Here is a 57,671-nt window from a genome sequence, read left to right as displayed (position 1 = left end):
TTAGGAAGTTCTACAACTTCGCCTACGCCTAAATCGCAATGTAATTCATTATCTATTATATAAACCCTACTCCAAACAATAAATCCAGGCTTGCTGATACCTTTTAACGAACCACCACCCAACCTAAAATACATTGGCGGTTGTCTGTCGCTGCTAGCACCCGCATAACCATCAATAAAATGAGCTGGTGGTGCTGCACCGGAAATTAAGAATAGCCAAACAAAATCGTCAATGGCTTCGCCTTTGTAATGTTCTCCCCACCGAATATCATGCAATGTATTTTCTCCGGTCATTCCAAGTTCTTTCCACAAACAATAGGTAAGCAAAGCATCTAAGCCAGCGCATTCATCAACTTCGTTAAAATGTGGTAATGCTTTTTTGGCATAAAGTTCTTTGCCTGCTTTTGAGAAAACCGGAGGTCGGTCTTCATTATTTAATAAGCCTTCAACCAAATCGCTGGCCACGGTTAAATCTTTTAAGCCTTGCTGATATTGAATTCCGATGGTATCGCAACTAAAATCATCAGCAATACGTAAAGCTGCGATGTACATTTTACATTGCTCCAAAGTTTGTTTTTTTGTTAGATGAACTTCTTCTTTGGTACCCCAGTTAAAGGTCATTCCTTTTTTCAATAACCAATCTAAAACATTTTCAGCTTCTGCATTTGTAACGTCTAGCATAGCTGCATAAAGTGCCGATTGACTCAATCGTTCTTTAAAGAAACCAGTTTTATGCAAAAGCTCATCAGGAATAATGGCATTGTACATGCCCATGCAACCTTCATCAAAAACGCCCATAATAACTTTGCGTTCTCTTAACCCACGAGCAAAAGCTCTGCCCTTTTTATCATCGGCAGCTGGTATTTTGCTTAAGTTAAAGCTTTGAACATGACTTTGGTCGTAACTGATTTTTCCTGTAGATAACCATTCCTGTAAGCCTTCACTAAAGAAATCATCATCAAAATTTTCGCTCCAGAGTGTACTGTAAGCAATGCCAGCTTTAGTTAAGCAACCATTTAAGTTCAACATGCCAACTAATCCAGGCCATTGTCCGCTCCAGTTTGCAACAGTTAAAATTGGCCCTTTATGAGTAGTTAATCCGGCCAGTACGTGATGCGAATATTGCCATACACTTTCGGCAACAATTAAGGGTTGTTTTGGGTCGATATTTCTAAAGATATCAATGCCCATTCTTTGCGAATCTATGAAGCCGTGTTTTTTTGTTGAATTGTACTCATGAGCACGCTTAACCGACCACCCAAATTTTTCGATTTCGGCCGTCAATTTTTGCTCCATTTCGAGTTGTGCCGGCCAGCAATTTTGGTTTGCCGAAAGCCGTAAATCACCACTGCAAACAAGTAAAATCTCGCTTAATTTTGCGTGCTTCATAATTCATTAATGAACAAAATATTTATATGAAAATAATTTGCCGGTTTATATTTTGGTTTATGCCTGAGTGGCTATATACAAAACTCAACAATCAAAATAGTTAATTTATGGTAGTTTTTATCAAATTTATATAGGATGTTATCCTAAAAGAGCCTATCTTTAGCCAAGATACGTTCATGTTTCGCAAAAACCGAAGCGTTATTTTAACCAAATATTTTTTATTAAAATCATGAAACCTCATTTCCACAAAGTTCCTGTAACGCTTCAAAGTTCATTCAGTATTCGGCATGATAATAAGCCAAATTTCGGCAACATTTGGCACTACCATCCGGAGCTGGAATTGCACTATGTAATCAAGGGTGAAGGGGTTCGTTTTGTTGGCGATAACATCAGTAATTTTGAGCCTGGAGAAATGGTTTTAATAGGTGAAAATTTGCCTCATACCTGGCGTTGTAAAGATGAATATTTCCAAAACAATTCAGACTTTAATACCGAAGCAATGGTTATACATTTTTTGCCAGATTGTTTGGGCAAATACTTGATTAATTTACCTGAGGCTTATTTAATTCCCAAGCTATTTGAAAAGGCTAAAAGTGGAATGGTTATCAACGGTGAAGCAAAGGAAAAACTGGTTGAACTTATGACGAAAGCCGTTAATGCGACCAATATCGACAGAATCATCATCTTACTATCGATTTTAAAGACTTTAGCCGAAACAGATGAGTTTGAAAGTATTGTGGCAAGTTCCAACACCTTTTATCAATCTAACGAATCGGAAACGCTCCGTATCAATAAAATTTGTAATTATACGCTTAGTAATTATAAAAAGGACATCACTTTAGAGGAAGTTGCATCGTTAAGTAACCTAAGCGTAACTTCATTCTGCCGCTATTTTAAACTCATGACTAAAAAAACCTATTATGATTTTCTGATTGAAATAAGAGTTAGCCATGCTTGCAGATTCCTGATTGAAAATAAGTTACCTACTGAAATGATTTGTTTCGACTGCGGTTTTAACAATGTATCGAACTTTTACAGGCACTTTAAAAAAGTTACCGGAATGACACCATTGGATTATAAACGGAAGTACTTGAATTAGTATTATTTTTCGCCACAGATTTACAGATTGGCATATTTACACGGCAAATCATTTTTAGCATTTCCGTCATTGCAAGGCACAGCTTGTCCCGATACTTCGGGGAAGCAATCTCACGAAATAGATTGCTTCGTACATCGCAATGACGAAGTTATTTAGCTTAAATATAAACCTGAATATTCAAATCGCTTCTTAAAGCTGTATAATCATCAAATAATTTCTCAACTTCTTTAACTATACTCGGTGTAAAAGCCCCCACATCTCTTCTTGTAAAAGTAGAAATATCTAATCCTCTTTTTTGCAGAAAATACTTAGAAACTATAGGATAAACATTGTGCATTACATCCATATTATCAATTAAAAATTGTTGAACTATAGCAACTTCTTCTTTAAGTGTCTCATCATTATAATGGTCGCAAAGCCAAACAATTAACTCTGGAAAATAATTCCCTTGAATACAAGATAAACCTGCTGAACCAGATTTTAATGATTCAACCGCATGAACGATATAGGCATCGTATAAGCCAAAGTTATAATCTTTAGTTAAATTGATTTTATCCTTTATTTGGGTCAAATCCAAGCTGGTATCTTTATGATAAATCACGCGTCCTGTCGAAACAAAATCGGCCAATTGTGTGGGCTTAATTACCCTTTTGTATGGAACCGGGCATTCGTAAAATCCGATAGGAATGTTATCTGTTTGCTTTAATAAATCGTATACATTATCACCAAAAACCTTATCCTCTTGATTTTCTTCTGCAAGCAAACTTGTAATGGCGATAACAGCTTCAACGCCAGTATCATTTACCCTTTTTACAAAATCTGCCTGTTTCGAAATTGCGCCACCAAATGTACCGGTTGCAACCACAGGTACTGCTCCGTTTACAACATCGATAACATGTTCAATTGCATCAATTCTTTCCTTATCTGATAATTCAAACATTTCGCTCGATAAACAATTGGCAAATAATCCCGAAGAACCAGCTTGTAAATAAATCTCAGTTAACTGTGTAAGAGCCGGATAATCTATATTTCCGTTGCTTAAAAATGGCGTGAGCATAACCGGGATGAACCCTTTTTGTGAGTTTTCCATTATATTGTGATATGGTAAATTTGTAATTAAATAATGCCGAGATAAGATTTTAAAAACCTCAATTAGCTTGTCTTCTATTTTTTAGTTTTGTTAATGCCACACCAACAAGAAATATTGTTAATGTACCTACAACAATAATCATATTTTGATGTAATGGATATCTGAAAGCTTCTAAATCTGTTGGCAGAAAAGAAGATAAAGTCATCCAAATGATAACCAGTATGCCAATAATTGTTGCAATTATGGCTTCGTGATTTTTGGTTTGTTTACTCACCATCCCGAGTAAAAATAAGCCCAACATACCTGCTGCAAAAATGCCCGATAGTTGCCACCAAACATCTAAAATACTTTTTACGCCAATCATGGCGATGCCAGCAATCATCCCTGCTAACCCAAAACCTACGGTTGCAATATGTAAAAGCGATAAATTTTGTTTCTCGGTGATGTCCGATTTTATGTAACGCTTGTAAATATCAACCGAAAATACCGTAGCAGAAGCATTCATACCTGAACTTATGGTGCTCATTGCCGCAGATAATATTGCCGAAACGATTAATCCAACCAAACCCACCGGAATCTTGGTGACCATAAAATGAGGCATAATCTTGTCACCATAATCAGCAGGTTTAAGCGTGTTTTCTAAAGCTAAAATTTGGGTAGCTGATGTACCAACCGGCAATCTTTCAATCGCTACTTGATGCTTGATAGATTGTACCAATTCAGGGTTAACTTCGTAGTAAGCATACAAGCAAGATCCTATAATAAAGAACAACAACGAAGCCGGGATGTATAACCACACACATAGCCAAATTGATTTGGAAGCTGCCTTACTTGATGATGCGGTATGGTAGCGTTGCACATAATTCTGATCCATTCCAAAATTATTCAGGTTTATAAAAAAACCGTAAAGCAAAACCACCCAGAAGGATGAACTTACAAAATCTGGAGAAAAGCTACCCAAACTGAATTTATCAGCACTTTTACCTATCTCAATTACCTTAGATACGCCTCCGGGCATATTCGTAACAATTAAATAAAGGATAAGCAAAGCACCAAAAGTTTTAACCACAGCTTGTACCACTTCAGTCCAGATAACAGCTTCAATTCCTCCTAAAACTGTGTAAATAATGATTGAAATCCCCATTACAATCATTATCATTTGCATTGAATAACCAGTTAAAGCTTGCAGGCTCAATGCTATTCCAAAAAATATCGAACCCATTCTTGCCAGCTGTGTTAAAAGAAAACAAACAACTGCATATACCCTTGCCCAAGCACCGAAACGATGTTCCAAATGGGTATAAGCTGATATTTCACCTGTACCACGGTAAAAAGGAACGAAATATTTTGAGGCAATCCACGCCGCCAAAGGCATAGAAATACTAAATACAAATGCATTCCAATTGCCACCGAATGCTTTTCCTGGCACACCTAAAAATGTGTTACTACTTAAAAATGTAGCATAAATTGATAAACCTATTGCCCATCCGGGAATGAGGCCCGAAGCTTTCGTAAATTGTTCGGAATTTTTGTTTTTTCTAGAGAAATAAACCCCAACTAATATCATTCCAACAAGATATATGAAGATGATTGCAAGATCGAATACAGGTAAACCCTTCATTATCTATTGGCTCGTTTATTAATTTGGTTAAAACAAATATGCACGACTAAGAATCAAGATTAATATAAGATTTTCGCCACATATTGTATCATATTATCTTCTTAAGGCTTGTGAAATTACTTACTGAACGTCCAGTGCATCAATGGCTAAATCTTTAGAATCTACAGCAACGATTCTCAATTTATAGTTACCGGCATTAATCATACTTCCGGTATTAGTATTAAGGTAATTCCATTTACCGGCTTTTGTGGGTGCAAACTCAGCCATTTCAGTTTTCATTATGGTGCCATCGGCAGATAAAAACTCCAGTTTTGCTTTCAGATTTTTATTTGATGGATTATGATATTTGATAGTTAGTGAATACGTATCGGCAACGCCAACCCAAATACTCCATTCTAAGGTATCCCCAGCCTGAGTTTTGAAAATCACCCTTTGTTTGTCCATTAAATCTTCTTTAACGATACCATCTCCAATTAATTTGGCATCGGTAGCTTTATAACTTGTTGTTGTTTTTAAATCATAAGCAGGCTCCAACTCAGTAGGTGGAATAACCACAACAGAATACATAAAAGCATCGCTTGGATTTAAACCTAACTTAACCCTACTGTCTTTTTTAAATCTTTTACGATAAACTTTAAAACTTGCACCAACACTATTTTCAGCAACAGTTTTGGTATCTTCAAAATCAGCCAGCCAGTCTAATTTATTTTTGATGGATGCATCAAGTATTACAAAAACATCAGAGGTTTCATTCAATGTGAAGCTTTGTTTTTGTTGGTTCTTATTGGACGTTTTAATCCATTCAGATCCATAAAAATTTGATGGCAATGATGTAAATTCCGTTGACTCATCAGCAAACTGTTTATCGCCAATATCCATCCAATCTAAAATTAAAACATCATCATTTTCTTTAATTATAGATTTAGTTTGCGGTGCAGGCTTTATATTTTTCTTCAAACTTGCTATCGCGATGGCAGAAATTAATGCTTGTCCTGATTTAATTTGCGGAAACGAAATATCCAATGCGCCACCTTTTACGTAAAATTTTATAGATTTTTTTAATGCTGCATCATGACCGACTTCTTTAAAAATATCCAAATCCATAATAACCTTTTGCTGATTAAAAGCCACATCAAATAAACGCATTCCTGAAGCATCCATTCCACCACCAGTATTTAACCAGGGCTCAATAAAATAAAGCTCTACTAAATATTCGCCATCCGGAAGTGGAAAATGATAATTGAGTTTATCTCTTCCATAACGGAACGTTTGAAATAGCGACCAGTCTTTGGTGCCTTTTATCGGGTCAAATGTTCTCCGCTGACTTGCAAAAAAAGAAGGGATACCTTTAAAATCCTTTGTCCACGATGTTGAACCGAAACTTTTTTTATCGCTTAAATTTCTATCTGCAAACCACTTAAAACCACTTGAATCGATAAAATCAGTTCCGCCACAATTTAAACGATACACGTAATTGTAATCAGCTTCAGCTAAATTAACCTCGGTTTTTATGTTGTAAAGGCTATCAAAATGCGGCGATTTCGGCAGGTTATTTAGAAGAATATAATCCTTTGCAACAGGTTTTCCGTTTACATAACCAACTGCATAAAGCACATTATATTTTACATTAGGCTTATTCCATTGAAAATGTGTTCCAATGCCACCTCGCTTTTGTTTACCTAAAGATTCTTGATTATAATCATTAAAAAGTTCCACCTCATCGCAGTTCGAATAAACTACTATGCTATCTTTTATACCAGGATTATTCCATCGGTTAGGCCAGGTGTGTGAAACAATATATACCATCGGTTCGCTTTCTTTTGGTGCATAATTCGCCCTGAACATGTAAAAAACATCAGTTGGTTCTTCCCATGGGGTAAACATGCCTTTATAATTTACCGGACCAATCCTATCAATATCTCTTAAACCTTCGCCGCCTTGTACCCTACCCGGGTTATCATGCGAGCTATAAAGCCAAAAGAAATGCCCTGCGGTTTTATCTTTTACAGATTCTGCAAGTCTAACTTTTGTTTCCATTAAATCGGTCATGGCATTTTCGGTATAACCTTTTTCGCCTGCGGCGAGTTTGTGTAAGTCTATTGTTCGCCAGGCACCATATTCTCCAACTAAAACTTGCTTCTGCAAGTCATCACCATAAGTTTGCGGATTGCCGCCGTAGGTTCCAGTCCAGTTTTGCGGTACATCCCAATCCGTACCTTTACCGCCATTGCAGGTTGTAACTTTTCTTTGCGATGATGCAGTCGGATCGAGTTTTATAATCAGTTCAGTGCATTCTCTGGCAAAATCTTCGGGCAAAGTGCTTTCATTTTCCAAACCCCAAAGCACTACCGACGGACTATTTCTGCGCTCCTTAACCCAATCAACCAGAAGCGTCTTGAAGTTCTTTCTAAATTCGGGCGTATCATACCAAATATGTGCTGCCATTTGCGTCCACGAAAGTATGCCCATCTTATCCCAATGGGTTTGATATTCTAAATTATGCGGTTGGTGGGCATCACGAAAGGCATTAAACCCCGCAGCTTTTATTTGCTTAACACGGGATTTTATCTGCTCGCTACTAAAAGCATGACTTTGCCCGATTAAGTGCTCATATTCTGCAATACCATTTATAAAAACTGGTTTTCCATTTAAGTAAAATTGCTTTTGATTTGCATTTTCGCCAATTGGCCAGCTAATCCAACGAATTCCATAAGGCGTATTTATCTCATCTATAATTTTTCCGTTAGATAAAACAGTTGTTTTTAAAGTGTAGAGATATGGATTTTCTAACGACCAAAGCTTGGGATTTATAAGCTCCTTTGTCTTTTGCTTTACATTGATTTCTTTACCAGCCGATGCCTTTATCACGCTTTTTTGTTCATCCACAACTTTCATATCCGCATCAAGAAGCTGATTTAAAACCGTAATCTCTTTTGCTGATGAAGCATAATTTTTAATAGTGCTTTTGATATTTAAAACAGCTGATTTTTCCGAAACTTTGTTATCATTCCAGATGTGAACGCCAAATGGTTCAATCCGTACCTCATTGGTAACAATTAAATGAACCGGACGGAAAATACCCATTGGCTGAGAACCTTCAGAAAAGCCGCGTTCGGTTGAGCAACCGCCATCAACCCAAGGCAAATCCTGAATATTTGCGGGATGATCTGCCCGAACAGCTAAAATATTTGATTGATTCTTTAATTTGATAGATGAAGTAACATCAAGCGTAAAAGTTGTTCTGCCGCCTGCATGATAGCCAACTTTTTTACCATTTAACCAAATTGTGGCATAAGAACCAACGCCCTCAAAATAAAGAAAAAATCGTTTACCAATAGGTTTTTCATTGGTTTTGAATGATTTTCGATACCAGGCATAACCATGTTTATTACCATGAAGTTTTCGCTGATAACCTTCGTACTGATCCCAATTATGCGGAACATTTACATTTTGCCATTTTGAGGTATTATATCCCGCAAGATGGAATCCATCAAATGCCTTTATATTTTTTGCATCGGCAATACTTTGCCAGTGATTATTTAGCGAAATATCTTTTCTGATGGCAGTTTGCCCAAAAGCATTTACCACAAAAAAAAGCGAAACAACAATAAATATTCTAATCAAAAACTTCATATAAAACAACACAAACATTCACAAATTCGTCATTGCGATTCAAAAATCATCTTCTTCCAGACAATCATTTTTAAGATTGCTTTTCCGAAACGTCGGGATAAACTATACCTCGCAATGACGAACTAGTTCAATTTTAAATCTCCGTCCATTTTGTAACTTTCTCCGGCTTTAGTTTTAAAACTAACCTCCTTATCCTTATATCTTATTTTGCAATCTTCTCCACTTTTTGAGGTAATGGTTAGGGAGGTCAGTGCGTTTTTATCCCAATTTAGATTTAGCTCAAATCCTCCTCTGGCTTTTAATCCACGTGCATCTCCCTGCGGTATGGTCGATGGCAGGGCGGGCAAGATATCAATATAACCTTGATGACTTTGCATAATCATTTCTGCAATACCAGCTGCGCCGCCAAAGTTTCCATCAATTTGAAATGGTGGATGTGCATCAAAAAGATTAACGTAAGAACCGGCGCCATTATTTGCAGGCTTTATTAGCATTTTTATCAGTTTCATTGCATGGTCGCCATCTTTAAACCTTGCCCAGAAGTTGATTTTCCAAGCCAAACTCCAGCCTGTTGCATCATCACCACGATATAAAAGCGATTGTTTAGCTGCATTCATCATTTTGGCATCTTTATCCCATGCAATATCATTTCCGGGATAAACACCCCACAAATGCGAAACATGGCGGTGTTTGTTTGTGGTATCATCTTTATCTTCCAACCATTCTTGCAACTGACCATACTTACCAATTTGATTTGGTGCAATTAGCTTAACTTTTTCCTCCAGTGATTTACGGAAGCTTTCATCAATTTTTAAAACCTTTGATGCTTCTATACAATCATTAAAAAGCGTTCGGATGATTTGATGATCCATCGTTGGTCCTGCAACTAAACCTCCGTTTTCAGGCGAATTTGAAGGCGTACTGATTAACCAACCAGTTTTAGCATCTTTAACCAAGAAGTCTTCAAAAAATTCGGCTGATTTTTTCATCAAAGGATAAGCCTGTATTTTTAGAAACTCAGTATCTTTTGTAAATTGATAATGTTCCCACAAATGCGTACTTAACCAAGCTGCCCCAGTTACCCAAATCCCATGATTGGAGGCATTAATTGGTGCAGTTCCATTCCAGATATCCGTATTGTGATGTAAAACCCAACCGTGGGCATTATAATATTCCTTCGCAGTTTCGGCACCGGTAATGGCTAAACCTTCCATTTTTTTAAAAAGTGGCTCGTTTAAAGCAGATAAATTTAACACTTCAGCAGGCCAATAATTCATCTCCATGTTAATGTTGGTGGTATATTTGCTTCCCCATGGTGGGCTTAATAAATCATTCCAAATTCCTTGCAAATTTGCAGGTTGCGTTCCCGGTCTGGAGCTAGAAATGAGTAAATAACGTCCATACTGCATATAAAGCCCTGCGAAAGCGGGGTCGTTTGATGTTGCAAATTTCTCCAGACGTTCATCAGTTGGCAAATTTTCACTCCCTGATTGCCCAAAATTTATACTGAATGTGTTATAATAGGATTGATATTCTTTAATATGAGATTGTTTAATGGAATTGTATGCCTTCCCCATTACGCCAAGCTGATAAACCGAATTTTTCAATGCCGGATTTCCGGAAACATTACTAGCACTAACAAAATTTGTTGCTGCAGTAAGGGTAAATGTTGCTTCATCGGCCTTATCTACAACAATTTGATTATTAACAATCTTTACAATTCCTTTCTTAACAGTTACACTTAACCTGCTTTCGCCTTTTAACGCACCATCTTTAACCTGAACTTTCATCGAAATGAAGTGTTTATCTACTTTTAAGATTTCAGTTTTTAAATGAGGACTGGAAAGCGCCGCCGTTAAATTTACAGACCCAAGTTTGCTAGCTTTTAAGTAAATAATTACGGCATTATCAGGTGCACTTGCAAAATACTCACGTTTAAAATCAACTCCATTTACAGTATAACTCGTGTTAACAATCGCTGTTTTTAAATCAAGTGAGCGTTTGTAGTTTGTGATTGCTGAATTTCCATGTTTGAAGTTCAATTTTAAATTGCCGAAAGGCTGATAACTGGCCTGATATTGGGCAACGGCAGGCGGCTCTTGATTTTGGATTTTGTATTTCCACTCCTTAACCAACGAAATCCCTTGCTCAACGGAACTTCCTTTCGGATAAATTCCAATCTTTTTGGTTGTGTCCTTATATCCGGCGATGCCGCCTTTATCGTAATAATTTAAAACCAAAATGGCAATTGTATTCTTACCAATTTTTATTGATGAGGCTGGAATCGTGTATTTCCGGGGTTCGAGGTTATCGGTATTACCAATTAATTTTCCATTTATGTAAGTGAAATCCTGGTCTCTGATTCTGTTTAAATCCAAAATCAAATCTTTTCCTTTCCAATCGGCTGGTACATCAAACGAAGTCCTGAACCAAACTGCTCCATCTAAATTGGTTAAACCAACAGCTTCCCAACCCTCATAAGATGGAACTTTAATACTTTTCCAAAGTTTATCATTGTAGGCTTCCAATGCTGGATTTCCTTCCATTCCTTTCCCAGATTTGATTTCTTTAACCCAAGCTTCTCGATTGCCAGGTTCGCTTTGCAAACCCATAAATTCTGCTTGCGCTAATTCTTCAGCTTCCTTTTGTTTACCTTCTGCCAGTAACTTTCTAATTTGCGGCAAATAAGCCGATGCGCCTTTTTTATTGTAACTGCGAGGTTTACCACTCCACAATGTTTCTTCGTTAAACTGAATCTGGTCGGAATTTACACCGCCGTAAATCATTGCACCGATTTTCCCATTGCCGATTGGTAGCGCATCCGTCCATTTTTCAGCAGGTTTGGTGTACCACAGTGTTTGATTTAAATCTTGGGCAGAAACAGAAAAAGCGCAAAGAAAGTAACTACAAATCAGCAGGCATTTTCTAAAATTCATCTTCAAGTTTACATCAATCATATTGGAATAATTTATTAGCGCCTATTGACCCTTATCACCAGAAATCACATTAACTTTTTCTGTTACATCATCAGCTTTGCTAACGCCCTTTACCGCATTTTTAAAGTTGTTGTTTCCTAAAGATATGTTTTTAGTATCAGCGCCACTAAGATTTAGGTATGTTGAAGTTCCAACTGACGGAAAGGCGTTATAAATGAAAGCATCGTTTGTATTTTTCAAATCGATAATGGCTGCATTTGCTTTTGGCGTGTAAGTTTTTACATTATCGATTGTTAACTGGCTCACATTTGAAGTAGAAATTACAGCGCCTAATTCTGTGTTAACCTGAACATTGTGAAACTCAATTTTATTAGCAAAACCAATTTTAAACCCGGTTTTCGCCTCCATATTTATATCACTAAAAGTGATGTTTTCAATTGGCATTTCTTCAATTCCGTTTAAGTATGCAGCTTCATTTGTTTGTCCGGTAATATTGCTAAAATGAATGTTTCTAAACCTTGGCGTACGTTCGGATACTGGTTCAACAGTTGTTTTAGCATACTGCATATCCAACACAATGGCCTGGTTGCGAATGTTCTTCATTATGATATTGCTCACGCGAATTTCTTCCACAATTCCGCCTCTGCCTCTTGCTGTCTTGATTCTGATGCCTCTGTCTGTACCATCAAAAACACAATTTGATATGGCGATTTTGCGTACATCTCCAGACATTTCGCTGCCAATTACCACACCACCATGACCAGATAACATTGTACAATTGGTGATAACATAATTTTCTGCCGGAACAGCCATTTTCCATCCCGGAGCATCTTTACCAGATTTTATCGTGATGCAATCATCACCAACACTAATGTGGCAATCTGAAATGTGAACGTTTTTGCAAGATTCCGGATTTATACCATCCGTATTTGGCGAGTGCGGATTATTGATGGTTACTGAATGGATTTTAACATTTTCACAAAATTCTGGATTAACCGTCCAGAAAGGGGAATTGCGAATAGAAATCCCATCAATTAATACGTTTTTGCAAAACATAGTTTGTATAAACGGCGGACGAAGAAATCCGCGTTTCATTTGTTTTGGGTCGTCCGGAAGTACAATATCCTTATTTAACCCATCAAACATGATTTGCCATTTAGAGCGAGCTTGTCCCTCTTTGTAACCCTCAACAAAATCCCACCATTTTTTTCCGTGACCATCAATTAATCCTCTACCGATTATCGAAATATTTTCAGCTTTATAAGCATAGAAAAGTGGCGAAAAACTCGTTACATCAACGCCTTCATAACGGCTTTTTACCATTGGTAAATAATCATCAAAATTATCACTGAAATGAAGTTCTGCACCTGCGTCAATTAATATCGTAATGTTACTTTTTAGATGAATAGCACCTGTTAAGTATTTCCCTGCCGGAAAATAAACCGTTCCGCCGCCTGCTGCCGAAGCTGCATCAATGGCTTTTTTAATCGCAACCGTTGCAAGTTTAGTGCTATCGTTTTTAGCGCCATACTTTAAAACATTATAATAAGATTGGGCTTTGCTCACTAAAACTGATGAGCAAAAAACTAATAATAGGGCTATAAATTTTATTGGTGATTTAAATATCATTATCGATTTGATTTACTAATTCAACTTTACAAGTACCTTTTTTAATTCAGCACCTTTATATTTTTCTACTCCGTTTACAGAAACAGAAAGTCCCTTTCCCTGATTATATTTCTTGCCGGTTTTATCCCATTTTATGGTGATGATTTTGCCGTGATAAGATAAATTATCAAGTTTAAACCAATCCCATTTACCTTTCGGGATGAGTGGATAAAGCTCAAAAATTTCATCAGCACGGGGTTTTACACCAATTAAATCGTTAATAATTAAATCGCAGAAAGTAGAGTGATTGTAAAAACTGCTTCTCGGATTATCACCTTTAAGCCATTCGCCATTTTTTTCATCCTGGTATTCGCCCAAATAAGGCTTGCCATTTTTTGTATGCGATTTAGCGTAAGTATGCAATTCATCGTAAAAAACATCGGCAGTCATTTTGCCATGGTTTTTATAATTGGTTAATAAATTTGAAAGTCCTTTTAAGGTTTGCGATGTAGCAAAAGGCCAAAGTGCTCCATCCCATTCGCAGCTGTGACCCGTTCCACGCGTTCTAAAAGTTGGGTTTCTACGTTCTGCAGTAGTCAAGCCCCAAGGGGCGTTAAAGCCGGCAGTATCTAAAACTTGATTCCAAGCCAAGGCGTATTCTGGCTTATCATCCGGCAGGTTAAAATCCCATGGGATAAAACCAATCGCTTCGCGAACATTTGCCAATCCACCTTTTGCCAGTTTGGTTTCAAAAAATGATGATGAGGTATTCCATAAACTATCCTGAACAAGTTTTTTCAAAGCAACGGCTTTTGCATCGTACTTTTTTTTGAGGTTTTTATCACCAAATAATGAAGCGATTTGAGCCATCGCTTTTGCATTTGCAAACATATAACTGCTGATAGTTGGTCTTCGATTTTCATCTCTTCTGGAGCCACTAACCGATTCTTCCATACCATCCTTAACATCGTGCTGCCAAAACAAACCACTTTTTAAACCACGTTCCTTTTCCCATTTCTCATAATCTGAATCCATTGCAGGAAAAATACTTTTAAGAAATGCTGCATCAGGCTTTACCAGCTGGTTTTGGTAAATGGCATCATCAATCCAACTGCTAAACTGGTGGAAACGAGGCTTGGTTTGACCAACATCGGCATTGTAAAACCAAAACTTAATATAATCCTTTAAATAGCTATTATCCTTTAACCAGCGGCCTTCGTAAATATGGTGCCCGGCAGCACAGCTGATGGAATTATATTTCCCGGCATGTTTTACCGGCTCAATAAATTCTGTAAAAATGAATCCCTCAGGTGTTTTAACTAAATGTTTACGAAACGACCACCAACGATAATAATAATTTTGCTCCAAAACTTTATCGGGGCATTCTAAAAGTGGAATATTTTCTGATAACCAATTATAAGCATTCGCGTTTGGCACAAAGTTTTTTACCGCTTCAGTATCAATCGAATTAAAATAGCTAACATATTCCTTAAGTTTAGCTTTTAAAGGCATTGCCTTTTGCTGTGCTAAAACTGTAAATGCGAACGATGTGGCGAATAATGCCGTTAAAAAAACCTTCTTCATTTTATTCGAATAACCAGTCAATATCTTTTCCACGACCATCAAGCCCTGCGTTGAAAATGCGCAATTCTTGTTTATCATCAATAAAGCCTAAAATTAAGCAAGCGCCTTTACCCAACGTTAAAGTATGCGTACCTGGCTGAAATGAATAGGCATGAACATTAAGTGGCAAATAACCGTTTAAAACCAGTGCATTTGAAATTTTAATCTCACTCTGACCATAATTATTGGCACTTGCATCTGTTTCCAATTGTGGCGGATGCAAGGTTGATGCATCTTTAACATTGAAATAACAAACCAAAATTTTAACCGCAGATTTTGTACTGAATTTTATTTCTGTTCCTGCTTTGACCTGATTTGCTTTTGAAAGTTTTATCCCTTTCAAGCCAATTAATTCAGGCGTTATTTCTTTTACCGTTACAGTTGTATCAGAAAATACATTTACGTTTTTGTTAAAAACAATTTCTTCAGCTTTAGGCGAAAGTATTTTAGCATCAGCATTTTTGTAGGCGATGATTTTAATTTCTGAGCCTGGCTTAACCGATTTTAAAGAATCGATACTATGTTTGAAATGATTTAACTCTTTGGTAAAAACCGGCAGCATTTCTTTCCAGGTAATAAAAGTTTTATCTACACCACGCATTGGTATTTTTCGCTGCTTGGTTTGCATGCTGTTGGCATACAAGTAATCATTTTCGGTAAGTTTTACCAACTCTGCATAGAAATCCAGGCTTTTTTGTAATGATGGCAAGGCTTTTTCAAGGTCGGTAACCTCATTAGAGTATTTGTAACGTAAAATCCACAATGCAGCTTTTACCTTTTCGGCATAAGAATTGGCCATTGCATTGTAGCAATAAATATCGTTTTTTAATCGGTTAAATTCAGCAGTATCTTTTGTTGGCTTCGCCTGATTAATGGCCGCAATCGCTTTCTTGCCATGCTCTACAACTTCCTTTGCAATCTGAACTGGCGTTTCGCCAATATGGCCTTGTTTTTTCCATTCCTTTTCAGCGTACTCAATAATCATTTCACCTTCGGGTGCTTCAGATTCGTACATCAAAGTAAATAAACCATACCTGAAAGGATTAATTAACTGGGTCATCAGCATACCTAATGTTAAGGTTTGTCTATTGCCATCTGTAATGCCATAACGACGTAAAAGCTTTGGCGAAATCTCTCCAGATTCTTCGTAAGCGTTCAAAATAAATTTTCCACCATTTGCATCTGTACCGTATTTTTTTGCTAATTCCGTACCCCAATATTCAATTTCTCCATTCCTATCTCGCTTACTATTCCAGGCATAACGGCCCCATTCTTTGTACCAAATCCAGTCTCTATCAGTTTGCAGCAAACGTCCTTTAACGTTATCGGCTGTGTAAGGCCAATCCCAGTAACTTGCTTGAGGATACAAATGCAAGCCTTTCGCACCGTAAATTTTATCCATTGCCTGCACCGATTTTTGGATAAAATCTGCAGAACCGTAGCGAAACGGCTCCAGGTTGGCTAAAATGTGTACATTAGAAATATTTATGGTACCAATTGAAGCAAGCTTTCTATTCAATTCTGCCCATGCACCCCGAGGCTCATAAGTTGTTAAAGCTTCACCATTAAATTTATTTTCGGTATAAAGGTTTTTGTAAAGCGGTAAGGCTGCTTTCATAACTGCAGGCGCATCAGTATCATGTGCACGCAAAACAATCGGTGGTTCATCGGTTCTGCCAGATGCTTTGAGTCCATCTTTTAAACCCGGAATAATGGTTTTGGTAAACCAATCAATATCATCCTGACCAACACCTTCCATTGCTTCCCCAAGCGCAACCATTAAGCCCACATTTGGATATTTTTCTACAAAAGCAGCGATAGATTTTCTGGTATAATCCGCAATCAAAGGGATTATTGGTCGGTTTCTATCCTGGGTTTTTAAGCCATGTTTTTCGGCGAATGGTTTAGGGATAATGATGTTATAAAACATTTGAATCACCCAAATTCCGCGTTTATCGGCCTCATGTGTTAAAAACTTAAAAATCTCTTCGTTCTTTTTAAAGGTTTCATCATCAACCTCAATCGCATAAGGGTAATCTTTTAATTTAATAAGTGAAGAAAAAGGGTGACCATTCCATAAATAAAGTGAGTTATAACGGTTTTCAACCATCATATCCAGATATTTTACCCAAAGTTCCTTGTCGTAAAACCAAGGAAAGGTTTCTGGTGTATAAGGATATTCATAAACATCACGTCCGGGCAAGTAATCTGGTTTTTGCAAGCCAATACAAGTGCCGCGTAAAACCATTTCAGGTTGCTCCGTAACTGAAATATTTGCAGGAATTTTGCCCTGATTTTTAATCTGTTCAGCTAATTCCATACAACCATATAGCGCACCAGAATCATCAGCCCCGATAATATATAATACACCTTTAGCATCATACATTAAAGTAAAACCCTCTTTACCAGATGCCGATACTTTGTTTTTTACAGTCTGCGGCAATATGGATTCTATTGATTTATCACCAAGCTTGCCAACAACAATTGCATTTTTTGAAAGTGTTAACTTTTGGTTTTGCTTAACGCTATTTACTATTAATTTGTAGTTGTTATTTTTTAGCGATGCTGATAATTTCTCTACTCCAAAACTGATACGAAGACTACTTTCAGCGGAAACGAAAATGGTTTTGCTTTCAGCCGCTTTTTCAATATTAGCACTAGAAAATATGGGTGATAAAAACAGACAGGTAATAAAAATCAGAAATTTTTTCATTCAGTTGGCTCTACAACTCTAAAGCCGTTTTGATACAAGCTTTTGAGGATATTTGGTTATAATATTATTTAAATATAAAAGTAATATTCAAATATAAGTAATATATTAGGTCTGGTTTGTAAAATTTCTGCAAGCTAAACCTGAAAAACGGCCTGAAAATGAACCAATGCGAAGATTAGATAATATTTAGGCAAGAAGATACAATTTTCAGTTTGCAAATTCTTTTTTATTTGCAATTGATTTTATCTCTAACCAGGTAACATTTATGAGTGTCGTAATTTAAAGGTATTAAATTCGCTATATTTCGGCGATGCTAATTCATACATAACATCAAAATAAAAGCATGTTTTCATTAAAAAATAAAAAAGCAATTGTAACCGGCGGCGGTAGCGGAATTGGTAAAGCAATAGCAACCGTTTTAGCGGCTCAAGGTGCAGAAGTACACATTATTGAACTTGGTTTAGAGCAGGCCAAAGCTGCAATTGAGGAAATAAAATCAGCAGGCAATAGTGCATTAAGCTACGCGTGTGATGTTTCTGATCATCAGGCCGTGATTAAAACTTTCGATAAGATCGGAAAGATTGACATTTTGGTTAATAATGCCGGCATTGCGCACATTGGAAAAGCTGATACCACAGAAGAAACAGATTTTGACCGCATCATGCGTGTAAATGTTAAAGGCGTTTACAATTGTTTATATGCAGCTATTCCTTTGTTAAAACTTTCGGGCGGGGGTGTTATCATAAATATGGCATCCATTGCCGCACTGATTGGTTTGCCAGATAGGTTTGCCTATAGCACTGCAAAAGGTGCGGTAAAAGCAATGACTATGAGCGTAGCTAAAGATTATATCGCTGAAAACATCCGTTGCAATTCCATATCTCCCGCCCGTGTTCATACACCTTTCGTTGATGGATTTTTGCAGAAAAACTATCCCGATAACATTGATGAAATGTTTGAAAAACTTTCGAAAACCCAACCAATTGGTCGAATGGCAAAACCTGAGGAAGTTGGCGCACTAGCTTTATATTTATGTAGCGATGAAGCTTCGTTTATTACAGGCTGCGATTACCCGATTGATGGTGGATTTACAACTTTAAATAATTAAAATTACAACGAGATAAAACTATAAAATGAAATTAATTCGATTTGGCGAGCCGGGTTCAGAAAAACCGGGATTAATTATAGAAGATAAATATTATGATGTTTCTTCGCTAGTTAGCGATTATAACGAAGATTTTTTTGGCGGCGATGGTTTAGAAAAACTTCGCGAAGCGATAAAAACTGCAAACTTACCAGAAATTGATGCTAAGGCTCGTTTGGGTGCAGCGCTTGCCCGTCCATCGAAAATTATTTGTGTGGGTTTAAATTACAAAGACCACGCTGCTGAAACCAATGCACCAATTCCGGCAGAGCCGATATTATTTTTTAAGGCAACTTCGGCAATTGTTGGCCCGAATGACGATTTAATCATCCCGAAAAACAGTAAAAAAACAGATTGGGAAGTAGAATTAGCGATTGTAATTGGCAAAAAGGCTAGTTATGTTTCAGAAGAAAATGCACTGGAACATATTGCAGGTTATGTTTTGCACAACGATTACAGTGAAAGAGAATTTCAGCTAGAACGAAACGGACAATGGGTTAAAGGCAAAAGCTGTGATACCTTCGCTCCTATCGGACCATTTATTGCGACGCGGGATGAAATTACTGATGTACATAATTTACGCCTTTGGTTAACGGTAAACGGAAAAACCTTGCAAGATGGAAATACATCGAACTTAATTTTCAACGTGCCGTTCATGGTTTCGTACATCAGTCAGTTTATGACGCTTTTACCAGGCGATGTAATTACAACCGGAACTCCTGCAGGTGTTGGTTTGGGGCAAAAACCTGAGCCTTGGTATTTAAAAGAAGGCGATGTTGTAGAACTTGGCATCGACGGACTTGGAAGCAGTAAACAACACGTTAAAGCTTACAAATAGTACATGAGAAGATATTGTCTGACACTTGATTTAATTGACGACGAACAACTAATTGCGGAGTATAAAACGCATCATAAAGCAGTTTGGCCTGAAATTGAATCGAGCATTAGGGATAGCGGCATCGAAAATCTGGAGATCTATTTATTGGGCAATCGCCTGTTTATGATTATGGATGTGAATGATGATTTTTCTTTCGAAGCAAAGCAAAAAGCAGATGAAGAAAACTCAAAAGTGCAAGATTGGGAAACCTTAATGTGGAAATATCAAAAAGCACTACCTGGTGCAAAACCAGGCGAAAAATGGATTTTAATGGAAAAAATTTTTAAACTCTAAATACAAATGATTGACGCTCACGTACATTTTTGGAATTTCGATGCTAATCGAGATAATTGGATAACTGAAGAAATGAGTGTAATCCGCAATGATTTCTCTCCAAAAAATTTAATCCGAACCTATAACGAACTAAAAATTACAGGTTGCATTGCCGTTCAGGCCAATCAATCAGAAGCAGAAAATAACTTTTTACTAACCCTTGCCGAGCAAAACGAAATTATTAAAGGCATTGTTGGCTGGGTAGATTTAAAAAACCCAAAGCTGGATGAGAGATTAAAACATTGGAATTCCTTCAAAAAAATTAAAGGTTTCAGGCATGTTTTACAAGCAGAAAACGCCGAATTTTTCCTGTCGGATGATTTTATCCATGGTGTAAAAAAATTAAACAACTATAACTTTACCTACGATTTACTTTGTTACCATAATCAGCTTGCGGATATAATTAAACTTATTGATAAATTGGATGATCAGCCTTTGGTTTTAGACCATTGCGGAAAACCTGATATAAAAAGTGGTAACGTTAAAAAATGGAAAGAAAATGTTAAGATTTTGGCTCAAAATCCAAATGTAAGCTGTAAAATTTCGGGATTATTAGTTGAAGCCGATTGGAAGAACTGGAAAGAAGCCGAACTTTTTGAATGCTTCGATACCATCATAGAAAGCTTTGGAACAGACCGCGTAATGTATGGCAGCGATTGGCCTGTTGTTTTGGTGAGCAAACCGTATGCTAATTGGTTTCAACTTGTAGAAGCCTATGCATCGAGGTTAACATTTCAGGAAAAGGAAAACCTTTTCCTGAAAAATGCTACCCGTTTTTATAAACTTTAATTTATTTTAAAAACTTGTAAGTTGTAGTGCTTTTATAAACCGAACCAGGTTTTAGCGTTGTAGATTCAAAGTTAGCATGGTTTGGTGCATCTGGAAAATGCTGTGTTTCTAAGCAAATTGCCGAACGATGTGGATATGATTTCCCTCCTTTACCATCTTTCGTTTCTCCGGTTAAAAAGTTTCCACTGTAAAATTGAAGACCAGGTTCTGTTGTGTAAACCTCTAAAATAATTCCAGTTGATGTACTTTTAACTTTCGCAATTGCTTTGTTACCATCATGCGGATTTAGTGCAAAATTATGGTCGTAACCTTTGCCAAATTTTAATTGCTCTTCTTTATCATCTATATTTTTTCCAATTGTTTTTGCGGTGGTAAAATCAAAGGCAGTTCCTTTTACGGGGGTTATTTTTCCTGTAGGGATTAAAGTTGAATCCACTGGTGTGTATCTGTTAGCATCAATAAATAATTCATGATCAAGAATTGAACTGTTGCCCTCACCATTCAAATTAAAATAAGCATGGTTGGTTAAATTAACAATGGTAGTTTTATCAGTTTTTGCTTCGTAATCAATCTTCAAAGCATTATCATCATTAAATGTATAAGTAACTTTAACATCCAACTTACCTGGATATCCGGCTTCTCCATCCGCAGAAACATATTTTAATTCGACTTTATCGTCACCAATTTTCTTTGCATCCCAAACTTTTCCAAAGAAACCATCAAAACCACCGTGGAGTGTATTCACGCCATCGTTTAATTGCAAACTATATTCTTTACCATCCAGTTTAAATTTCCCCTTACCAATTCTATTTCCATAGCGACCAATCAAAGCTCCAAAAAATGGCTCACCTTTTTTACGGTAAGATACAATACTATCATAGCCTAAAACTACATCGGTAAGTTTATCATTTTTATCTGGCACTAAAAGGGAAACAATTCGCCCGCCATAATTTGTAATGGTAACAGATGCACCCGATTTGTTCTTCAAAGTAAATAGTTCTACTTTTTTACCATCGATTTCAGTTGTATATGCATCATTTTTTGAAGTAGTTTCGGCTGTATCTACTGTATTTTTTTGAGGTTGGTTACAGGCTGTGAACGATAACGCAAACAACACTGCTAGCATAAATTGATAATTGTTTCTTTTCATAACAAATAATTTGGTTGCGACTAAAATATGAAAATAAAATAACGTTATTGTAACGATTATAATTTAATTGACTTATTATTGGTGCGATTTTAAAACATCAAAAAAAATAGCATATTGTACAACTTAATATGAGCGTTACAGATTTAAAGCCAAAGGCCTTTCTTTTCGATTTGAATGGAACCATAATTAACGATATGGAATACCACACGCTTGCATGGCATGCAATTATGAACGATGATTTAGGCAAGTCAATTTCTTATGCTGATGTAAAAAAAGAAATGTATGGCAAAAATGCTGAGGTTTTAGAAAGGGTTTTTGGCACAGAAAAATTCACTCAAGAACAGGTCGAGCAACTTTCTATTGATAAAGAAAAACGTTATCAAGCACTTTATATGCCGCATTTGGCATTAATAAATGGATTAGATACATTTTTTGAAAATGCACGTCAAAAGCAAATCAAAATGGCTATTGGCTCTGCAGCAATACCTTTTAATATCGATTTTGTTTTAGATGGATTAAACATCAGGCACTATTTTAAGGCTGTAGTTTCTGCGGATGATGTTAAAATTAGTAAGCCCAACGCCGAAACCTTTTTAAAAGCAGCAGAAGCTCTAGGTGCTGAACCCAAATATTGTATTGTTTTTGAAGATGCGCCAAAGGGCGTTGAATCGGCAGCTAATGCAGGCATGCAATGCATTGTGCTTACAACCACACATGAAATTCATGAGTTTTCAGAATATAATAATATTATTGCGTTTATTGATGATTTTAGTAACCCAATTTTAAATACACTTTTTTAGTATGGCAAAGTATATCAACCAAATACCAGTTTTAGTTGCTGTAGATTGTATTATTTTCGGTTACGACGGCAACGAACTTAAATTATTGGTAATTAAGAGAGCAATTGAACCCGTTAAAGATAAATGGAGTTTAATGGGTGGCTTTATTGGAAATAATGAAGATTTAGATGGCGCAGCTAAAAGAATTTTGTTGGAACTTACCGGTTTACATGATGTTTATTTGGAACAATTAAATGCTTATGGTAGTCCGGATCGAGATCCAATAGAGCGAACAATTTCAGTTGTTTATTTTGCTTTGATTGATATTAATAAATACAGCGCTCAGATTAATGAGAAATATCACGCAGAGTGGTTTAAAATTACTGATGTACCAGAATTAATATTCGACCACAATCAGATGGTTAAGGCTGCTATGGATAAAATAAGGTATCAGGCAGCATTACATCCCATTTTGTTCGAGCTTTTACCTAAAAAATTTACCATCCCCCAACTTCAAAATTTATACGAGCAGGTTTACGATTCGCCTATTGATAACAGAAACTTTATACGGAAAATTACAGCAAGCGGTTTATTGATAAAACAAACTGAAAAAGACAAATCAAGTTCGAGAAGAGGTGCGTTTTACTTTAAGTTAGACCGACAAAAACATAAAGCACAGTTTCAATCGTTTTTAAATTTTATTTCAAAGCCAAAGTAAATTGCTAATTCATTTTCCTAAATTCTAAAGCCGAAACACCCTTTGTCTTTTTGAAATTACTTCCAAATGAATTGGCTTGCTCGAAGCCTAATATCTCAGCAATCATAGAAACTGAGTAGTCGGTATGAATCAATAATTCTTCTGCTTCACGTATCAAACGCGAATAGAGTAATTCTGGTAGATTTTTAGAAAAAGCCTTATTCAGAAATGCATTTAATTTTCTGGACGACATGCCCATACCTGCAGCGTAAAATTCTGTGGCTCTTTCAACCTTAAAGTACTGTTCTAAAATCGCTCTAAATCTTAGCACTTGCTGCAATTCATCTACAGTTAAATCCATCAACTCTGCATTTAATACAGCAGAAAAACCTAATAAAAGCGATAAATATTGTGCTAAATATGATGTATCGCGTTTGGCAGCGATTTCTCTTTTTAATTGTTCTAATAATGTGAACGCCTTTTGTGCTTGTTGTGCAGTTAAATCTTTAAATGACAGCATCATAAAAAGATTTTTAGATTGAGAATCAGTATGTTGAAGCAAAAATTCTGAATAAAGCAAGCTGCTAAAACTTAACCAATAGGCAGAAATAATTTCACCTTCTAAACGAATAATACCTTCTTCAGGAATAAAGAACACTCGACCTGGCGATAATAGATAATCTCCAGAATTCATACAAAGCAAGCCTGTTGCTTCCTTAATAATAAGAACTCTGATTGGATATCCTGCGCTTAATGCCTTATCTCTTTTAAACCTCCCCTTGATATCTTCAAGTTGTATCATGCTCTCTCAAAGTGTTTTGTTCGTCGAATACAATTATAACCTTATACAACTAAAGTACAAAATAAAGTAGTGCATACATAGATTTGTTTTGATACAAATTCTGGATCAAGTTATAATAAAAATTATTAACACCAGTATCCATCATTTGTTTATCAAATATATATTTTTTCAGCGCATGTAAAACTTACATTCTAGAGATTGAAATGTATTATAAAAAATACAATAAATTAAATTTTTGCGCATTTATTAAAACATATAGAGCCCGAAGATTGTTATAAATTTGTGAAAAATATTATAAAATACTTCTTAATATTTATTTTATTCCAAGGATGTAAAAAAGACATCCCAGAAGCTGATGTCGTTAAAATTCAGGTTTACAATACCAAGATAAAACACGCCAATTATAATGAACCGAACATTCTTAATTGGTATGTAAGAAGTGCCAACAAGGGAGGTTATTTTTTTTGCTACAGTACAAGTAATGTGACAGATTTTACAGATTATAAATTTCAGTATTCTTTATCGCTCCCAACTGCCTTAAAAGATAAAAGTGTTATAACTGAAGTTATTGTTAAAATAAATCAGCTCAAGGGCGATATATATTTTGATATTATGAAAAGAAATAAACAGGGTAATTAAATATTCATCCTTACTAAGGAAATATTTAATGAAGTTAATATTTGATTAAAACTAACTTTTTCTACCCCCACCAAAAATAACGCAGAAAACGCTAAAACCGCCAATAATAAAAATTACTCCAAGTATAAAATTCAGTGTATCGCCCATATTTGAAAGGTATTAAGAATATATGACATTACGCAGACTTTCGAGTTATAAAGCACTCTGTTTGAGAATAAGTTATTTTATTGTTAATTTAAATGCTCAAAATCTATAATTACTTTTACGCCATGAAAAGGATAAATGGCGATACTTCAATTGATGAACTTCAAGAAATAAAAAGAGGCGATTTAGTAACTGATACATTCAGCAAAACAGGTTTAGTTGAGCGTATAGAGATTATTGATGATGCTTTATACCGAAACTATGAATTTCATTTGGTTACCGGAAGGATAATTAGCATTAGAAAATAAAAAGAGGGAAATTAATCCCTCTTTTCAATTTATCAGGTAATTACTTTATTAGTGGTAATAAAAAATTATCCGATAAATAAATAATGTAATTACATAGTTTAGCAATTGTCTGGTTTTTAGATTAATCTATAATTGCAGACAATACGTGATTACATTTAAGTTAAAATCAAAAACCATTCCATAGAGACGTAAGTTTTAGATTTAATGTCTAATAATTTTGTTTATTGCCGCAGCCATATTGCCAGTACCTGTTTTAGCAATTATGTGTTTTCTGTGGCTTTTTATCGTTTCTGTACATAAATAAAGCTTATCCGCAATTTGCTTGCTTGTGTAGCCTTGTCTGGCTAATTCTAATACTTCTTTTTCCCTTTTAGATAAATTATTATTCACTTCTGGAAATTCAGTTTCGTGGCAAAGTACAAATGTGCCCGAGCTAGAGAGCAAGTGAACGGTTAAGGTAATTATGTTATTAAAGCTAAATCCGGTAATATCTGTACAGTTAACATACTCGATTGTAGGCTTCCCATCTTCCGTAAAACTCATAAAATTACTCTGCCTTAAAATGTGGATGTAATTATGATCTTTAGCTTTAATCCTAAAATTATATCCGAAACGCAACTTTAAACGTTGGTTCTGAGGTGTATTGTAATAATAATCGAATATCGATTGATGCACCGCTCTGAGCCTTTCCAAATCGGACGGATGAATTATACTCAATCCAAAATTTAAGCCTTTTTTTATAAGAACTTCTGGTTCGTAGCCTAAAATTGTTTTAATAGAATTGCTAACACTTAAATACTGCATACAAGACCAGTTAAAAATTGCTTGATAACCGATGCTACTTTCTGATTTATGGTCGATTATTTCAGGAATAAATTCAACAGGCGCAGTAATTTTCTGGAGTTTATTTGAATAGCCGGCAATTTTATAAAGCTCCCCGACTGATATATTATTCAACACATTCATAATGAGAGAATTAATTAATTATAAAATTACAATCTTTTTCTGAGAAGTAATAGATTTAAAATCCCCCTTTTGAGGGATAATCTCATTAATTAATATTTGTGATATTGTATTAACTAAAGGATAAAAAACTCGTAACTTACTTAAAAAGAACATCCTTCTAAAAAACACGCAACTCAAAATCTAAAATTATGTCTTACAAAATTTTATCGCTAGATGGTGGCGGTTCGTGGGCTTTAATTCAGGCTCGGGTACTTCAAGATATTTATGGCGACTTGAATGGTCATGAATTACTTAAGAAATTTGATATGGTTATTGCCAATTCGGGAGGTAGTTTAGTGCTTGCAACACTTTGCAACGACATGAAATTAAGCGAGATTATTTCAGTTTTTGAGGATGAAGATAAGAGAAAGCAGGTATTTTCTAAATTATCCTTTTGGGAAAAACTTAAATGGCGCAACATTGCAAGTTTAACAAACGTTTTAGGTCCGAAATATAGCATGGAACGCAAGCTCTCGGGCTTACAAAATGTTCTACAAGCTTACAATAAGTTAATGCTCGAGGGAAAAACCACACAACCAACATTAAATATTAACCTGAATGAATTACCAAAAATTATTGGTAAGCCAGAATTGCAAATATTAATAATTGGATTTGATTATTTTAGACAAAGAGCAACATTTTTTCGTTCGAATGTTGCAAGCAAAACTGATGCATTTAGTGGTGGCAAATATTATCAGGTAAGTTTAGGGCATGCCATACATGCATCGAGCAATGCACCAGTAAATTATTTTGATGCACCAGCCGAGATTAGGATTAACCAATTAAATGGGCAGGATGTTCGTAATACAAAAATGTGGGATGGTGGAGTTTCGGGTTTTAACAATCCTGTGTTAGCCGGATTAGTAGAAGCTTTAACAAATAATAATATTCCTTTAAGTGATTATAAAATCTTGTCATTAGGTACTGCAACTGGTGGACAAGCAATGATTTCAGACTATCAGACTTCGAGCAACCCGGAAATACAAAACATATTTCAAAAGAATAGGAAGAACAAATTAGCCTTTACAGATTATAACTTAACTTTTGTTTCGGATATTAAAAAAATGTCGACAAGTATATTAGGCGACCCACCTGATTCCGCAACGTTTATTGCTTATTCTATCTTAGATCCATCTTTAAGTAATACGGCTTGTTTAGTAAGGATTAATCCATGCATTAAGCCAATTTTAAATACCTCTACACAAATTTTTGAAGCTCCAGATGTGTATAAAATGCAGGCCAACGGAACAGAAAATTTTGCAAAAATAATGGACTTGGATATGGATGCTGTTGCCAATGAAGATGTTGATTTAATTAAGCAATTATGTGCAAACTTTATTACTGGCAATGGTGGTGCAACACTGGCAAACCAATTAATAAGAGGTGACGGAAATGGGAAGCACCTTGGCGATGATACTTATGTTAAAGCAAAAAACAGATGGCTAAACTGCAATCCAATTTAGTTTTTTATGAACTGATTTGAATCTCCTCGTTTTAAGCTAGTATATTTAGGCATGATAAAAATCGATGAAGACACGCCAACATCAGAATTGTTAAGTTTGAAAGAAAATACTTTGATTGAAAATGCTGGAATTTCTGGAACCATTAAAAGCATTGATGTGATGGTGACCGATTTGTATTGGCAATTTACATTTCTACTGAATAATGGTGCGGAAATTGAAATCAGAAAAATCAAAAATGTTTGCTAGAGAAATTTAAATTGATTGGGTGGAATCATAAATATTTGAGGATATTTGCACAAAGTAAAAGCCCACATGCAGAATATAAAAAACATCATTTTTGACTACGGAAACGTAATTTTCGATATAGATTTTAGAATTGCGCAAGCATCTTTCCAAAAACTTGGCATAACAGATATAGAAAATTTCTTTGCGCACAAAGCTCACAATCAATTGTTTGATGATTTTGAAACTGGAGCAATTTTGCCAGCTGAGTTTAGAGATGGCATTAGAAAAGCGGCCAATAAACCTGAATTAACTGACAGTCAAATTGATGATGCATGGAACAGCTTGTTAATTGGAACACATCAGCAAAACCACGAACTACTTTTAAAAGTTAAGGAGAAATACCGCACATTTCTTTTAAGTAACAATAACGAAATTCACTACGATTGGATTATTAATTATTTAAAAACAACTTTTAAACTAAATAATTACGATACGTATTTTGAGAAAGCCTACTTTTCTCAACATATGAAATTGCGTAAGCCAAATAAAAATATTTTCGAACAGGTTTTAAAAGAAAACAACTTAAACCCGGCAGAGACTTTATTCATTGATGATAGTCCGCAACACATCGAGGGTGCAAAAAAAGTGGGTTTAAATACATTGCTGATGACAGAAAAACCTGCCGAATTAGAGGCATTTTTGAAAGCCAACGGAATTTTTTAAATTAAAGTTATGACGGAAAAGAAATTTAAATCACTTAAAGAGTTTTATCCTTATTACTTAACAGAACACATTAACACGACCTCCAGAGTTTTACATTTTATTGGGACGGGCTTAGTTGTATTGGCTTTTTTTACGGGTTTTATGTTTCATAATTGGCTTTTCTTTTTAGCAATGCCAATTTTAGGCTATGGCTTTGCATGGGCTGGTCATTTTTTCTTCGAGAAAAACAAACCTGCAACCTTTCAATATCCAGGCTACAGTTTAGCCAGCGATTTTATCTTATTTTACGATTTGTTAACTGGCAAACAAAGTTTTGTGGTTAAGAAAGATTAAAATTATTTTATCCGTTGGTTGAAACCAACGGCAAAGAATTGCAACTAATCGAAATATATAATCTGCTATTTATTCATCCTCGATTAGCGGCTCTAGCGAAAAACCTTTTGTTTTTAAACCCGATTGTAGTGGACATACTTTTAAAAAAGCAGCAACCTTGAATATATTGTCATGCTGAGGCACGAAGCATCTGCAACCGATGAAACAGATTCTTCGTTCCTCAGAATGACAGAAGTATTTTTAAAAGATTGTAACAAAAAGCGGGACTACTGAATCCGAAGAGCCACTGCCCTTTCATTTCCAAATAAAAAATGGAATCATCCTTTCGGTAATTCTACTTTTCATCAATTAAGTATTTTTATAATTTACGTCTTTTCAGTTCACGTTCAATTAAACCTAACTCTCTACCGGTTTGGCCGGCAACCGAAGTATTTTCCTGCGCTCGTCTAAACAAATATGGCATAACCGCTTTTATTGGACCATACGGAACGTACTTAGCTACATTATAATTGGCATCGGCAAGGTTAAAACTTAGGTTATCGCTCATACCTAAAAGTTGTGCAAAGTAAACATGAGGATGGTTATGCGCCACTTTCTTCTCATCTAAAAGGTAGGTTAACAATCGACTGCTATCTTCGTTATGCGTACCACAAACGATCGCAATTTCTTCAATATGGTCTACACAGTAACGCAGCGATTCATTATAATCTCTATCAGATGATTCTTTATCGGGTTGAATTGGCGATGGATAACCCTTTTCTTCAGCACGTTTACGCTCCTTTTCCATGTATGCACCGCGAACCATTTTAACACCCAGGATAAATCCGGCTGCTTTAGCAATCAGGTGGTCGGCTTTCATATCGGCCAATTTATCGTGGCGATACATTTGATAGGTATTGTACACGATAATACGTTTCTGGTTAAATTTGCGCATCATATCCAAAGCCAATTCATCAATAGTATCTTGAATCCAGGTCTCCTCGGCATCAATCATAATCGGCACATTTTTTTCAAAAGCGGTGCGGCAAATCAACTCGCAACGGAGTTTTACTTTATCAAATTCTGCTTTTTCATAGGCTGTTAAAGTTTGCTTGGCATCCAATTTTTCGAGTAAAGCAAAGCGACCAATCCCGGTAATTTTAAATACCGTAATCGGAATATTTTTATCGCCATCGGCACGAAGAATGGTTCGGATAATTTCCTGACAAGTTTCATCAAATACAACTTCTTCTTCCTCGCCTTCAACAGAATAATCTAAAATCGTTCCAACACCACCTTTGGCCAGTTGCGCTATTGCTTTATCGCACTCAGCAATGGTTTCACCACCACAAAATTGCTTAAAAATAGTGGCTTTGATAGCACCCTGAATCGGTAAACCGATATTTAAAAAGAAATTGGTAATCGGTGGCCCAACTTTGGTTAAAAAGTTACTTCCAATCATTTTAAACAACCAATATCCTTTTTTTAAATCGGCATTGGTTTTTTGGCGAAAAGCCACTTCAGTGTTATCGAAATTAGGTTGTTTATTCGGGGATAAATCAATCATTTGGGTTGTAATAAGTCAGAATGGTGCAAAATTATAAAAAGCATTCATTGTTGAAACGTAAAACCTCTAAATAATCGTATTTTTGCAGCAAAATGATACAATTCAAATTAGAGGGCGAATTTATTCCGCTAATCCAGCTATTAAAAGCAACTGGTTTGGTTGGTACTGGTGGAGATGCCCAAGCTGCCGTTATGGACGGTTTAGTTAAATGTAATGGTGAAGTAGAGTTTCGCAAACGTTATAAAGTTAGGGTTGGCGATATCATTACTTTTAAACAAGATAAAATCGAAGTAATATAATGGAAACCTTAACAAGCGCAGGCCATTCGCTTTATTTCGAAAGCAATTTAGATGCCTTACAAAATTTAATAGATAGCAATAAATACAGCAAAGTTTTTGTACTTGCTGATGAAAATACTAGCGAAATCTGCTTACCGATTTTTCAATCGATGATGGACGATTTTGCTGATTTTGATTTAATTGAAACCTCTGCCGGAGAAGAAAACAAAAATATCGATTTCTGTATCGGTATTTGGAAAACACTCCTAGATTTTGAAGCCGACCGCAAAAGTTTGATGATTAATTTAGGCGGTGGTGTTATTACAGATATGGGTGGTTTTATCGCCTCTACCTACAAAAGAGGTATCGATTTCGTAAACGTTCCCACTACCCTACTTTCACAGGTTGATGCTTCTGTTGGTGGTAAAACTGGTATCGATATTGACAATGTAAAAAACATGGTGGGCACTTTCACCCTGCCTCAAATGGTTTTTATTGAAACTGAATTTTTAAAAACCTTGCCACAGCGAGAGCTTTTATCAGGCTTTGCCGAAATGATTAAACATGGCTTAATTTATGATAAAGCTTATTACGAGAAATTACAAACTACTGATTATTTAACACCATCAGCCGAGGATATTTATCGTTCAGTACAAATTAAAAACGAAGTTGTAACGATAGACCCTCATGAAAAAAATCTGCGCAAGATTTTGAATTTCGGTCATACGATTGGGCATGCAATAGAGAGTTATTCATTAGCTAATGATGAAAATACACTTACACATGGTGAAGCAATTGCCATTGGTTTTGTTTGCGAAGCCGCTTTATCCATCAAAAATAGTGGTTTAAGCAAAGAAGAATTGAAAGATATAAGCGATTATATTTTATCGTTATATCCAAAATACGAAATTAAAAAAGAAAGTTTTGATACGCTTTTGGAATTAATGCAAAGCGATAAAAAGAATGAGGATGGCAACATTTTGTTCTCTTTATTAGAAAAACAGGGCAAATGCACGTATAACTGCCGTGTAACCAATGCCGATATTTTGAGCAGTTTAGATTATTATAACAGTTTATAAAATGAAGTATACCGGAAGTGATATTTCTGTAATCGGGCTTTTTAGCTTTGTAATCGTTTTAACCTTGGTTGAAATGTATTTCAGCTACTTGCACGACAGAAAATTATACACCAAACGCGATACCTGGACTAACATTTACCTGATGACGGCTGCAATTGTTATCAATTTAGCTACGAAAACAGGTACTTTTTTTCTACTTGAATATTGCTATCAGTTTCGCTTATTCCAAATCCCAAATGTTTGGGTATATTGGTTGGTTTTAATCCTTGCACAAGATTTTCTGTATTGGTTTTTACATACCGTTGGCCATTACGTACGCTTTTTCTGGGCAATGCATGTTACCCACCATTCGTCAGAGCACTTCAATTTAACAACAGGATTTCGTTCTACCGTTTTTGAACCACTCTATCGCGTTTTCTTTTATTTGCCCTTAGCATTTATGGGTTTTACTGCTGTAGATATTCTTTTTGCTTATTTGGTTACGCAGATTTATGGCAATTTGGTTCATACCCAATACAATATAAAATTCCCGAAATGGTACGAATATGTTTTCGTTACACCATCTCACCACCGTGTTCACCACGCCAGCAATGTACGCTATTTGGATAAAAATATGGGTATGGTTTTAATCCTTTGGGATAGATGGTTTGGCACTTTTCAGGCAGAATTACCAGAGGATGAAGTTAAGTATGGTTTAACCACACAACCAACTGACACCGGACCGGTTAATATTATTTTCCACGAATTTATCGCCTTAACGGCTGATGTTAAAAAGGCACCAACGTTTATGGATAAGGTAAAATACATCTTTAATCCCCCAGGCTGGAGCCACGATGGCAGCACAAAAATTGCTAAAATTATGCAACAGGAATTGCATGAAGCAGAAAAGAGCAATAGAATTAAGCATGTAAAGGAGCAATCGCAAGAATTGAGTTCGGCTGTGTAAACCTGTAACCCTATTACCCACGATTTAAATCGTGGGTTTTAGAAATTATAATGATGTATGTCGGTCTGTATTTTACAGGCCGTTTTTTGTTTTAGAGATTTGGAAATGTGTGGTTCTGTTCGTTTGGCATATGCAGCCCTGCTATTCACTTCAATCTTTTTGTTCCATGTCAGCCTGAGCTTGTCTATCACCTGCAACAAAAAGTATTTTCTTTGCTATCAGGTTTAAGAAACATAAAACTGTGGATTTAAAACCCAAACAACTATTTAAATTTTAATTCTTATTTTTGACTAAGAAATATGTTATGACAACATTAACGATACAAGTGAAAGACAATGATACTCAATTCCTTATGGAGGTATTAAGAAGAATTGATGCAAAGGTTATCAAAAGTTCTAAAAAGCAAGAACTGCTAGATGGAATTAAACAAGGCCTACAGGAAGCCAAGGATATTAAAGACGGAAAAGTTGCACCTCTATCTCTTAGTGATATATGACAAAGGGAATCAAAATTATTTATTCCCCTATTTTCATCAAAAAAGCAAAACAATTAACAAAGAAACATTTATCATTAATTAGCGATTTAGCGCAACTTGAGTCAACACTTTTAAACAACCCTAAAACTGGTATAGATTTAGGAAACGGTATTTTCAAAATCAGACTTGCAATCAAAAGTAAGGGCAAAGGAAAAAGTGGCGGTTACAGGGTTATCACTTACCTCCAAACACAAGAAGAAATTGTAATGATTTACATTTACGATAAATCAGAAGAAGCTAGGATAACAAAAAAAGATATTCAGAAAATTATTGAGACCTTAAAATAACCCTTGGCTTCAACTTTCATACCCATCTCCAAAACGGTCTAAATCAAAGAAAATTAAATTTTATTAAAAATAATTTCATTTTCCTATTGACAAATTAAATTTTGTTATTACATTTGGCTCATTCAAAAACGAAAAATGAAATTATTCAACACATATTACTTTGGTTACTTTTACTATTTTAGTAAGAGCCGGGGCTGATATGCAAAAAGATATATAACAATATTAAAATGTATAAAAAAGTCCCGGCAAACAGCCGGGACTTTTTTTGTTTAACACAAAATGGAAACGACAAAACGAGTAGCAATTCAGGGTATTAAAGCCTCTTTTCACGAAGAAGCAGCCTACAAATTCTTTGGTAAAAATATCGAAACTGTAGAGTGCAATTCATTTAAAGAAACCTGCGACAAGCTGGAAAAAAATGATGCTGATTTTGTTGTAATGGCAATTGAAAACTCAATCGCAGGTAGCTTGCTACCAAATTACACACTCATCCGCGATTACGGTTTTTCGGTAGTTGGCGAAGTTTATTTGCCTATCCAATTGCACTTAATGGCATTGCCGGGGGTAAAATTCGAGGATATCAAAATCGTAACTTCTCACCCTATTGCAATCCGCCAATGCATCGATTTCTTTTACGATTATCCGCATATTAAAATTGTAGAAAGTAACGATACTGCGGCTTGTGCTAAACGCATTCAAGAAGAAAAACTAACGGATACAATGGCGATCGCAAACAACTTAGCTGCAGAACTTTATGGGTTAAACATTTTAGAACGTCGCGTAGAATCAAATAAGAAAAACTACACTCGCTTTCTCATCCTAAAAAAGGATAAAACAGACGAGGGCAAGAAAATAAATAAAGCTTCAATTTGTTTTCAGGTTGGGCACAAAGCAGGCTCTTTGGCAACGGTATTAAATATCTTCGCAGAGCAAGAGGTAAGCTTAACAAAAATACAATCTATGCCGGTGCTTGGTAAACGAAACGAATATTATTTTTACGTTGACTTAGAATGGCCAAGCACAGAAAAGTATGATAAAGCCGTAAGAAAAGCATTAAAATACACATCAAATTTTAACATCCTCGGAGAATATCAAAAGAACGATAAAGTCTAACAGAGTTAAGATTTTAGATTTACGAATAACGATCAACACTATTAATACAACAATTAAAAAATCGAATTATAAAATATTACAAGCCATAAATCATGAAACTTAATTTAAACATCCAACCTTTAAACACTTGGTTAAACGTTAACAACGAACCATTAATCATCTCTGGTCCTTGCAGTGCAGAAACTGAAGAGCAATTATTAACTACCGCACATTTATTAGCTGCTACTGGTAAAGTATCGGTTTTAAGAGCTGGAATCTGGAAACCACGTACTCGCCCGGGAGAGTTCGAAGGTATTGGAAGTATCGGTTTAGAGTGGTTAAAACGTGCTAAAGCAGAAACTGGTTTACCAACAGCTGTAGAAGTAGCAAATGCAAAACACGTTGAAGAGGCTTTGGCTGCTGGCGTTGATATCCTTTGGATTGGCGCTCGTTCTACAGTAAATCCTTTCACAGTTCAGGAAATTGCTGATGCTTTAAAAGGTCACGACGTTCCGGTATTAATTAAAAACCCGGTAAATCCTGATCTACAATTATGGATTGGTGCAATTGAGCGTATTAACGGTGCTGGTATTACCAAAATTGGTGCTATTCACCGTGGTTTTTCATCATTCGAGAAAAGTTCTTTCCGCAACGAACCAATGTGGGAAATGGCAATTCAATTGAAAACATTATGCCCTGAGTTACCAATAATTAACGACCCTAGCCACATTTGCGGTAACCGTGAATTAATTCCGTACATCTCTCAAAAAGCTTTAGATTTAGATATGCAAGGTTTAATGATTGAATCTCATGTAGACCCATCGGTTGCATGGACAGATGCTAAACAACAAGTTACACCAGCTGCTTTGGCAGAATTGGTTGACCGTTTAACAGTTCGTGAACCTGAGGCACCGAATGAAGCTTTCGCTGATAAATTAGCTGATTTACGTAAAAATATCGATAAAATTGATGATATTTTATTGCAAAAATTAGCAGAACGTATGGCTATCGTCGAAAAAATCGGCGAATTCAAACGCGATAACCAGGTAACGATTTTACAGGTAAACCGTTGGGATGCAATCATTAAAAAAGGTCATGCTTTTGCAAAGGCTTTAAAATTAGATTTAAACTTTACTGAGAAATTCTTAGAATTAGTACACGGAGAATCTATTCGTAAGCAAACTGAAATCATGAATGCTGGTAAAGCTGAAAAAGGAATTGCCGCTGAGCAACATACTGAAGTTTCAAAATAAGGTTAAAAGCTTAAAGACTAAAGCGAAAAGCAATGTCTAAAGCTTCAAGTCATTGCGAGGCACGAAGCAATCTTAATGCGATAAGTTTTGGCATTATTCAAGCTTCGTAATGACGATTTTATAAATATAATGGTTTGTATATAATCATGTCTTTCTGAGCTTGTCGAAGAATTTTATAGCTTTTCGACAGGCTTAACATAACAATTGATTAAAATCCATTTGATAATAAAACAAGATAAAATGTCAAAAAATGCCTTAGTTTCTTTTAAAGGAACCAAGAATATTAATACGGAAATCCAATTAACAGGTTCAAAAAGCGAATGTAACAGAGCCTTAATTATAAGTGCTTTAAGCAAAAAACTAGTTAAAGTAGAAAACCTTTCTAATGCCGCAGATACGGTAACCTTAAACGGTATTCTTAACACGCTTGAGGAAGAGCTTGAAGTAGAAATTGAAGAATCAAAAACTGTAGATGTTGGGCCTGCTGGAACGGCAATGCGTTTTCTTTCTGCTTATCTTTCGGCAAAAAACGGAAATTTCTTATTAACTGGAACCGAGCGGATGAAACAGCGCCCAATTGGTATTTTGGCTGAAGCTTTAAAAACACTTGGCGCCGACATTTCGTATGCAGAATCTGAGGGATTTCCTCCGTTAAACATAACTGGTCCAATAAATCAAAAAACAGCAGAAGTTAAAATTAAAGGCGATATCAGCAGTCAATACATATCAGCTTTGCTGATGATTGCCCCAATTTTACCACAAGGATTAACTTTAGAAATTGAGGGCGAGCTAACTTCCAAACCATATGTAGATATGACTTTAGATATGTTGGCTGAAGTTGGTATAGAACACAGTTGGAATGGAAATTCGATTTCCATTAAACCACAGATTTTTAAACCAGGAACTTTGGTTGTTGAGCCAGATTGGAGTGCTGCATCCTATTGGTACAGTATTGCGGCTTTAGCTGATGAAGCTGAAATCAGTTTGCCTGCTTTAAAAGAAAAAAGCTTACAAGGCGATAGTCAGATTCAAAAAATCATGAAAATTTTCGGTATTGCAACCAGCAAAACCGAAACTGGAATTTTGATTAGCAACTTAGGCTTATCTTTAGAAACTAACCAAGTTTTAGATTTAAAAACTTGTCCTGATTTAGCACAAACCATTGTAGTTATTGCAGCTGCCTTGGGTAAAAACATGGCTTTTACTGGCTTAGAAACCTTAAAAATTAAAGAAACAGATAGAATTGCAGCTTTACAAAATGAGTTGGCGAAAATCGGCGTAACATTAACCGAAGATAACTTGGTTTACACCTTAAATACCAATGAGCTTCATTTTCCTAAAAGAGTAACCTTTGCAACTTATGAAGACCACCGCATGGCTATGGCTTTTGCGCCTCTTGCATTATTAATTGATGAAGTTGAAATTGAAGAAATGCAAGTTGTAGAAAAATCTTATCCTTATTTTTGGGAAGATTTGAAAAAGGCGGGGTTCTTAGTAGAAGAGCAAGGATAAAAGAACAAAAGATTAAAGACCCAACCCAAATCGTAATCCAAAATCATCAATCTAAAATATATATGGCAGGTAACTCATTCGGACAATTATTTCGCATAACCACCTTTGGCGAATCTCATGGCGTAGCCATTGGGGTAATAATTGATGGCTGTCCGGCGCAATTGGATATAGACATGGATTTTATTCAATCAGAATTGGATAAACGTAAACCCGGTCAATCGAAAATAACTACGCAAAGAAAAGAAAGCGATACTGTTCAAATTTTATCGGGCGTTTTTGAGGGAAAAAGTACAGGAACACCGATTGCTTTATTAATCCCTAATGAAGACCAACGTTCGAAAGATTATGGTCATAATGTTGATGTTTACCGACCGAGCCATGCAGATTATGTTTACGATGCTAAATATGGCATCCGCGATCATCGTGGTGGCGGACGTTCATCAGCCCGTGAAACGGCTGCTCGCGTAGCTGCAGGCGCCATTGCAAAATTATTTTTAAAGCAACAAGGTATCGAAATTTTTGCTCACGTAACTTCTGTTGGTACCATTGAAGCGCCAAATTTAGAAAGTAACGATTTATCAGCTTTGCTGGATATTAGAGAAGAAAATATTGTGCGTTGTGCCGACCCTGCAACAGCGCATGAAATGATTGAGTTTATCGATTCAGTAAGAAAAGATGGCGACACCGTTGGTGGTAAAATTGGCTGTGTAATTAAAGGTTGTCCGGCAGGTTTGGGCGAACCTGTTTTTGATAAATTACATGCTGATTTGGGCAAAGCGATGTTAAGTATTAATGCGGTGCATGGTTTTGAATATGGTTCTGGTTTTGCCGGAAGCGAGTTACGAGGTTCTCAACATAATGATATTCCTCAACCAAAAGAGGCAGATACTAAAGCATTTAAAACCACAACGAACTTTGCAGGTGGTATTTTGGGCGGTATTTCAAATGGAATGGATATTACTTTTAAAGTGGCTTTTAAACCTGTAGCAACCATTATGCATAATCAGCAAACCATTAATGCAGCTGGCGAAGCTTCTGAAATTAAAGGCAAAGGCCGCCATGACCCTTGTGTTGTACCAAGAGCTGTAGTTATTGTTGAAGCTATGGCTGCATTAGTTTTAGCCGACCAATTTTTGAGAAACAAAGTGAGTGTGATTTAAGCAAAAACCGTTATTTCGAGCTAAGCCGAGAACCCAAAGGCTCTGCGAAGCAAAATCTTTGAACTATATTTAGCAAATTTCAAAGATTTTTCCATTCCGCTGCACTCCAGTCGAAATGACGATTGCTAAACAATAACTATGAAAAAACTGCTCCCTATCCTATTCCTCCTAGTTAGCTTAAACGCATTTGCCCAATCCTATTCCGAGCAGATTGCTAAACATCGTGATAGCTACAAAAAAGATTTCGTTAAGGAATCCAATTCACCTTTAAATGAAAGTGATTTACAAAACCTGCATTTTTACGATGCAGATAGCAATTACAAAGTTGTTGCAAATGTCGAAATCCTTAAAAACGAGAAAGTTTTCAAAATGCCAACTTACGACGGCACGAGCAAGGAATTTTATCGCTATGCGAAAATAAAATTTAGCTTAAATGGCAAAGAAACAGTAATGACACTGTATAAAAATTTAGCTTTGGCCACAAATCCTGCATTTAAAAATTTATTGTTTTTGCCTTTCACAGATGAAACAAACAACAAGGAAACCTACGGTGGTGGGCGATATATTGATTTAAGCTCAAAAGAAATCGTCAGTAATAAAATTGAAATTGATTTTAATAAAGCTTACAACCCTTATTGTGCATACAGCGATGGTTATCGTTGCCCAGTTCCCCCTGAAGAAAATGATTTACAATTAGAGATTAAAGCCGGAGAAAAAATTTATACTGGAGAAAAAAAACATAGAAAATAGTCTGAACATTTACCCTCCTTTAACAGTTATTAGTGCAGATTTTATAGTTACCTTTAATTTTTAAATACCCTATAAATGTATAACTGCTTAATCGTAGATGATAACGAAATCGAACGGGATGCCATTACGATGCACATCAGCAAAATACCAGCATTGAATATAATTTCTGTTTGTAAAGATGGTATTGAAGCTATCCAGAAAATTAATAACGAACAGATAGATATAGTTTTTTCGGACATTGATATGCCAGAACTTTCTGGAACTGCATTACTAAAAACACTGAAAAACAAGCCTGTTTTTATATTTATTACTTCATACAACCAATATGCAGCGGAGAGTTTTGATTTAGACGCAATAGATTTTGTTGTAAAACCAGCCACATTTGAACGTTTACTTAAAGCAGCAAATAAAGCGATAGAATATATCGAACTTAAAAAATTTGCCCCAGTAAATCACAGCGATATTAGCGAAGAGGATGATTACTTTTTCTTTAGAGAAACCAAGGGAATTACAAAGCTGAAATACAATGATGTAATATATATTGAAAGCATGGGCGATTTTTCAAAAATTTATACAGCTGGCGAAAAGCATGTTATTTTGGTTGGCCTTAAAAATCTCGAAAAACAATTACCAAATCAATTTATAAGGGTTCATAAGCAGTATATTGTTAATGTTAATAAAATTTCAACACTTACTGCACACGAATTACATTTAGAAAATAATTTTATTGTACCAATTAGTGCAACTGCAAAACAAGAATTACTTGAAAATGTAATTGATAAGAAAATGCTATCCAGATTCAAAAAGTAATTAATCTCTTTTAAAAATCAAATTAAATTTTGTTCCTTCATTTTTAGCAGAAAACAATTCGATTTTGCCTTCCATCAATGCCATAAAAGTTCGGCAAAGAAGCAGACCAAGCCCAGTACCCCTTTCTCTATTCGTACCAAGTGTACTAAATCCTGCACCTTGAAAAGCGGATTCATTAAAATGCTCAACCTGCTCGGCAGACATTCCAATACCGTTATCTGCAAGCGAAATCACCAATTCATTCTCAACCACTTCAGATGAGATTATTATTGTACCATCGTTTGGTGTAAATTTTATTGAATTATTTATTAAATTTCTTAGCACTAGCGAAAGCATATTTTCATCGGCATTACACATTGTATTGGGCAGAATATTATTTACAATACTTATATTTTTCAAATCGGCTATATTTTTTGACTCAATAACAATTTCATTAGTCAAATCAGAAATGTTTAGAGGCTCCAAATAAGGATTAAACCCCTGCATTTGACTAGCAGCCCAATTCAGTAAATTTTCCATCATCGAAGATGTATGTGTAAGGCTATTTTTTAATGATGAAGCATATTTGGTAAGTTTATCTTGGTCAATTTTACCCGCCTCTAATAGCTGAATAAATGAGATTAAAGAATTTACAGGCGTTCGCATATCATGGCTTACAACGCTAAAGATTCTATCTTTAACCCTACTTAATTGCTCAAGTTCTCGCTTCTGCTTATTTATTATAACATTTAAGCGGGTAGTTTTCCTTTGATTGAAATAAATTAAGCCTGCCGTAAATATTATTAATGTGATGGCAACTATTAAGAAGATTTTTACTTTTTCATCATATTCGATTTGCTTTTTCTGTTCTGAAATTTGCTTGTTTTTTTGATAAGAATCGTATGCAGATTGTAACTTAGAACGTTCATAATTACTGCTTTGCAAGTTTTTCTGTTGTCCAACAAACTCCAGTTCTTTTTTTCTTAGTAAGAGCATTTGTTCTTGCTGCCTTGCTAAAAAATATTGTTGTTTTAAAATGGCATCAGAAACCTGTTGTTTAAGCTTGTAATCATTTTCTTTTACACCAAAATCTACAATTAATTGTCTTCTGGTTATTTCACGCTCTTTTTCTTCATTAAAAAGTTTATCCTTTGCTATAATGTATTGTTTATAGTAGTCTAAAGATTCTCTGTGTTTATTTAAATCCAGATATATATCACTTAGTATTAACAGCACATCTCTTTCTGTATCTATAAAGTTTTTCTCTCTTGAAATTTTCAATGCTAAAATCAGAGTCTCGAGTGCAATGTTATATTTTTTCTGATTCTTGTAGAAAATACCCAAGGTTTTCAAATTGTCTGCGTAATAACCCTTCTGCCCTGTTTGTTCATCAATTTTTATCGCATCCAGGTAGTGATTTAATGCCAAATCAGCTTTGCCTTGTTGTTCGTAAACTTTACCAATGTTTCTTTTAAAAGATGAAATCTCTAATTGATTATTTGAGGTTTCGGAAATTTTCAAGCCTTTATTAAAATAATCTAAGGCAATGCTAAGTTTATTTTCAGGTTCTACTTTCATTGCAACTAAATCTGATGATTTGGCAGCAACATAACTCTCTCCTAAGCACAGGTAAGCATAGGCTATTCCTGTTTGATCATTATTAATTGTAAAAATTCTTAATGCCCTTTTACCATAATCTGCCGCAGATATTTGCTGACCTAAAGCTTGATAGACAGCTGCAATGTTAATATAACAACTCGCTAAATCATCCTGACTATTTGTTTTTTGATATAAAATAATGGCTTTTTGGTTTACTTCTAGAGATTTTGCGTAATCTGGAATTGAACCATAAAGGGCGCTTAAGTTTAAATAAATACCAGCTTCCATGTATCCATCTTTCAAACGCTGATACTCATTTAAAGCTTTGTAATAATATTTTTCTGCCTCTAAATAATTTGCCAAACCATGATTAAATAATGCCCTGCGATTATAAATTACAGCCGAAAAACTTCTTTTGTTTAAGCTTTGAGATAGCTGAAGACTCTTTTGATAGTACTCGTCAATTTTTGGAAAGTTCTTAAGAATCATGTATTCCCTCATTATCAAATAAAGGGTTTTCATTTTATTTGAATCTGGTTTGGAATACCTTTGGTTTACTTTAAATAAACTATCTAACTTACGTGGATTTGTTGTTTGAGCATGCAAGCTCAATGATAAAAATAAACAAATCAGAATCGAAAAAAACTTACTATACCGCTTTAAACGAAAAAATACTTCACTAATCTCAGAGCGCCGATCCATTATTATTTCAATCTTAATTAACTCAATTATTGGCTTATCAAGAAACTTTACAAGCGTATCTGAAAAATAAAAAATTGTTTCCTAAGATGGAAACTGAAATGGGGAATGATTTGGTTTCTTAATTAAGATGAAAGATAATTTTTTTTAATCAATAGATAAACTCAAAAGTTGGCTGTGAGTACTAAAACCAAACATTTTTAAATGTAAATACGCTTTTACAACTTTTAGTTGTTTGATTTAGAATAAACTTATAAACTTATTAGGGTTAGAATCGTGCATCATTTCATAAACTACTTCTATAATATCATCTACCGAAGGTTTACTAAAATAATCACCATCAGATCCAAAAGGAGGTCGGTGTGCCTTTGAAGACAAAGTTCTTGGTTGTCCATCTAAATGAAAATATCCTTTTTGCTGTTCTAAAATCTGTTGAAGAATATAGGCAGAAGCACCACCTGGCACATCCTCATCAACTACAAGAAGTTTATTTGTTTTCTTTAGAGATTGCGCACAAACCATTGTTTTATCAAAAGGTAAAAGTGTTTGAGGATCGACAATTTCAACTGAAATGCCTAATGTTGCCAATTCTTCGGCTGCTTCTTGTACAATTCTTAAGGTAGAACCATAGGAAACAATTGTAATATCAGTGCCTTCTTCCAGAACTTCTGCTTTTCCTAATGGAACCGTAAATTCACCAACGTTTTCAGGTAACTTCTCTTTTAAACGATAGCCGTTCAAACACTCTATAACCACAGCAGGTTCATCTGCTCTAAAAAGTGTATTATACATTCCTGCTGCTTGGGTCATGTTTCTTGGAACACAAAGATGCATTCCCCTTAAAGAACCTAGAAGCATTGCAATTGGAGAACCTGAATGCCATATTCCTTCAAGTCTATGCCCTCTTGTACGTACAATTACCGGCGCCTTTTGAATGCCTTTTGTACGATAGGCCAACGATGCCAAGTCATCACTGAGCACATTAAGTGCAAAAATTAAATAATCTAAATATTGAATTTCAGCAATAGGTTTAAGCCCTCTCAAAGCCAATCCTATACCTTGGCCCATAATTGTCATCTCACGAATGCCTGTATCCGTAATACGTAACTCGCCAAATTTTGCTTGTAAACCTGCAAAACCTTGATTAACATCACCAATATTCCCTAAATCTTCTCCAAAAGCTACAAGTCTTTGGTCGCGGGCAAAATTTGTGTCAAAACAAGCATTTAATACCTCCCTGCCATCAACCATTTTAGAAAATTCATTGTAAATTGGCTCAACAACTTCTATTTTATCTGGTGATTCATCACCATTGGTATGAAGTTTAGAATTATATCGCTTGCTATTTAATTCCATCTGAATCTTATACCAAGCTAAAAGTTCATCTCGTTCAGCTGATTTAAATTTAGCTGAAATACGTATCGCCTTGCGGGCAATTGTAAAAACTTCACGTCTTTGAGCATCAGCAATTGAAGCTAATTGAGTAGCCAGCTTTGCTAATTCTGGTTGATGCTTTACCATACCACCAATTAAATCAATTACTTGCTTTTGTTCAGGTTTAATGCTATCTAAAAATTCATTCCATGCTTCTTTTTGAGCATTTCTAACAAATATTTTAGCAGTTTTCTCTAATTCTGCCAGGTCTTCATCAGAAATTATTGCCGATTCGAGCATCCATTCCCTCATTTTTAAGATGCAATCGTGTTCGTTTTCCCAAGTTAACCTGTCTTTTGACTTGTAACGCTCGTGTGAACCGGAAGTACTATGCCCTTGAGGCTGAGTTAATTCTGTAACATGGATTAATACCGGAACATGTTCATCTCTACAAACATTAATTGCTTTTTCATAAACTTCGCACAAGGCTGGATAATCCCAACCCTTTACCTTGTAAATTTCGTATCCGGTTGTATTCTTATCACGCTGAAAACCTTTCAAAACTTCAGAAATATCTTCTTTAGTGGTTTGATATTTAGCAGGAACTGAAATTCCGTAAGCATCATCCCAAACGGAAATAGCCATAGGAATTTGCAACACACCCGCAGCGTTTATCGCTTCAAAGAAAACACCTTCAGAGGTTGAAGCATTACCAATGGTGCCAAAGGCAACCTCATTTCCATTTACCGAAAAGTGTTTAAGATAATCGAGTTCTTTGTTATTTCTGAATAATTTTGAAGCATAAGCCAAACCAACCAAACGAGCCATTTGTCCTCCGGTTGGAGAAATATCTGAAGAACAATTTTTAATTTGTGTTAAATCATTCCAGCTACCATCTTCGTTAATTGATTTTGTTGCGAAATGACAATTCATCTGTCTGCCACCAGAAAACGGATCGGCTCCTTCTGTTGGGTTTGCATATAATTGAGCAAAAAACTCCTTAATGGTAGATATGCCTGTTGCGAAGGCAAAAGTTTGATCGCGATAATAACCAGAACGCCAATCGCCATTTTTAAAAGCTTTAGCCATTGCAATTTGCGGAACCTCTTTTCCATCGCCAAAAATGCCAAATTTAGCCTTCCCTGTTAATACTTCTCTTCTACCTAAAACACTCGCCTGACGGCTCTCGAAGGCAATTTTGTAATCGTTTATAACGATAGATTTAAAATCGTTAAAACTTAATTCAGAAGCATCAATAGAGTTGGTAATCAATTTGTCATTCTGCATCGTAATCAAATATTGGTTGCCGCAAATATATACAAAATTAAAAGTTTGCCTTTATCCTCGATTGTAAAATTATATATGGATTAGTAAAATATAATTGGAATAGTTTTTGTTTTACTCGTTTAAATATTAAATTTGTTATATAAATTTTAACAAACATTTTGAACACATAAACATGAAAAAGATTTTTGTATTATTCGCTTTTGTAATGGGATTTGGTTTAGTAGCAAATGCTCAAACCGCAGCTAAAGCAGAATTTAAATTCGAAGCTGAAACCCATGATTTCGGTAAAATTACGGTTAACAAGCCTGTAACTTACGAATTTAAGTACACAAATGTTGGTGAAGAGCCATTAATTATAACTAAGGCTGAAGCTAGTTGCGGTTGTACAACACCAAAATATACTACTGTTCCTTTAAAAAAGGGTGAAAGTGGAACAATTTCGGTAACTTTTAGTGCTGCTGGAGCACCACAACCATTTACTAAAACAGTAACGGTTACTTCAAATGCCAAAACTCCAGTTAAAGTACTTTATATTAAAGGAGAAACTGTTGCATCGGCAACAAAATAATTTTTTAATCTATAATATTTAAAAAGTCCCGATTTTCATCGGGACTTTTTTATTTTTGTGCCATGCCAAAAATTTCACAAAAAGGCTTGCAGATGCCTGCCTCGCCAATCAGAAAATTAACGCCATTTGCAGATAAAGCAAAACAAGATGGTAAAAAGGTTTTTCACCTAAATATTGGTCAGCCAGATATTGAAACACCTGAAGGAATGCTAAACGCTATTAAAAACATTGATTTTGATGTTTGGGCATATACACCATCTGAGGGTACTTTAGCTTATCGCCAGAAATTAACAGAATATTATAACAAACTTGGTTACAATATTACACCAGAAAACATTTTGGTAACTGTTGGTGGCTCTGAAGCCATTACAATTGCAATGCAAACTTGTGTTAATGAAGGTGATGAAATTATTATTCCAGAGCCATTTTATGCAAACTATAATGGTTTTGCATGTATGAGTAACGTGGTAGTTAAGCCAATTCTATCATTTATAGAAAATGGATTCGCTTTACCACCAATAGCCGAATTTGAAAAACTCATTACCGATAAAACCAAGGCAATAATTATTTGTAACCCTAATAATCCTACCGGATATCTTTATTCAAGAGAAGAATTAGAAGCCTTAAAATCACTTTGTATTAAATACGATTTGTTTTTATTCTCTGATGAGGCTTATCGTGAATTTTGTTATGATGGCCGTGAATTTATTTCGCCGATGCATTTGGATGGATTAGACGAAAATGTGGTTATCATGGATACGGTTTCTAAACGTTATAGTGCTTGTGGTGCTCGTTTGGGCTGTTTAATAACCAAGAACAAGGAAGTAATTGCTTCAGGTTTAAAATTTGCACAAGCAAGGTTAAGCCCGGGAATGGTTGAGCAAATTGCAGGAGCAGCTGCAGTTGATACACCAGATAGTTACTTTGAAAAAGTAAATACAGAGTATACACTTCGCAGAGATACACTTGTGAAACGTTTGAACGATATTGAAGGTATATTTTGTCCAAATCCGGGTGGTGCATTTTATGTTGTAGCAAAATTCCCTATTGATGATGCCGATAAATTTTGCCAATGGATGCTTGAAGAATTTAGCTACAACAACCAAACTGTGATGATGGCACCTGCAACAGGTTTTTATTCTACTCCAGGGTCAGGAAAAAATGAAGTTAGAATGGCTTACGTTTTAAATACTGACGATTTAAATGCATCGATGGATTGTTTAGAACTGGCTTTAGAACAATATCCAGGTAGAGTAATTTAAATTATTTCCCTTAAAATATGTAAGGCTTCAATTAAATTGAAGCCTTTTTTTTTGCTCCAAATTATCTAAATGTTAAATTTTTAATTCAATTAATCTTTCGCTAATTAAAGCCGTCAAACCCTTATAATTTATGCTCTCAAATTTTTTATAAATGAATTTAAAGGAACGCCTCATGAATTTAATAAAATCGATAAGAAACAACGGGACGGAAGTTGAAGATGCAGACCATAAACAATTGGTTATTTTTATCCTAATTTTAAGTTTGCTTCTTATTTCGATAATACTTATAAAGCAGTCTAATTAACACCTGTTGTTGTTTCATTTGCTATCTTTGAGCTATGACGATACCAGAACTTGAAGACTATTTTAAAACAGCAGAAAAACCGCAAACTCCAATCCTGCTCAATCCAGCAACGATTATAAACGACTATGAGCATTTTTTGGAAAGTCATTTTGCTCCTTTGAGAAAAGATCCGGATTCGAGGGTAAACCAACCTTTACTTTGGCGCTTGAAAGCCTTAAAGCTTTTAATCGAATCTAATTCATAAATGACGATGGCTTTTAAGCTAATAATTCATCAGCAGTTAACATTTAACAATTATTTTTACTGAAACAAAATCATATACCTATGAAACAAGGCTTATTAATTGATATGGACGGCGTAATTTACAGCGGCGAAGCACTAATTTTTGGTGCTGATAAATTTATCAAAAACCTAATTGACGAGGATATTCCCTTTGCTTTCATGACGAATAATAGCCAGAGAACAAGTTTGGAAGTTGTACGTAAACTTAAGGGACTTGGCATTAAGGTTGAAGAAAGCCATGTTTATACGAGTGCAATGGCGACTGCAAAATTTTTGGCAGACCAAAGCCCCAACGGTACTGCCTATGTATTAGGCGAAGGTGGTTTGTTGAGTAGTTTACATGATCATGGTATTACATTAGTAAATACCGACCCTGAGTTTGTTGTGCTTGGCGAAGGCAGAAATTTTACGCTAGAAATGGTTCAAAGAGCTGTTGATATGATTTTAGCTGGTGCGAAGTTTATTACGACAAATCGCGATCCTTCACCCAAAAAACCAGGTTGGAATAATTTAGGAATTGCAGCCACAACCGCCATGATTGAGGAAGCAACAGGAAGAAAAGCATTTGTAACTGGCAAACCGAGCCCGGTTATGATGCGTTCTGCCAGAAAATTTCTTGGTTTAGAAACCAGTGAAACCACGGTAATTGGCGATACAATGGAAACCGATATTCAAGGTGGTGTACAAATGGGCTACAAAACTATATTGGTTCTCTCTGGTATTTCTAGTAAAGATACTCTTGGCCATTATGCATTTAAGCCGGATATGGTTGCAAGTTCTGTAGATGAAATTCAGTTTCCACTAAATTGGTGGAATGCCAAATAAAATGTTGGTTATCGGTTTAAAATGTTGACAAATAAATTCAAGTCGTTGGCCACTTGTTTTTATTTTTGCAGCAATGTCTTCTAAATACAAAACACTATTCTTATTTGAAAACCAAGAGCTGGTCATAACAGAAATAAAGCGACTTGATTTACCTGAAAATGCCAGTTTAAATGAAATTTTTCATTGGTTACATTTTGAGAAAGAATCCAATTCACTTATCAAATTATGGTTTCGTTCTATGGATTCATCTAATGAAATAGAAGAACGTTTTTTTGAACAGGGTTATTTAAAATTTAATGCTACCGAAGCAACCTTCATAGAAAAATATAACTCATCTCAACATAAGTTAAAAAATTGCGGTAAGGAAACGGTAATTAATGAGGTAAAAAATTCAATAGAAGATTATTTAAAGCAGGTTTAAACCACATCAATCAAATGCGATTTTACAATTTGCAGCAGGTTTTCAACTTCAAAAGGCTTTGTTACAAATTCATCTGCAGAACAAGTAACCTCTAAAAATTGTGATGGCGTTAGTACTGATAAAAGTATAACCGGAATTTTTGTATTTTTCGGATGCTTTTTTATTACATTACACAAAATCCTTCCATCAGCGCAGTTGAGTTGAATATCCATTAAAATTAAATGCGGTTGAAAGTTTTGGATGGTTGCCTGAAGCATATCACAATTGTGAATACTTTCTACTTCAAATTTCTCATTTTCGAAAATTGAGGTCAGTAAATCGGCGTTGGTTACGTCATCATCAACTATCAGTATTCTTGACATAAAAGAAGATTCAGTACTTAAATCTAAGTATTATAAGTTATAATCTAAAATAGAATAAATATGCATTTTCGACTGAAAAACAAACAGTTACAAAAACGCAGTTTAATAAATAAATTTTTAAAGCAAATTTTACATCAACATTATCAGCTCATTTTTTAATAATACAATCGTAATTTTAAGTTTCCATCTTTATTAAATACACAGTACTGGCATAATTTTTATAATTTTAACAGCGATATGCCTAATATGCAATTGACTCCACTTTCTGAAAAAGATCTTGCGCTTTTTGAGCGATTAATTTCTGATAGAAAAAATACCATTAGCTTTTTATTTGCACAACTGATTGAACTTTATGATAGGCAGGAACTAAATCACATTGCCTTAAAAAAATTCGAAAGCCTGGCTGAAATAATTCGTATTAAAAAAGATTACGACTTAAAAAAAGCACATTGGGATAATGAACTTTTAGAACTTAAAAAGCAATATAGGCAGTTAGATAATAGAATTATTGCTGCAGAGCAGAAAATGGCTAGAGGTATTCCTGATGATTTGTTAATAATGGAAAAGCTAATTACCGAACAAGAAGCTATTGTTTCTGACCAGGAAAAATTAAATCAGGCAGAATCTGAACTTATAAGCCATGTGAGGGAAATTGATATTGAATATGGAAAGCAACAAGAAAAAATTAAACAACGCAGTACAATTTATAAACCGCTGGCTGATGAAGATTTAAGTGCTCGGGAAAAAATTAAAAAAGCTGAGAAGAAGATTGTTTATGCTACAAAAATTGTTTCAATAATAAGTATTTTATTTATTCCTATAGTACTGGATTATTTAACAAGGGGCTTAACTTCAACCATCAGAACTTCGCATTCTATATTTGCGATCCATTATATTTTCATCATTTCTTTAATCCTGACAGAGGTTTTTTTTGGCGATAAAATTCGCCAATTCATTTCGAATTTCTTTGCATCGAAGTATTTAAAAAATGACTTTGATGAATTGAAAAGATTATTTGAAGAAAATACTAAAAGCGTTAATAAACTCGAAAATCTTTATAAAATTAAGTTTGATGATGTGATAAATCAAGCCAGTTAGATTTATATATAAAACAAAAATATCGGCTTTTAATGTTGATATTAAAGAGCCGATATTTTAATTTATTATCTTGAAATTACCGTAGAAACTTACTCTACCGCTGCTCTAAACATTAGCGCTCCAACCGTTAAATTAGTTCTGCTATCTACCAAAATTGCCGAACCATTTGCACGGTTATCATCGTATAAATCAAACGCCAAAGCATCAGCTGTTTTAACAATTACCCGACCGATGTCATTCAATTTAAATTCATCAGCTTGATGTTTTTCAAGCGTGTTGATATCAACCTTGTGCAAAATTTCGCTGATTTTACATTTGGTGGTTTTGCTATTGTGCTGAATCAAATACATAATCGAGGTGTCTAATGCACGTCCATCCATCCAACATAAATCGGCTTCGATTAATTTAGATTCTTGTGGCAAAGCCGATGCATTTACAATGGTATCACCACGGCTAATATCTACATCATCTTTTAAATGAATGGTTACCGACTGGCCAGCATGAGCCGCAACTGGTGCCTGGTCGAAAAATTCAATTTTCTCGATGGTTGAACTTGCGCCCGATGGTAATACAGTGACCTTATCATTTACATTGAAAGTACCACTCAAAACGCGACCAGCATAACCGCGGTAATCATGCAGTTCTTCTGTTTGTGGGCGAATAACCCATTGCACTGGCATACGTGCCAACTGCGATTTATCCAGATTATCAGTATCAACCTGTTCCAAAAAGTGCAACAAGCTTTCACCACCGTACCAATCCATACGCTCAGAATTTTGTACAATATTATCGCCTTTTAATGCACTAACGGGAATGTAGGTTACATCTTTTAACTTAAGTTGTAGCGCCAGAACTTTGTATTTTTCGATGATTGAGTTGCAAACATCTTCCCTGTAACCAACCATATCCATTTTATTGATGGCAACCACCACATGTTTAATGCCCAACAAAGAAACCAAATACGAATGACGGATGGTTTGCTCTACGACGCCGTTTCTAGCATCGATTAATATAATGGCCAAATTTGCTGTAGATGCACCCGTAACCATATTTCTGGTGTACTGAATGTGACCTGGTGTATCGGCTATAATAAACTTACGTTTTTCGGTTTGGAAATATTTGTAAGCCACATCAATGGTAATTCCTTGCTCACGCTCAGCCCTTAAACCATCGGTTAAAATGGCTAAATCTATTGTTCCATCATCGTTTTTACGGTTAGAGCTTTGTAAGGCTTCTAACTGGTCGGCTAAAATGGAATCTGTATCGTATAACAAACGGCCGATTAAGGTACTTTTGCCATCATCTACGCTGCCTGCTGTGAAAAATTTTAATATGTTCATTTCTATATTCGTTTTCCGTTTCTCGTTTTTCGTTTTTCGTTGCTAACGATGGACGAAGAACGAAAGACGCTCTAATTAAAAATATCCTCCTTTTTTTCTATCCTCCATCGCAGCTTCTGAAACTTTGTCATCCATACGAGCGCCACGTTCAGAAATTTTCGATTCACTGATTTCTGCAATAATATCGTCAATTAAAGTGGCTTCAGATTCTACTGCAGCTGTGCAAGACATATCCCCAACGGTACGGAAACGGACTTGTTTGCGGAAGATAAAATCTTCTTCATCCATATTTAAAAACGGTGATGCGGCCATTAGCTGACCGTTTCTGGTAATTACTTCACGTTCGTGAGAAAAATAAATACTTGGTAATTCTATTTTTTCCCTGCGGATGTAATTCCAAACATCAAGCTCGGTCCAATTGCTGATTGGGAAAACCCTAACATTTTCTCCCTTGTGGATTTTACCGTTATAAATGTTCCAAAGTTCGGGGCGCTGGCGTTTTGGGTCCCATTGTCCAAACTCATCGCGAACAGAAAAAATTCTTTCTTTTGCTCTCGCCTTTTCTTCATCTCTGCGGGCACCGCCGATACATGCATCAAATTGATGTTTAGCAATGGTATCTAACAAGGTAACGGTTTGCAAAGCATTTCTGCTGGCATTTTTACCCGTTTGCTCAATTACTTTACCTTGGTCGATAGATTCTTGAACGGAACCAATAATCAAGCGCTCGCCGATTCTCTCAACCATTTTATCACGATAAGTAATGGTCTCTTCAAAGTTATGACCTGTATCAATATGAACCAATGGAAAAGGAAATTTCCCAGGTCGAAAAGCTTTCTCAGCCAAACGAACTAAGGTAATTGAATCTTTTCCGCCAGAAAATAATAAAGCAGGCTTTTCAAATTGCCCTGCTACTTCACGTAAAATGTGAATCGCCTCGGCCTCTAATTCATCTAAGTAATCAAAATTGTATTCTCCCATTTGTAAATGTTTGTTGTTGTTCGTTTGTCGTTGTTCGTTTTTAAGCAATTAGTCCAAAAACGATGGACGAAAAACGTATTTCACTTATTCTTTGCTCTTTTTTTCGAGGCTAGTGGTTCGTTTTTCGTTGTTAAGCGAATAGTCTAAAAACGATAGACGAAAAACGAACACCGTATTTGCCTTTAACCTTTCTGCTCCGTCGTGTGCAAACCGCATTCTTTTTTGCTTTGGTCTTCCCACCACCATCTTCCGGCTCTAAAATCTTCGCCTGGTTGTACCGCTCGTGTACATGGTGCGCAGCCAATGCTTGGGAAACCTTTATCGTGTAAAGTGTTATAAACGATGTTATTTTCTTTGATGTAAGTTTTTACATTATCCAAAGTCCAATCGAATATAGGGTGAAATTTTATTAACTGATTGCCCTCATCCCATTCTAAATCGTGCATATCTTCACGGTTGGCGCTCTGCTCAGCCCTGATTCCCGTTACCCAAATTTCGTTACCTTGCAATGCTCTTCTTAAAGGTTCTATTTTGCGGATGTAACAACACTCTTTTCTATTTTCTACCGATTCATAAAAACTATTCGGACCTTTTGTATTCACCATATCCTGCAACAAATCATTTTTGGGATAATAAGCGTGAATCGGTTTGTTGTACACTTCCAAAGTACGATTCCATACATAATAGGTTTCAGGAAAAAGCCGCCCAGTTTCCAATGTAAACACTTTAATAGGAATATTATTCGAGAAAATTAAATGCGTAATTGCTTGGTCTTCCCAACCAAAACTTGTTGAAAAGATAATGTTATCGGCATATTTATCTGCCAGATATTTTAATTTATCAATTGTATTTAATCCTGATAATTCTTGTTTTATCTCCGCTAAATTCCCCATCACTAAATTAATTTTAATATAAACATAATTACGCTACGTAAACTCACAATCATCACGATAATCCCAACGGCAACCATTATGGTCTTTGCCGAAATTTTATTCGAAACCCTTGCTGCAATTGGCGATGCAACTGCACTACCAATAATTAAGCCTAAAACGGCTTCCCAATGTTTGCCACCTAACATGGTAAAAAAAGTAAGCGAACTTAAGGTTGCAATAAAAAAACGACTAATTTTTACTGTACCTAAAGAAAATAAGGGATGGCGACCGCCTGCAATTAAACTTGATAATACGATTGAACCCCAACCACCACCAAAAGCTGCATCAATAAAGCCTCCTACGAAACCTAACAAACCAATCTTCTTAATTTTTTCGTTGCTTTTTTTCCTTTTTATGTTAAATGCCTTGGTTAAAATTACACCGCCTAAAAATAAGGTGTAAATCCCTACAATTGGTTTTACATAAGAACTGTAATGCTCTAAAGAGGATAAAATATAGGCACCCAAAACTGCACCAACAATGGCTGGAATTATCAAGATTTTGAACAGTTTCCAGTTCACATTTCCCATTTTATAATGCATCCAACCTGCAATACCATTGCTCATTACTTCAGAAATATGAATGGCCATACTTGCCGATGCGGGCGGTAAACCCATGGCCAATGAAAATGAAGCAGTGGTTACACCGTACGACATTCCGATTGCGCCATCCACTAAAGCAAATAAAAATCCTGCACCTAAAAACCAATAAAATAATGGGTCGATGTTAATTAAAAAGACTTGAAATTCGGGTTCAGTATTCCAAAGTGAAAAACCAATTGCACCAACAAGCAAAATTGAAGCGACCCAAATTAACCATTTAATATTTCGCTCTGCGAAACTTTTACGTGGGTTAATTAAGCTTTGCGTTACCTTATTTAGCTTTTTAACCTTTGCCGAAAAATCGCCATTTAATGTTTGGCGTAAGGCGCTCATATTTTGCAAAGTTTCATCCAGCTCTGCTGGCAAACCCTCATTCAAAATTTGTTTTAATCGCTTTGCGATGGTTGGCGATTTACCATTAGTTGAAATCGCAATTTTTAAATCACCTCGTTGAACGATAGAACCCAAATAGAAATCGCACAAATCAGGTTTGTCTGCCACGTTAATAAGTAATCCTTTATCATGGGTTACCGCTCTGATTTCTTCATTTAAAATATCGTTGTTGGTTGCCGCAAAAACAATGTCGATATTTTCCAAATCGGTAACATCGAAACTTTTTTGCTTCACTTTTATTTGAGGATAATTTGCGATAAGCGCATAAACCTCTGGAGAAACCATTTCTGCAACGATGGTAATTTTAGCCTGATGGCTATTATTAACAATTGCCGTTAACTTTTCAAGGCCGATATTTCCCGCCCCAATTAATAATGTACGCAGCTTATTCAGCTTTACAAAAACTGGAAAAAGCTGATTTCCGTTCTCCTCTTGGGAGAAAGCCGCTTCATTATTAGCTTGGTTAGGCAATACTTGCATATTGTTTTACTAATTTTTTAAAGGATGGATGTAAAGAAACCACTTCACCAAAAATTAAAAGCGCTGGTGCTTTTACATTTTCTTGCTGCGCCAAACCTTTGATGGTTTCAACCGTACCAATTACCAGTTTTTCTTCTTCTGAAGAACCATTTTGCACTATTGCAGCAGGTAATTTTTGTCTGCCTGCTGCCTTAAAAATTTCGACAATTTTGGATAGTTTTTTCAAGCCCATTAACACTAAAACCGTAGCATTTGATTCTGCTGCTTGATAAATATCGTTAGATACTTCGCCCGAAGTTGTTGTACCCGTAATAACCCAAAAGCTTTCGCTCAAACCACGATGTGTTACTGGAATTTGTTGCAAACCTGGTACGCCAATCGAACTCGAAATCCCTGGAATTACATCAACCGGAATGCTGTAAGATGCAGCGTAATCCAATTCTTCATATCCCCTGCCAAAAACAAATGGGTCGCCGCCTTTTAAACGCACCACATGACCATAGTTTAAGGCATAATCAATCATCAATTTATTAATGGTTTCTTGTGGATAAGAGTGTTCGCCAGAACGTTTTCCAACATAAACTTTTATAGCATCTGCTGGTGCATGTTCTAACAAGGCCTCATTCGTTAAAGCATCGTACAATACCACATCAGCAGCCTGCAAAGCCTTAACACCTTTCAGTGTAAGTAAATCTGGATCGCCAGGACCAGCGCCTAAAAGGGTAATTTTTGATTCTTTATATTGATTAATCATGTTTTTCTTAATTATTGAGTTTTGAATGAGTGATTGAGTGAATGTTTTTTACCTCCGATTCCTTATCATTCTCTCATTCTAAATTCTATCATTCACTAATTTTCTCATTCCTTTTCAACTTAATCTGATTTAAGAACGTTTCTGCCTGATTGAAATAACGGTTTGCAAATTCCTCAGTTGGTTCGTTTTTATTGATTTGAAGTACCAAATCTGAAAAGTTTGTTGGCAAATTAAATTCTCCTGTTTCAACGTAGTGATTATCAAACTCTCTGATTACACCAACCTGAGTGCTACTATTTACGCCTTTATCTAAAAGCAACGATTTTGCGGCGCTAACAAAAGTTGAATAAGTATGATAAATTGCATCAGCATAAGCGCCTTTTTTTAGGTTTTGCTTCGCCCAACCAAATTTTTCATCCGCCTCTAAAAGCAATGTAGCCACTAAATCAATTACAACACCCGCACATTCGCCAACGCCAATCGCAGTTACAAACTCCTCTGCATGGCCCCAGTCTACAAACTCTTCCTGTTGAAGATTCGTTAAATCGGCCAATGGTTTTAATAATTGATAAAAATGGTCTTTACCCTTTCTATCATAATATTGATGGAAATTTTCGTTTTCCTCGTTATTGGCTTTAAAATCATTTAAAATGAAGTGCAAAACACTTGTTGCTCTTTTCGATGGTACTTTAATCACCCGTTCTGCAACACGACCAACACCGTTTCCAACTGTACCGCCGCCCAACATTACTTGTACCGCAGGAACAACTTTACCTTCTGCCTTTACCGAACTGCCATGAAAACCAATTTCTGCCAACCCATGCTGACCGCAAGAATTCATACAGCCGCTGATTTTGATTTTGATGTTTTTCTCGTAGATAAATTCTGGAAAATCGGTATAGATCACATCTTCCAAAACCTCGGCTAAAGTCATGGAATTTGAAATGCCCAGATTACAAGTATCCGTTCCTGGGCAAGTGGTAATATCTGCCAAGCTATCGAAACCAGCAGTTGTAAACCCAATTTTATTTAAAGCTGCATATAATGATGGCAAAGCTTCTTTTCGAACAAATTTTAACAGTAAACCTTGGTTTTGTGTAACCCTGATTTCATCAGCAACATAAGGTTTAATGGCATCGACAAAAGCCCTGGCTTTATCGGTTTTAATATCACCAACCTGAACTTTCACATAAACTGAATAAAAATCAGCTTGCTTCTGCTCTACAACATTAGTGGCAAACCAATGTTTGTAATGTGTTTCATTCAGAATTTCAACCTCGCCAAAGTTTTGCTCAGTTGGCAGTTCTGGTTGCGGTACAGTTTCTCTATCTATTTTATACGTTTTTACCTTATTGGCAATGCGTTCTTCGGCTACTAAACGTAAAACTTCTTCCAAACCTAATTTCTGTACTAAATATTTTAATCGAGCTTTGTTTCGATTACTACGTTCGCCATAACGGTCGAAAACACGTAAAACTGATTCTGTAAAAGGAATCAACTGGTCTTCATGTAAAAACTCGTGTATCGCGTTAGCTAAAAAGGGTTGTGCGCCTAAACCACCAGCAAATAAAACCTTAAAACCACGTTCGCCATTTTCGTTAATTTTTGGGATAAAACCTAAATCGTGAATGTAACTGAAGGCAGTATCTTTATCGCTTGAGGAGAAAGAAATTTTAATCTTTCTACCCATTTCCTGACAAATTGGGTTACGCAAAAAGTATTTAAAAACCGCTTGTGCATAAGGCGAAACATCAAATGG

Annotated in this window: 51 protein-coding genes (2 of these 51 running past the window's edge); 30 read left to right on the top strand and 21 right to left on the bottom strand. The window is 35.6% G+C overall.

From position 1 onward, the window contains the following. Positions 1-1,388: the 5' portion of a fucose isomerase gene (locus QWY86_RS18180; protein WP_290244169.1), read on the bottom strand. Its footprint begins 244 nt before the window's first position; 1,388 of the gene's 1,632 nt are visible here — the first part of the coding sequence; it begins with the start codon at positions 1,386-1,388; its stop codon lies beyond the left edge, outside the window. Positions 1,389-1,617: 229 nt separating this feature from the next. Here QWY86_RS18180 and QWY86_RS18175 point away from each other — a divergent pair, with 229 nt between their 5' ends. Further along, complete coding sequence (locus QWY86_RS18175; RefSeq protein ID WP_290244167.1) at positions 1,618-2,487, top strand: AraC family transcriptional regulator; 870 nt, start codon at positions 1,618-1,620, stop codon at positions 2,485-2,487. A gap of 157 nt (positions 2,488-2,644) precedes the next feature. On the opposite strand, the gene QWY86_RS18170 is transcribed toward QWY86_RS18175, so the two are convergent. The 7 genes from QWY86_RS18170 to QWY86_RS18140 all read right to left on the bottom strand — a co-directional run bounded on the left by QWY86_RS18170 (position 2,645) and on the right by QWY86_RS18140 (position 17,711). Further along, complete coding sequence (locus QWY86_RS18170; RefSeq protein ID WP_290244165.1) at positions 2,645-3,577, bottom strand: dihydrodipicolinate synthase family protein; 933 nt, start codon at positions 3,575-3,577, stop codon at positions 2,645-2,647. Positions 3,578-3,635: 58 nt separating this feature from the next. Next, positions 3,636-5,198, bottom strand: a complete 1,563-nt coding sequence (locus tag QWY86_RS18165; RefSeq protein WP_290244164.1) for a sodium:solute symporter family protein — start codon at positions 5,196-5,198, stop codon at positions 3,636-3,638. Between the two features lie 120 nt (positions 5,199-5,318). Then, positions 5,319-8,831 (bottom strand): malectin domain-containing carbohydrate-binding protein, encoded by a 3,513-nt coding sequence (locus tag QWY86_RS18160; protein WP_435406641.1) that lies wholly within the window; start codon positions 8,829-8,831, stop codon positions 5,319-5,321. A gap of 122 nt (positions 8,832-8,953) precedes the next feature. Next, positions 8,954-11,767, bottom strand: coding sequence for a glycoside hydrolase family 95 protein (locus QWY86_RS18155; protein ID WP_290244160.1), 2,814 nt, complete (start codon positions 11,765-11,767; stop codon positions 8,954-8,956). A 42-nt stretch (positions 11,768-11,809) separates the two neighbouring features. Next, positions 11,810-13,396, bottom strand: coding sequence for a glycoside hydrolase family 28 protein (locus tag QWY86_RS18150; RefSeq protein WP_290244158.1), 1,587 nt, complete (start codon positions 13,394-13,396; stop codon positions 11,810-11,812). A gap of 15 nt (positions 13,397-13,411) precedes the next feature. Continuing rightward, positions 13,412-14,959: an MGH1-like glycoside hydrolase domain-containing protein gene (locus QWY86_RS18145; RefSeq protein ID WP_290244157.1), complete on the bottom strand. Its 1,548-nt coding sequence runs from the start codon at positions 14,957-14,959 to the stop codon at positions 13,412-13,414. Between the two features lies 1 nt (position 14,960). After that, positions 14,961-17,711, bottom strand: a complete 2,751-nt coding sequence (locus QWY86_RS18140; RefSeq protein WP_290244156.1) for an alpha-d-galacturonidase — start codon at positions 17,709-17,711, stop codon at positions 14,961-14,963. Between the two features lie 343 nt (positions 17,712-18,054). Between QWY86_RS18140 and QWY86_RS18135 the strand changes: the two genes are divergently transcribed. From QWY86_RS18135 to QWY86_RS18120, 4 genes are read left to right on the top strand one after another with little or no spacing between them, the layout of a single operon-like run. Continuing rightward, positions 18,055-18,819, top strand: a complete 765-nt coding sequence (locus tag QWY86_RS18135; RefSeq protein WP_290244155.1) for an SDR family NAD(P)-dependent oxidoreductase — start codon at positions 18,055-18,057, stop codon at positions 18,817-18,819. 25 nt (positions 18,820-18,844) lie between these two features. Further along, on the top strand, positions 18,845-19,693 hold the full coding sequence (locus tag QWY86_RS18130) for a fumarylacetoacetate hydrolase family protein (protein WP_290244154.1): 849 nt from the start codon (positions 18,845-18,847) through the stop codon (positions 19,691-19,693). Between the two features lie 3 nt (positions 19,694-19,696). Beyond that, positions 19,697-20,026: an L-rhamnose mutarotase gene (locus QWY86_RS18125; protein ID WP_290244152.1), complete on the top strand. Its 330-nt coding sequence runs from the start codon at positions 19,697-19,699 to the stop codon at positions 20,024-20,026. 6 nt (positions 20,027-20,032) lie between these two features. Next, complete coding sequence (locus tag QWY86_RS18120) at positions 20,033-20,854, top strand: amidohydrolase family protein (RefSeq protein ID WP_290244150.1); 822 nt, start codon at positions 20,033-20,035, stop codon at positions 20,852-20,854. A gap of 1 nt (position 20,855) precedes the next feature. Here QWY86_RS18120 and QWY86_RS18115 read toward each other — a convergent pair whose 3' ends face one another. Then, positions 20,856-22,004 carry an aldose epimerase family protein gene (locus tag QWY86_RS18115; protein ID WP_290244148.1) on the bottom strand — a complete coding sequence of 383 codons (1,149 nt, stop codon included), beginning with the start codon at positions 22,002-22,004 and terminating at the stop codon, positions 20,856-20,858. A 128-nt stretch (positions 22,005-22,132) separates the two neighbouring features. Between QWY86_RS18115 and QWY86_RS18110 the strand changes: the two genes are divergently transcribed. Both QWY86_RS18110 and QWY86_RS18105 read left to right on the top strand, forming a co-directional pair. Beyond that, positions 22,133-22,804, top strand: a complete 672-nt coding sequence (locus QWY86_RS18110; RefSeq protein ID WP_290244147.1) for an HAD family hydrolase — start codon at positions 22,133-22,135, stop codon at positions 22,802-22,804. Between the two features lies 1 nt (position 22,805). Further along, positions 22,806-23,501 (top strand): NUDIX hydrolase, encoded by a 696-nt coding sequence (locus tag QWY86_RS18105; RefSeq protein ID WP_290244144.1) that lies wholly within the window; start codon positions 22,806-22,808, stop codon positions 23,499-23,501. Between the two features lie 4 nt (positions 23,502-23,505). Here QWY86_RS18105 and QWY86_RS18100 read toward each other — a convergent pair whose 3' ends face one another. After that, a complete protein-coding gene (locus tag QWY86_RS18100) occupies positions 23,506-24,282 on the bottom strand; it encodes a helix-turn-helix domain-containing protein (protein ID WP_290244142.1) in 777 nt (258 codons plus the stop codon). 282 nt (positions 24,283-24,564) lie between these two features. On the opposite strand from QWY86_RS18100, the gene QWY86_RS18095 reads away from it, so the two are divergent. Both QWY86_RS18095 and QWY86_RS18090 read left to right on the top strand, forming a co-directional pair. After that, entirely contained in the window at positions 24,565-24,921 is a 357-nt protein-coding gene (locus tag QWY86_RS18095; RefSeq protein ID WP_290244141.1) for a hypothetical protein, read from the top strand. A 269-nt stretch (positions 24,922-25,190) separates the two neighbouring features. Beyond that, a complete protein-coding gene (locus QWY86_RS18090; RefSeq protein ID WP_290244140.1) occupies positions 25,191-25,373 on the top strand; it encodes a hypothetical protein in 183 nt (60 codons plus the stop codon). Between the two features lie 201 nt (positions 25,374-25,574). Here the strand turns inward: QWY86_RS18090 and QWY86_RS18085 are convergent, their stop codons facing one another. Beyond that, positions 25,575-26,339, bottom strand: coding sequence for a LuxR C-terminal-related transcriptional regulator (locus QWY86_RS18085; protein ID WP_290244139.1), 765 nt, complete (start codon positions 26,337-26,339; stop codon positions 25,575-25,577). 188 nt (positions 26,340-26,527) lie between these two features. Here QWY86_RS18085 and QWY86_RS18080 point away from each other — a divergent pair, with 188 nt between their 5' ends. From QWY86_RS18080 to QWY86_RS18065, 4 genes are all read left to right on the top strand, one after another. Then, a complete protein-coding gene (locus QWY86_RS18080) occupies positions 26,528-27,841 on the top strand; it encodes a patatin-like phospholipase family protein (RefSeq protein ID WP_290244137.1) in 1,314 nt (437 codons plus the stop codon). Positions 27,842-27,892: 51 nt separating this feature from the next. Then, on the top strand, positions 27,893-28,087 hold the full coding sequence (locus QWY86_RS18075; RefSeq protein ID WP_290244135.1) for a hypothetical protein: 195 nt from the start codon (positions 27,893-27,895) through the stop codon (positions 28,085-28,087). A gap of 66 nt (positions 28,088-28,153) precedes the next feature. After that, a complete protein-coding gene (locus tag QWY86_RS18070) occupies positions 28,154-28,789 on the top strand; it encodes an HAD family hydrolase (protein ID WP_290244134.1) in 636 nt (211 codons plus the stop codon). Positions 28,790-28,798: 9 nt separating this feature from the next. Continuing rightward, positions 28,799-29,122, top strand: a complete 324-nt coding sequence (locus QWY86_RS18065; protein ID WP_290244133.1) for an Mpo1-like protein — start codon at positions 28,799-28,801, stop codon at positions 29,120-29,122. Between the two features lie 358 nt (positions 29,123-29,480). Here the strand turns inward: QWY86_RS18065 and QWY86_RS18060 are convergent, their stop codons facing one another. After that, complete coding sequence (locus QWY86_RS18060; RefSeq protein ID WP_290244131.1) at positions 29,481-30,668, bottom strand: proline dehydrogenase family protein; 1,188 nt, start codon at positions 30,666-30,668, stop codon at positions 29,481-29,483. 92 nt (positions 30,669-30,760) lie between these two features. On the opposite strand from QWY86_RS18060, the gene QWY86_RS18055 reads away from it, so the two are divergent. The 11 genes from QWY86_RS18055 to QWY86_RS18005 all read left to right on the top strand — a co-directional run bounded on the left by QWY86_RS18055 (position 30,761) and on the right by QWY86_RS18005 (position 40,370). After that, a complete protein-coding gene (locus QWY86_RS18055; RefSeq protein WP_290244130.1) occupies positions 30,761-30,967 on the top strand; it encodes an RNA-binding S4 domain-containing protein in 207 nt (68 codons plus the stop codon). Next, on the top strand, positions 30,967-32,025 hold the full coding sequence (aroB, locus tag QWY86_RS18050) for a 3-dehydroquinate synthase (protein ID WP_290244129.1): 1,059 nt from the start codon (positions 30,967-30,969) through the stop codon (positions 32,023-32,025). Before QWY86_RS18055 ends, aroB begins: the two co-directional genes overlap by 1 nt. A gap of 1 nt (position 32,026) precedes the next feature. Beyond that, positions 32,027-32,971 (top strand): sterol desaturase family protein, encoded by a 945-nt coding sequence (locus tag QWY86_RS18045; protein WP_290244128.1) that lies wholly within the window; start codon positions 32,027-32,029, stop codon positions 32,969-32,971. Positions 32,972-33,275: 304 nt separating this feature from the next. Continuing rightward, positions 33,276-33,467: a hypothetical protein gene (locus tag QWY86_RS18040; RefSeq protein WP_290244127.1), complete on the top strand. Its 192-nt coding sequence runs from the start codon at positions 33,276-33,278 to the stop codon at positions 33,465-33,467. Further along, the gene (locus QWY86_RS18035) at positions 33,464-33,793 is read left to right on the top strand and encodes a type II toxin-antitoxin system RelE/ParE family toxin (RefSeq protein WP_290244126.1); all 330 of its coding nucleotides are present in this window, start codon (positions 33,464-33,466) and stop codon (positions 33,791-33,793) included. The genes QWY86_RS18040 and QWY86_RS18035 overlap by 4 nt, the downstream gene beginning before the upstream one ends. Positions 33,794-34,072: 279 nt before the next feature. Continuing rightward, on the top strand, positions 34,073-34,906 hold the full coding sequence (locus QWY86_RS18030; RefSeq protein ID WP_290244125.1) for a prephenate dehydratase: 834 nt from the start codon (positions 34,073-34,075) through the stop codon (positions 34,904-34,906). Between the two features lie 92 nt (positions 34,907-34,998). After that, complete coding sequence (locus QWY86_RS18025) at positions 34,999-36,138, top strand: chorismate mutase (protein WP_290244123.1); 1,140 nt, start codon at positions 34,999-35,001, stop codon at positions 36,136-36,138. Between the two features lie 240 nt (positions 36,139-36,378). Then, on the top strand, positions 36,379-37,650 hold the full coding sequence (gene aroA / locus QWY86_RS18020) for a 3-phosphoshikimate 1-carboxyvinyltransferase (protein WP_290244120.1): 1,272 nt from the start codon (positions 36,379-36,381) through the stop codon (positions 37,648-37,650). Between the two features lie 62 nt (positions 37,651-37,712). Next, complete coding sequence (aroC, locus tag QWY86_RS18015) at positions 37,713-38,810, top strand: chorismate synthase (RefSeq protein ID WP_290244213.1); 1,098 nt, start codon at positions 37,713-37,715, stop codon at positions 38,808-38,810. Positions 38,811-38,948: 138 nt separating this feature from the next. Further along, positions 38,949-39,560 (top strand): DUF1684 domain-containing protein, encoded by a 612-nt coding sequence (locus tag QWY86_RS18010; RefSeq protein WP_290244118.1) that lies wholly within the window; start codon positions 38,949-38,951, stop codon positions 39,558-39,560. Between the two features lie 75 nt (positions 39,561-39,635). Beyond that, positions 39,636-40,370, top strand: a complete 735-nt coding sequence (locus QWY86_RS18005; RefSeq protein WP_290244116.1) for a LytR/AlgR family response regulator transcription factor — start codon at positions 39,636-39,638, stop codon at positions 40,368-40,370. Here QWY86_RS18005 and QWY86_RS18000 read toward each other — a convergent pair whose 3' ends face one another. Both QWY86_RS18000 and QWY86_RS17995 read right to left on the bottom strand, forming a co-directional pair. Continuing rightward, positions 40,371-42,470: a tetratricopeptide repeat-containing sensor histidine kinase gene (locus tag QWY86_RS18000; RefSeq protein WP_290244114.1), complete on the bottom strand. Its 2,100-nt coding sequence runs from the start codon at positions 42,468-42,470 to the stop codon at positions 40,371-40,373. 417 nt (positions 42,471-42,887) lie between these two features. After that, positions 42,888-45,308, bottom strand: a complete 2,421-nt coding sequence (locus QWY86_RS17995; protein WP_290244112.1) for an alpha-ketoacid dehydrogenase subunit alpha/beta — start codon at positions 45,306-45,308, stop codon at positions 42,888-42,890. A gap of 172 nt (positions 45,309-45,480) precedes the next feature. Between QWY86_RS17995 and QWY86_RS17990 the strand changes: the two genes are divergently transcribed. The 5 genes from QWY86_RS17990 (at position 45,481) to QWY86_RS17970 (ending at position 48,970) form a co-directional block, all read left to right on the top strand. Next, a complete protein-coding gene (locus QWY86_RS17990) occupies positions 45,481-45,876 on the top strand; it encodes a DUF1573 domain-containing protein (RefSeq protein WP_290244110.1) in 396 nt (131 codons plus the stop codon). A 62-nt stretch (positions 45,877-45,938) separates the two neighbouring features. After that, entirely contained in the window at positions 45,939-47,138 is a 1,200-nt protein-coding gene (locus QWY86_RS17985) for a pyridoxal phosphate-dependent aminotransferase (RefSeq protein WP_290244108.1), read from the top strand. Between the two features lie 338 nt (positions 47,139-47,476). Then, positions 47,477-47,686, top strand: coding sequence for a DUF6965 family protein (locus QWY86_RS17980; RefSeq protein ID WP_290244107.1), 210 nt, complete (start codon positions 47,477-47,479; stop codon positions 47,684-47,686). An 80-nt stretch (positions 47,687-47,766) separates the two neighbouring features. Next, a complete protein-coding gene (locus QWY86_RS17975) occupies positions 47,767-48,549 on the top strand; it encodes an HAD-IIA family hydrolase (protein ID WP_290244106.1) in 783 nt (260 codons plus the stop codon). 73 nt (positions 48,550-48,622) lie between these two features. Then, positions 48,623-48,970, top strand: a complete 348-nt coding sequence (locus QWY86_RS17970; protein WP_290244105.1) for a hypothetical protein — start codon at positions 48,623-48,625, stop codon at positions 48,968-48,970. Here QWY86_RS17970 and QWY86_RS17965 read toward each other — a convergent pair. Then, positions 48,967-49,332, bottom strand: a complete 366-nt coding sequence (locus tag QWY86_RS17965) for a response regulator (RefSeq protein WP_290244103.1) — start codon at positions 49,330-49,332, stop codon at positions 48,967-48,969. The two genes, QWY86_RS17970 and QWY86_RS17965, sit on opposite strands and share 4 nt — an antisense overlap. Before the next feature lie 246 nt (positions 49,333-49,578). On the opposite strand from QWY86_RS17965, the gene QWY86_RS17960 reads away from it, so the two are divergent. Continuing rightward, on the top strand, positions 49,579-50,430 hold the full coding sequence (locus tag QWY86_RS17960; RefSeq protein WP_290244102.1) for a hypothetical protein: 852 nt from the start codon (positions 49,579-49,581) through the stop codon (positions 50,428-50,430). An 89-nt stretch (positions 50,431-50,519) separates the two neighbouring features. Here QWY86_RS17960 and QWY86_RS17955 read toward each other — a convergent pair whose 3' ends face one another. The 6 genes from QWY86_RS17955 to QWY86_RS17930 form a co-directional block, all read right to left on the bottom strand. Further along, positions 50,520-51,770, bottom strand: a complete 1,251-nt coding sequence (locus QWY86_RS17955; RefSeq protein ID WP_290244100.1) for a sulfate adenylyltransferase subunit 1 — start codon at positions 51,768-51,770, stop codon at positions 50,520-50,522. 75 nt (positions 51,771-51,845) lie between these two features. Then, positions 51,846-52,751, bottom strand: coding sequence for a sulfate adenylyltransferase subunit CysD (cysD, locus tag QWY86_RS17950; RefSeq protein ID WP_290244099.1), 906 nt, complete (start codon positions 52,749-52,751; stop codon positions 51,846-51,848). 182 nt (positions 52,752-52,933) lie between these two features. Further along, positions 52,934-53,644, bottom strand: coding sequence for a phosphoadenylyl-sulfate reductase (locus tag QWY86_RS17945; RefSeq protein WP_290244212.1), 711 nt, complete (start codon positions 53,642-53,644; stop codon positions 52,934-52,936). A 2-nt stretch (positions 53,645-53,646) separates the two neighbouring features. Beyond that, a complete protein-coding gene (locus tag QWY86_RS17940) occupies positions 53,647-55,158 on the bottom strand; it encodes a TSUP family transporter (RefSeq protein WP_290244098.1) in 1,512 nt (503 codons plus the stop codon). Next, positions 55,142-55,912, bottom strand: coding sequence for a uroporphyrinogen-III C-methyltransferase (gene cobA / locus QWY86_RS17935; RefSeq protein WP_290244096.1), 771 nt, complete (start codon positions 55,910-55,912; stop codon positions 55,142-55,144). The genes QWY86_RS17940 and cobA overlap by 17 nt, the downstream gene beginning before the upstream one ends. Positions 55,913-56,000: 88 nt before the next feature. Beyond that, on the bottom strand, positions 56,001-57,671 hold the 3' portion of the coding sequence (locus QWY86_RS17930; protein WP_290244095.1) for a ferredoxin-like domain-containing protein. The gene runs 423 nt beyond the window's last position; 1,671 of the gene's 2,094 nt are visible here — the last part of the coding sequence; its start codon lies beyond the right edge, outside the window; its stop codon occupies positions 56,001-56,003.

Origin of the sequence: Pedobacter aquatilis (assembly GCF_030409415.1) — a bacterium.
In the GTDB taxonomy this organism is placed as follows: domain Bacteria; phylum Bacteroidota; class Bacteroidia; order Sphingobacteriales; family Sphingobacteriaceae; genus Pedobacter; species Pedobacter aquatilis.
The sequence above is the reverse complement of the archived record's forward strand: the minus strand, read 5'-3'. Positions and strand labels throughout refer to the sequence as shown.

Excerpts from the sequence above, each read along its gene's own strand:
- QWY86_RS17945 (WP_290244212.1), bottom strand. The coding sequence starts at position 53,644 with ATGGGGAATTTAGCGGAGATAAAACAAGAATTATCAGGATTAAATACA.
- QWY86_RS18035 (WP_290244126.1), top strand. The coding sequence starts at position 33,464 with ATGACAAAGGGAATCAAAATTATTTATTCCCCTATTTTCATCAAAAAA.
- QWY86_RS18160 (WP_435406641.1), bottom strand. The coding sequence starts at position 8,831 with ATGAAGTTTTTGATTAGAATATTTATTGTTGTTTCGCTTTTTTTTGTG.
- aroC (WP_290244213.1), top strand. The coding sequence starts at position 37,713 with ATGGCAGGTAACTCATTCGGACAATTATTTCGCATAACCACCTTTGGC.
- aroA (WP_290244120.1), top strand. The coding sequence starts at position 36,379 with ATGTCAAAAAATGCCTTAGTTTCTTTTAAAGGAACCAAGAATATTAAT.
- QWY86_RS17960 (WP_290244102.1), top strand. The coding sequence starts at position 49,579 with ATGCAATTGACTCCACTTTCTGAAAAAGATCTTGCGCTTTTTGAGCGA.
- QWY86_RS18105 (WP_290244144.1), top strand. The coding sequence starts at position 22,806 with ATGGCAAAGTATATCAACCAAATACCAGTTTTAGTTGCTGTAGATTGT.
- cysD (WP_290244099.1), bottom strand. The coding sequence starts at position 52,751 with ATGGGAGAATACAATTTTGATTACTTAGATGAATTAGAGGCCGAGGCG.
- QWY86_RS17985 (WP_290244108.1), top strand. The coding sequence starts at position 45,939 with ATGCCAAAAATTTCACAAAAAGGCTTGCAGATGCCTGCCTCGCCAATC.
- QWY86_RS18085 (WP_290244139.1), bottom strand. The coding sequence starts at position 26,339 with ATGAATGTGTTGAATAATATATCAGTCGGGGAGCTTTATAAAATTGCC.
- QWY86_RS18070 (WP_290244134.1), top strand. The coding sequence starts at position 28,154 with ATGCAGAATATAAAAAACATCATTTTTGACTACGGAAACGTAATTTTC.
- aroB (WP_290244129.1), top strand. The coding sequence starts at position 30,967 with ATGGAAACCTTAACAAGCGCAGGCCATTCGCTTTATTTCGAAAGCAAT.
- QWY86_RS18060 (WP_290244131.1), bottom strand. The coding sequence starts at position 30,668 with ATGATTGATTTATCCCCGAATAAACAACCTAATTTCGATAACACTGAA.
- QWY86_RS18030 (WP_290244125.1), top strand. The coding sequence starts at position 34,073 with ATGGAAACGACAAAACGAGTAGCAATTCAGGGTATTAAAGCCTCTTTT.
- QWY86_RS18130 (WP_290244154.1), top strand. The coding sequence starts at position 18,845 with ATGAAATTAATTCGATTTGGCGAGCCGGGTTCAGAAAAACCGGGATTA.
- QWY86_RS18025 (WP_290244123.1), top strand. The coding sequence starts at position 34,999 with ATGAAACTTAATTTAAACATCCAACCTTTAAACACTTGGTTAAACGTT.
- QWY86_RS17990 (WP_290244110.1), top strand. The coding sequence starts at position 45,481 with ATGAAAAAGATTTTTGTATTATTCGCTTTTGTAATGGGATTTGGTTTA.
- QWY86_RS17965 (WP_290244103.1), bottom strand. The coding sequence starts at position 49,332 with ATGTCAAGAATACTGATAGTTGATGATGACGTAACCAACGCCGATTTA.
- QWY86_RS18005 (WP_290244116.1), top strand. The coding sequence starts at position 39,636 with ATGTATAACTGCTTAATCGTAGATGATAACGAAATCGAACGGGATGCC.
- QWY86_RS18165 (WP_290244164.1), bottom strand. The coding sequence starts at position 5,198 with ATGAAGGGTTTACCTGTATTCGATCTTGCAATCATCTTCATATATCTT.
- QWY86_RS17975 (WP_290244106.1), top strand. The coding sequence starts at position 47,767 with ATGAAACAAGGCTTATTAATTGATATGGACGGCGTAATTTACAGCGGC.
- QWY86_RS18075 (WP_290244135.1), top strand. The coding sequence starts at position 27,893 with ATGATAAAAATCGATGAAGACACGCCAACATCAGAATTGTTAAGTTTG.
- QWY86_RS17955 (WP_290244100.1), bottom strand. The coding sequence starts at position 51,770 with ATGAACATATTAAAATTTTTCACAGCAGGCAGCGTAGATGATGGCAAA.
- QWY86_RS18125 (WP_290244152.1), top strand. The coding sequence starts at position 19,697 with ATGAGAAGATATTGTCTGACACTTGATTTAATTGACGACGAACAACTA.
- QWY86_RS17995 (WP_290244112.1), bottom strand. The coding sequence starts at position 45,308 with ATGCAGAATGACAAATTGATTACCAACTCTATTGATGCTTCTGAATTA.
- QWY86_RS18040 (WP_290244127.1), top strand. The coding sequence starts at position 33,276 with ATGACAACATTAACGATACAAGTGAAAGACAATGATACTCAATTCCTT.
- QWY86_RS18145 (WP_290244157.1), bottom strand. The coding sequence starts at position 14,959 with ATGAAGAAGGTTTTTTTAACGGCATTATTCGCCACATCGTTCGCATTT.
- QWY86_RS18080 (WP_290244137.1), top strand. The coding sequence starts at position 26,528 with ATGTCTTACAAAATTTTATCGCTAGATGGTGGCGGTTCGTGGGCTTTA.
- QWY86_RS18135 (WP_290244155.1), top strand. The coding sequence starts at position 18,055 with ATGTTTTCATTAAAAAATAAAAAAGCAATTGTAACCGGCGGCGGTAGC.
- QWY86_RS18000 (WP_290244114.1), bottom strand. The coding sequence starts at position 42,470 with ATGAAAACCCTTTATTTGATAATGAGGGAATACATGATTCTTAAGAAC.
- QWY86_RS18120 (WP_290244150.1), top strand. The coding sequence starts at position 20,033 with ATGATTGACGCTCACGTACATTTTTGGAATTTCGATGCTAATCGAGAT.
- QWY86_RS18045 (WP_290244128.1), top strand. The coding sequence starts at position 32,027 with ATGAAGTATACCGGAAGTGATATTTCTGTAATCGGGCTTTTTAGCTTT.
- QWY86_RS18065 (WP_290244133.1), top strand. The coding sequence starts at position 28,799 with ATGACGGAAAAGAAATTTAAATCACTTAAAGAGTTTTATCCTTATTAC.
- QWY86_RS18110 (WP_290244147.1), top strand. The coding sequence starts at position 22,133 with ATGAGCGTTACAGATTTAAAGCCAAAGGCCTTTCTTTTCGATTTGAAT.
- QWY86_RS18175 (WP_290244167.1), top strand. The coding sequence starts at position 1,618 with ATGAAACCTCATTTCCACAAAGTTCCTGTAACGCTTCAAAGTTCATTC.
- QWY86_RS18115 (WP_290244148.1), bottom strand. The coding sequence starts at position 22,004 with ATGAAAAGAAACAATTATCAATTTATGCTAGCAGTGTTGTTTGCGTTA.
- QWY86_RS18010 (WP_290244118.1), top strand. The coding sequence starts at position 38,949 with ATGAAAAAACTGCTCCCTATCCTATTCCTCCTAGTTAGCTTAAACGCA.
- QWY86_RS18150 (WP_290244158.1), bottom strand. The coding sequence starts at position 13,396 with ATGATATTTAAATCACCAATAAAATTTATAGCCCTATTATTAGTTTTT.
- QWY86_RS18155 (WP_290244160.1), bottom strand. The coding sequence starts at position 11,767 with ATGAATTTTAGAAAATGCCTGCTGATTTGTAGTTACTTTCTTTGCGCT.
- QWY86_RS17940 (WP_290244098.1), bottom strand. The coding sequence starts at position 55,158 with ATGCAAGTATTGCCTAACCAAGCTAATAATGAAGCGGCTTTCTCCCAA.
- QWY86_RS17970 (WP_290244105.1), top strand. The coding sequence starts at position 48,623 with ATGTCTTCTAAATACAAAACACTATTCTTATTTGAAAACCAAGAGCTG.
- QWY86_RS17980 (WP_290244107.1), top strand. The coding sequence starts at position 47,477 with ATGACGATACCAGAACTTGAAGACTATTTTAAAACAGCAGAAAAACCG.
- QWY86_RS18100 (WP_290244142.1), bottom strand. The coding sequence starts at position 24,282 with ATGATACAACTTGAAGATATCAAGGGGAGGTTTAAAAGAGATAAGGCA.
- cobA (WP_290244096.1), bottom strand. The coding sequence starts at position 55,912 with ATGATTAATCAATATAAAGAATCAAAAATTACCCTTTTAGGCGCTGGT.
- QWY86_RS18140 (WP_290244156.1), bottom strand. The coding sequence starts at position 17,711 with ATGAAAAAATTTCTGATTTTTATTACCTGTCTGTTTTTATCACCCATA.
- QWY86_RS18170 (WP_290244165.1), bottom strand. The coding sequence starts at position 3,577 with ATGGAAAACTCACAAAAAGGGTTCATCCCGGTTATGCTCACGCCATTT.
- QWY86_RS18055 (WP_290244130.1), top strand. The coding sequence starts at position 30,761 with ATGATACAATTCAAATTAGAGGGCGAATTTATTCCGCTAATCCAGCTA.
- QWY86_RS18090 (WP_290244140.1), top strand. The coding sequence starts at position 25,191 with ATGAAAAGGATAAATGGCGATACTTCAATTGATGAACTTCAAGAAATA.